Below are 57,671 nucleotides of genomic sequence, written 5' to 3'. Positions count from 1 at the left end.
GCCAGGGTCAGCAGTGCCGATTCCGACTGCGGTTGGTGCTCCAGGGCCCGATCCAGGTTGCGTTTGGCGGCTTCCAGGTCTCCTCTCTCCAGATACCCCAGTGCCAGTGCCACCCGTTCCCGGGCGGCCTGTTCCGCCTCAACCGCCGCATCGGCCTGGGTCAGCTCCCGCCCATCCAGGGTGGTTTGACTGACGCAACCCCACAATACCACAGTAATGCCAATGGCTATCCATGCCTTCATACTGAACGAATTCCCGTCGAACAGGTAATTAGTTCATTTTTACCGAAATTTGTTCACCGTGCATGCGTTTTTTCAGCATTCGTTTGGTGCGGTCTCTCACATCCCCCACCAATTGACCGCAAGCGGCGTCAATATCGTCGCCGCGGGTCTTGCGTACAATAACGGTATAACCCTTTTCCATCAACACCTTGGCAAAGCGGTCGATGCGAGAATTCGAGCTCTTGCCATAGGGGCTGCCCGGGTAAGGGTTAAAGGGAATCAAATTGATCTTACAAGGGGTGTCTTTCATCACCTGGGCCAATTCATGGGCCTGATCGGTGCTGTCGTTGATGTGATCCAACATCACGTACTCCACCGTCACCCGCCCTTTATTGGCAAAGGATTTACCCAGATAGCCCCGAACCGACTCCAGGAACATCTGAATATTGTATTTCTTGTTGACCGGAACCAACTGGTCCCGCAACTCATCATTGGCGGCGTGCAGGCTAATGGCCAAGGCAACGTCAATCTGATCCCCCAGCTTGTCCAGCGCCGGTACCACACCGGAGGTAGACAGGGTGACCCGCCGCTTGGACAGGCAGAAACCGAAATCATCCAGCATGATGTCCAGGGCCGGAATCACGTTGGTCATGTTCAGCAGTGGCTCACCCATGCCCATCATCACCACGTTGGTAATGGGTCGATCTTTGGTGTTTCGAGACAAGCCGAGATAGGTGGCGACCCGCCACACCTGACCGATGATCTCCGCCACCGTCAGGTTGCGGTTGAAGCCTTGCTGGGCCGTAGAGCAGAAACTGCATTCCAGGGCACAGCCTACCTGAGAGGAGACGCACAGGGTGGCGCGGTCGTCCTCGGGGATGTAGACGGTCTCCACTTCCTGGCCGTTGCCAACGTCGATGGCAAACTTGATGGTGCCGTCGGATGAGTGCTGGCTGTCGGCAATCTGCGGCGCTTCAATGCAGGCCAACTCGCTCAACTTGGCACGCAAGCCCTTGTTGAAGTTGGTCATTTCATCAAAGTTATCCTGACCAAAGTGATAGATCCATTTCATCATCTGATCGGCACGAAACGACTTCTCGCCCAACTCGGCGAAAAATTCCCGCATCGCTTTACGATTCAGGTTTAATAAATTGACCTTCTCAGTCATCTGAAATGCTCCTCGACTCTGGCCCAAAATGGCGCGCAATTGTACAGGGTAAGCCAGTGTAAAGTCTACCACAGCCCACGTCAGGCGGGATTCAGGTGCGTCGGCCGCCGTTCATGCTAAACTAGCGGCACACTTCTTATATTGTCTGAATTTACTCAATGTTTCTGTTAGTCACATACATTCTGGCTGCCATCGGCGTTTCCTTTGTCTGTAGCGTCTTTGAAGCCGCGTTGTTGAGTGTCACCCCCAGTTACATCGCCAACCTGAAAAACTCCAACCCCAAGGCGGCCGCCCGTCTTGAGGCCCAGAAAGAGGACGTCGAGGCGCCACTGGTGGCGATTCTGACCCTCAACACCATCGCCCACACCGCCGGGGCCGCCGGGGCCGGCGCCCAGGCCGCCAAGGTGTTTGGCGATAACATGCTGGGGCTGTTTTCGGCGGTCCTGACCCTGGCGATTCTGTTCTTTTCCGAGATCATCCCCAAGACCCTGGGTGCCAACTACTGGCGCTCGCTGGCGCCCTCTGTCTCGTTGGCGCTGAACTGGATGGTAACTCTGACCAAGCCACTGGTGTGGATCTCACTCAAGGTCACTCGCCTGATGGGCAAGGGCGAACAGGGCCACTACATTCGAGCAGAGATGTCGGCCATGGCCGACGTAGGCCACCAATCCGGTGAACTGGATGAAAAAGAATCCAGTATTATGAAGCAGTTGCTTAACGCCCGAAATGTGCCGGTCACCGCGGTAATGACGCCGCGAACCGTGATTCACTCCGCCAGCCAGCACACCACCCTGCACGAGTTTGTCAGCAGCGAGGGCGGCATGCACTTTACCCGGATTCCGGTGCACGATGAGGATCGCGACGACATCGTCGGTTACGTTCACCGTGCCGAGGTACTGTTGGCAGAAAAGAGCAGCCCGGACAAACCATTGCGCTCACTGAAAAAGCCCATCCTGGTGTTGCCGGAAGGCACCAAACTGATGGCGGTGTTTGAGCAACTGCTGAAGCGCCACACCCAAATTGCCATCGTGGTGGATGAATACGGCAGCGTGCTGGGTATCGTCACCATGGAGGACATCATCGAGTCACTGCTGGGGCTGGAGATCGTCGACATGACCGATCCCGCTGCCGACATGCAGGTGGTGGCACGCATGCTGTGGGAACAGCGCAAGAAGAAGCGCGGCATCGAACTGAGTGACAACGACTCTGAGGAGTAGGGGTCACCGAAACAAAAAAAGCGCCCCGAGGGCGCTTTTTTTTATTCTGCGAGCAACCGCTTAACGGGTGCGTGGGCAGATCTCTTCCTGAGTGAAGAAGTACGCGATTTCACGCTCGGCAGACGCAACCGCGTCGGAGCCGTGAACGGCGTTTTCATCAATGGAATTCGCGAAGTCGCTACGCAGAGTACCGCGAGCCGCTTCGGCAGGGTTGGTGGCACCCATGATTTCACGGTTGGCCAGAACGGCGTTTTCGCCTTCCAGGCACTGAACCATGATAGGACCGGAAGTCATGAACTCAACCAGTGCGCCAAAGAAAGGACGCTCTTTGTGCTCGGCGTAGAAACCCTCGGCCTGCTCCTGGCTCAGGTGAACCATTTTAGAAGCGATGATCTTCAGACCGGCGCTTTCGAAACGGCTGTAGATGGCACCGATCAGGTTTTTGGCAACGGCATCGGGCTTAACGATGGAAAAAGTGCGTTCAATCGCCATTTTTCTCTCCATATTTAGGGTTGTTATATAATTTGGCGCGGATTATATGCTAACCCGCGCCAAAAATCCCGACTTAAATCACACCAAGGCTCAAATTCAGCCTTGCGAAGATCACGTTTTACACAGGTATTTGACCCCGATCCACAGCCGATGGTCATCGCAGCAACGGCGCATGCGAGTGACAAAGCCTAAGCCATTGCCGATCTCCATCGCCTCGTGCAACGCTTCGGCGGAGTCCTGCTGTTGCTGAGGAATCGCCAGCAGCAAGCGGCCACATTTGGCCAGCAGACGCCAGCTGAATTGAATCTCGCGCGCCATGTCACTGCCAGACTCGGTGGTGGCACCCAGCCACACGACCGCCTGATAATCGACGCTGCGCACCGCCGGTCCGCGCACCAACACCTGCACCGACGGCAGATCGGCGTACTGTTGTTTCAACATGGCGGATTTCATGACGTGATCGGTTAGGATGTCGATCTCACCCGGTTCGCCGACCTGCTGTGCCAGCATGCGAACGAAGACTTCATCACATGGGGAGATCACCAGCACTCGTTCACCTCGTTTGAGTGCCAGCTTGCGTAGAATAAATTTGTATTTCCACTCAGGAAACGCATCATCCGAAACTGCTGGATGAGAAACTAGAGAGGGAGTTTTGCGGACTTCTTGTTGCATTGTTATTTTCCGCCCCGAATTATTGGTTTAGTGTCGCTCGGTTTGACCTTGTTCAGCGATTAGACAACATACTGCTTTAGTGGTTAAAAAAACAACCCCTTTTTGCCGTCATTGTGACATAGCGACCGATTGTTTTCTGAACTGTATTTTTCTCCGAAATGAGCTGCAGGTGGGGTAAAAATGAGAGAGCCGACCCACTTTCGTGGATCGGCTGCGAGTTTATTTACGCTGCGACTGTAACCAGTCTATCCACTCCGGCACCCCTTCACCTGTGGTGGCCGACACGCAGATCACCTCGATGTCCGGGTTCACTTTACGGGCATTGTCGATGCACAACTGCACATCAAATTTCAGGTGCGGCAGCAGGTCCACCTTGTTCACCAACATCAACGAGGACGCCGCAAACATGTCTGGGTACTTCAGTGGTTTGTCTTCCCCTTCGGTCACCGACAGAATGGCAATCTTGTGGCGCTCGCCCAGATCAAAACCGGCCGGGCACACCAGGTTGCCCACGTTCTCAATGAAGATCAGATCCCCCCCATCCAGCTCCAACCGCTCGCAGGCGCTGGCAATCATGGCCGCATCCAGGTGGCAGCCCTTACCGGTGTTCACCTGAATGGCGCGGACCCCGGTTTCGCGGATGCGATCGGCGTCATTGGCGGTTTCCTGATCGCCTTCGATGACCACCACCTTATCGGCAGCCAGGCGGCGACAGGTTTCGGTCAGCAAGGTCGTCTTACCTGAGCCCGGGCTGGACACCAGGTTCACGACCAACTGCTTGTTCATGGCGAACTTGAGGCGATTCTCCTGGGCAATGGCGTCGTTCTTGCCAAGGATGTCCTGTTCAATCTGTACCATACGCGACTGGCTCATGCCCGGAGCATGAGCATGGGCCGGGCCCTGACCATAATGGAGGTTGTCGCCCTGGCGCTGAGGCGAAAACTGGGTAGGAGCCGCAGTTGCGGTCGCCACCGGGGCCGGCGTGCTGACCTGTGGCTGTGGCAGTGCATCGGCGCTGACATGGTAGTGGTAATGGTGCACCACATCGCCCTGGTGGTGATAGTGGTGATGTACCTGGGTGATGCGTTCCTGAGCGTCATGGCCGTGGTCATGTGAATGACTGTGGCCATGTTGATGGGCATGACCGTGGGAATGACCATGCTCGTGATCATGGGAGTGGCCGTGAGAATGACCATGCTCATGAGAATGATCATGGGAATGGCCGTGAGAATGACCATGCTCATGGGGGTGGTCATGATCGTGGTGATGATGGCCCCCTTCAATTTTAACGTTGCCTTCCGCGCATCCGCATACTGTGCACATACTTACTCTACCTCTAAGGATTTGACCCGCATTTGTGTTCCGTCCACCACCTGCAATGAGAAGCCTCCGCATCTCGGGCAGGGGTCACCGCGCTTCTGCAACGGCACCTGAACAGAGCAATCGAAACAATACGCCAACCCGGGAACCGGTTCTATGGTCAGCGCACAGCCCTCGGCCAGGGTGTCCCGAGTAATGACATCAAAACTGAATCGCAGCGACTCCAGCTCCACACCAGCCAGTTCGCCTACTGCCAGGCACACTTCGGTAACCCGTGAAAAATTCTGTTTCTTGGCTTCATTTTCCAGAATCTGAACGATCCCTTCCGCCAGTGACATCTCGTGCATAGTCCGTTTCCATTGTGCCCGCTTCGGGCGGGTGACGCCTAAGGTGATTCTGCCGTTTCCGGCCGGTCTGGCCATCTTACTCAGGAAGGGGGAGTCGAAACTTTGTTCTCTATCATAAAAATTAAAAAAAGGTCATAACCGCTCGCGCCACGGCGTTCAGGCACAAAAAAGCGGAGCCCGTGGCTCCGCTTTTTCTGGCGTCGACGGCTTACTCCGCCTCGTCGATCCAGGCTTGCTGAATCGCTTCCAGAATCTTCTCATTGCAGTGATCCGGGTCATCGCTAAAGCCGTCCAGCTCCAGCACCCACTGACGCAGCTCGGTAAACCTCAGCTGAGTCGGGTCCACATCCGGCCGTGCGTCACACAGCTCGATGGCGATGTCCTGAACGTCGATCCACTTCAATTCCATCAGAGTCACTCCTTGTTCACAGAGACGGATCAGTGATTTTCGCTGACCTGGTTGATGGTATAACGAGGAATGTCGACCACCAAATCCTCGTCTTCCACCTTAGCCTGGCAGGAAAGACGAGATTCCGGCTCCAGCCCCCAGGCTTTATCCAGCATATCGTCTTCCAGCTCGTCGCTCTCCTCCAGTGAATCGAAGCCCTCGCGAACCACGACATGGCAGGTGGTGCAAGCGCAGGACTTCTCACAGGCATGCTCAATCTCGATGCCGTTACGAAGCGCCACGTCCAGAATGGTTTCACCACTCTCGGCCTGGGCTTCCAGCCCCTGGGGGCAATGCTCTTCACTGGGTAGAAAAATAATCTTTGGCATAGTAAACCTTATACGTTATCAACCGATTGCCCCGACAGCGCGCGACGGATCGACAGATCCATGCGGCGGGCAGCAAATTCGGCACTGGCCTTATCCAGGGCATCGATGGCGTCTTTAATCGACTGGCCATCGGTTCCTTCACATAGCTGTTGCAACTGTTCCATCCGCGTCTCCAGCGCCTGCTGGTCCGGCTGACGCAGCAACTCGGCACCGTCTGCCGCCAGGGCGGCACTCAGGCTTTCGATAACCCGCTGGGCTTCGATGCGCTGCTCGGTCAGCATTCGCAGTTCGATGTCCTCTTTGGCGTGGGTCATCGACTCGGTCAGCATGCGGGTAATCTCGCCTTCGCTGAGACCAAACGACGGCTTCACCTGAATCGAGGTCTGGACACCGGAGGTTTTCTCCTGCGCCGTCACCGACAACAGGCCATCGGCATCGACCTGGAAGGTCACCCGAATCACCGCCGTGCCCGCCGCCATCGGTGGAATCCCCTGCAGCACAAACCGCGCCAGAGAACGGCAATCCGCCACCATCTCCCGCTCGCCCTGCACCACGTGAATCGCCATCGCCGACTGACCGTCTTTAAAGGTGGTGAACTCCTGCGCCCGCGCCACAGGAATGGTGGTATTACGGGGAATCACTTTTTCAGTCAGCCCGCCCATGGTCTCCAACCCCAGAGACAGCGGCGCCACGTCCAACAGCAGCATGTCGGAATCGGGCTTATTGCCCACCAGGATGTCGGCCTGAATCGAAGCACCGATGGCCACCACCCGGTCCGGGTCGATGCTGGTCAGTGGCGGACGCTCAAAGAACTCGCCCACCAGATCGCGCACCATCGGCACTCGGGTAGAACCGCCGACCATCACCACCTCCAGCACCTCGTCACGCTCGAGGCCGGCATCACGCAGGCTGCGGCGACACGCCATCAGGGTTCGCTTCACCAACGGCGCAATCAGGTCGTTAAATTGAGTCCGGCTTACCTCACCCTGCCAATCACCCACGGTGGCCGTTACCACCGCGGCATCGGTCAGGGCTTCTTTAACCCGACAGGCCTCGCTTTGCAGCTGTCGACGCAGACTGGCGTCGGCATCGACGATGCCGGCCCGCTCACTCAGGTGGTCCGCCAGCAGGTGGTCGAAATCATCGCCGCCCAGGGCCGAGTCGCCACCGGTGGCCAGCACCTCAAATACGCCCTGGTTCAGCCTGAGAATCGAGATGTCGAAAGTGCCGCCACCGAGGTCATACACCGCGATCACCCCCTCCTGGCCGGAATCCAGGCCATAGGCAATGGCGGCGGCAGTAGGTTCATTCAGCAGTCGGAGTACCTTGATGCCCACCAGTTCGGCTGCGTCCTTGGTGCCCTGACGCTGAGCGTCATCAAAGTAAGCCGGTACGGTAATCACCGCCCCCTGCAGGGCACCACCAAGGGTGGCTTCGGCCCGGGCAATCAGCGGCTTGAGCACTTCCGACGACACCTGAACCGGATTGACGCGGCCGCCACGGGTGACAAACAGCGGCAACTGGTTGTCGGACGCCTCCAACTGGTATGGCAGGCTGGGGTAGCGGCTCTGCACGTCCTCCAGCGACCGCCCCATAAAGCGTTTCACCGACACGATGGTGTTATGAGGATCGGCACTGGCCTGCTCAAACGCCTCGGCACCCACCTCGACGCCCTCGTCCAGGTAGCGAACCACCGACGGCATACCATGACGCCCGGCGTCGTCGGCCAGGGTTTGGGCCTGGCCGCTGCGCACGGCCGCCACCAGTGAATTGGTGGTCCCTAAATCTATGCCCACCGCCAGCTTGTGTTGGTGGGGAGCGGCCATCTGGCCTGGTTCAGCAATTTGAAGTAACGCCATAAGTTTTGATGTGGAGCGCTAGGCCAACAACCGGTCTTCCAGTTGCGCCAGCTCCTCCTCCAGCTTTTTCATGAATTTTAGTTTCCGCACCGAATCGGCAGCGTCCTGCCATTGCCGAGCCTGCAGTTGATCGATCATCAACTGCATCATGGTACGGGTCTGGCGAGTCAACTCATCAGCAAAATCCATTGCCGCCGCTTCCACATCTGAAGCGGTCTCAATCTCTTCCAGCGATTCCCGCAGCATCATCTGCTGCATCAGGAAGCCGGTGTCCTTAATGGTCTGAGTCTCACCCTGAAGTGCCACGCCGTTGAGCGACAGCAGATACTGTGCTCGCGCAACGGGTTGTTTCAGGGTTTGGAAGGCGTCGTTGATTTCGGCGGCCTTTTGCACCGCAAGCAACTTGTCGCGCTCGGAGGCATCGGCAAAATTATCGGGGTGAACGGCGCGCTGCAGCTCTCGATAACGGCCGCTTAAGGCAGTAACGTCCACCTGGAACGCTACCGGAAGGTCGAACAACTCGAAGTAGTTCATCAATATCCCTTATACCCACAAGGCACCGCGGCGATCCCATCGCCAGCGGTGCCCCGATGGATATCAAACAGTAAAGCTCTCTCCGCAGCCACATTCGCCCTGGGCATTGGGGTTATTGAATTTGAAGCCTTCGTTCAGCCCCTCTTTGACGAAGTCCAGTTCGACACCATCGAGGTGAATCAGGCTCTTGGCATCAATAATGACGTTGACGCCCTTATCCTCAAACACTTCGTCATCGGGATTGAGATCATCAACAAACTCAATGACGTAAGCCAGACCGGAGCAACCCGAGGTTTTCAGTCCCAACCTCAGCCCAATACCACGGCCGCGATTGGTCAGAAACTGCTTCACCCGTTCGGCCGCAGCCTCGGTCATAGAGATGGCCATATCGACTCCTGCTACTACTTGTCTTGCTTGCTGTTGTAATCGGCGATGGCCGCTTTAATCGCGTCCTCGGCCAGAATCGAACAGTGGATTTTCACCGGTGGCAACGCCAGCTCTTCAGCGATTTCGGTGTTTTTAATGGCCGCCGCTTCGTCCAGCGTCTTACCTTTCACCCACTCGGTGATCAGCGAGCTGGAGGCGATGGCACTGCCGCACCCGTAGGTCTTGAACTTGGCGTCTTCGATCACACCTTCGTCATCGATTTTCAGCTGCAGCTTCATTACGTCGCCACACGCCGGGGCACCAACCATGCCGGTTGCCACGCTGGGATCGTTCTTGTCAAAAGCACCAACGTTGCGGGGGTTTTCGTAGTGTTCGATAACCTTTTCACTGTATGCCATGATTACGCTCCAATTTCCAAATCTTGTCGAAGTGGGGCCACCAAGGGGCGACCCTCATTATTATTAATGGGCAGCCCATTCCACCTGGGACAGGTCAACGCCGTCTTTGAACATGTCCCACAGCGGTGACATTTCGCGCAGCTTCTCGATCGCGCCGCGAATCTTGCCGATGGCGTGGTCAATCTCCTCCTCGGTAGTAAAACGACCGATGGAGAAACGGATGGAGCTGTGTGCCAGTTCATCGCTCATGCCCAGGGCGCGCAGCACGTAGCTGGGTTCCAGGCTGGCAGAGGTACAGGCCGAACCAGACGATACCGCCAGATCGCTGAGCGCCATCATCAGGGATTCACCTTCAACGTAGTTGAAGCTGATGTTGAGGTTGGACACCAGGCGCTGTTCCTGGTCGCCGTTGATGTACACCTCTTCGATGTCTTTAATGCCGTCGAGCAGACGGTCACGCAGCGCACGCAAGCGCTCCGATTCGGCGCCCATCTCCTCTTTGGCGATGCGACAGGCTTCACCCAGCCCCACCAATTGATGGGTTGCCAGGGTGCCGGAACGCATACCGCGCTCATGGCCACCGCCGTGCATCTGCGCCTCGAGGCGAACCCGCGGCTTACGACGCACATACAGGGCGCCAATGCCCTTAGGGCCGTACATCTTGTGGGCGGAGATGGAGATCAGATCCACCTTCATCGCCTTAACGTCGATGGGCAGCTTACCAGCGCTCTGAGCCGCATCCACGTGCAACAGAATGCCCTTGCTGCGACACAGCTCGCCAATGGCGGCGATGTCATGAATGACGCCAATTTCGTTGTTCACGTGCATGATGGAGACCAGGGTGGTGTCATCACGCATGGCCGCTTCGAATCGCTCCAGCGGAATGATGCCGTTGCTGTCCGGATCCAGATAGGTCACTTCAAACCCTTCGCGCTCCAGCTGACGGCAGGTATCCAGCACCGCTTTGTGCTCGGTTTTGCTGGTGATGATGTGCTTGCCTTTTTTCTGATAAAAGTGGGCAACGCCCTTGATGGCAAGGTTATCGGATTCGGTAGCACCGGAAGTAAATACGATTTCGCGAGGATCGGCATTAAGCAGATCCGCCACCTGGTTACGGGCCACGTCTACCGCTTCTTCGGCCTGCCAGCCAAATTTGTGTGAGCGAGACGCTGGGTTGCCGTACATCCCTTCGGTGGTGAGATACTGAACCATCTTCTCAGCGACACGAGGGTCAACAGGGGTGGTTGCAGAGTAATCAAAATAGATCGGAAGTTTCATTACCTTCTCCGACTTGAGCCGACCAAAACATGGTGCCGGCGGTTAGTTACAACATGGCGAAAATCGCCAAAAACCGTTATTGAGCGTGTGCTTTGGCTTGTTGTTGCTCCTGACGTACGGATACCACCTTTACGTCATGATTTGACATCAAGTCAGCCAGGCTGATGCCATTTAAAAATCCGGCAATGCGGTCGCTGAGGTCGCCCCACAATGAGTGAGTCAGACAACGGGCACCGCTTTGACAATTGCTCAGGCCATTGCAGCGAGTGGCGTCCACGGACTCATCCACGGCATGCACCACCATGCCAACGGCAATGTCGGCGGCATCCTGACCGAGGAGGTAGCCACCGCCCGGGCCCCGGACACTGCTGACCAGACCATTTTTGCGAAGTTTTGCAAACAGCTGCTCCAGGTACGACAATGAAATACCTTGTCGTTCCGAGATGTCTGCCAATGGCACCGGCCCCTCGGAGGAGTGCAGCGCCACATCTAAAATGGCAGTGACCGCGTAGCGGCCTTTGGATGTTAATCTCATAGCCCGTCCCTTAATTGCAACACCACCACTATACCATATACCCGAGTAATTTACTCAAGTATTATTTTGGTGCAGCTAACCGGGTATTTCGATTAACAAAATGGAATACCCCAGCAGGTAGCTGGGGCATTTAACCTTATTCAGCACTGGGATTCAAATACCTGGATCAAATCTTTCGTGCTCTTTACGACGACTGTCGGCCGCTTCCTGCTCCGCATCGACGAAGGCAGTCACATTCAACTCGGGCAACTGGCTGATTTCAACACTGCAGCCCTGCTCCTTAAGCGCTTGACATATCTCGCTCATACGGGCGTCGATAAGGTGCATGTGATCGAGCATGGAGCCAATGGCACTGGCCACTGGATCCGGATTATCAGGCGAAACCGCGTAGGCATCGAAGCCGTATTTTTTTGCCAAATGTGTGCGCCGGTGCTCTTTTTCGCGCTCCGCCTTGCTGATCACGGTACGAGCGGGAATGCCGGTAACGGTGTTGCCCGGCTCCACCGGCTTGACCACCACCGAGTTGGATCCGACGCGAGCGCCTTCGCCGATCTCCAGCGGCCCGAGAATCTTGGCGCCGGCCCCCACCACCACATTATTGTGCAGGGTCGGGTGACGTTTACCGGCATTCCAACTGGTGCCCCCCAGAGTCACCCCGTGGTACAGGGTCACGTCATCGCCAATCTCGGCAGTTTCACCGATCACCACCCCCATGCCGTGGTCGATGAAAAAGCGACGGCCAATGCGAGCACCGGGGTGAATCTCCACCCCGGTGGCCCAACGGGAAAACGTCGACAACAACCGTGCCGACAACCGCCAGTTACGACACCAGAGCTTATGGGAGATTCGATGCAGCCAGATCGCCTGCATGCCAGGGTAGTTGGTCAGGATCTCAAAGGCACTGTTGGCCGCCGGATCGCGGTGATAGATAGAGGCGATGTCCTCTTTCAGCCGTGCTCGTATTCCCATCTGCTGCATTACTCTTTCTCGGTTGTCTTGCGGGTCTTATCTATAGATGTGAGGATGCCGCGCAGAATATTCAACTCCTGCGCCTCGGGTCGGCATCGATTAAACAAACGCCGGAGTTTGGCCATTACCTGCCCGGGATGATTGGCCTTGATAAAGCCGGTACCACTCAGAGTAGACTCCAGGTGGCGATAGAACCCCTCCAGCTGCTCCCCATTCGGATACTCCAGCGACTCTTGCTGGGGGGCCTCGGCCAGGCTCAGGTGCTTCATTCGAATCTCGTAGCACACCAACTGCACCGCCTGCGCCAGGTTCAGACTGCTGTATTCCGGATTGGCAGGAATGCAGACATGAAAATGACACAGCTGCAACTCTTCATTAGACAGGCCGTGATTTTCCCGGCCAAACACCAATGCCACCGGGCCGGTCTGCGCTTCCACCGCCAACTTCTCCCCCGCCTGACGCGCATCCAGCAACGGCCAGTCCAGCCCTCGACGGCGGGCCGAGGTGCCGATCACCAGGCTACAGTCAGCAGTCGCCTGCTCCAGGGTGTCGACAGTGGTCAAGTTTTGCAGCACGTCGGTGGCGCCAGCAGCCAGGGCAACCGATTTGCCATCGGGCTCCACCCGGGGCGCCACCAGCACCAACTGAGACAACCCCATGGTCTTCATGGCCCGCGCAGTCGAGCCGATATTGCCCGGGTGGGAAGTGCCCACCAGAACGATGCGGATATTTTCGAGCATCCGATTGATAACTTAGATAAACAAAACAGACGAATATGCTAACACAGGGGACTGAGCAGTCCTTAGAACGAATTCCTGCTTTTATATACATTTCAACTCTGGTAAAATCCGCGCCCCAAACCATACTGGTTTCCGTTCTTTTACATCCAGGGGTATCGATATGCATCCGATGCTAAACATCGCCGTACGCGCAGCGCGTGCCGGCGGCAAGGTCATTGCTCACGCGTTTGCCGAGCAAGACAAGATTGAAGCAGAAATGAAAGGCGACAACGATTTCGTGACCAACGTAGATCGTGACGCAGAAGCAGCCATCATCGCCACCATTCATAAGTCCTACCCACACCACACCGTCATCGGTGAAGAGTGCGGTACGGTTCGTGGTGATCATGATGAGTTTCAATGGATTATCGACCCGCTGGATGGCACCACCAATTTCGTCAAAGGCATTCCGCACTTTGCCGTATCCATCGCCCTGCAGATCAAAGGCCGCATCGAGCATGCCGTGGTCTTCGATCCAATCCGCAATGAGTTGTTCAGCGCCTCCCGTGGCGCCGGTGCCCAGCTAAACGGCTACCGCATTCGCACCACGGCCGCCCGCAGCCTGCGTGGCACCGTGATCGAAACCGGCTTCCCGTTTAAGGCTCGCCAGCACACCGAAAGCTACATGAACATCTTTGCCGACGTCTTTGCCGAAGTCGCCGACCTGCGTCGCGCCGGCTCTGCCGCCCTGGATCTGGCTTACGTCGCCGCCGGTCGTGCCGATGGCTTCTTCGAGATTGGCCTCAAGCCCTGGGACATCGCCGCGGGTGATCTGCTGGTTAAAGAGGCCGGTGGCCTGGTCAGTGACTTCACCGGTGGCCACAGCTACATGAAGAGTGGCAACATCGTTGCCGGCGCTCCTAAGGTCACTGCCGGCCTGCTGAGCGCCATGCGCCCTCACCTGAATGAGGCGCTGAAGCGCTAATACGGGTTCGGAACCAGAAAAATGGGAGCTTCGGCTCCTATTTTTTTACCTTTCTGACGCCAATTGACGACTGCATTTTCACATTTATTGTTTTTTTATTCACTTATATCAGTAACTTATAATAAAAGCTTCCAATTCCAATCTGAGGCATAACCCACAAAGATGAAAATTAACTGCATAGATGAGAACGAATTACATCCACTCGGTATTGTGATTTTGATTCGGCCATGGCAGTAATGGCAGGTCAATGTTCATCTATGACATTTTTATCACAATGTAAGATTCACTATTGCATTATCATTCAACCCAGTTAATATACGCATATCCAGATATGAGGTCCCCGTGAACCCACACCAATTTTTTAAACTGCTGAGCGATGAAACCCGCTTGCGCTGCGTACTGCTTCTTGCCCGCCAGGGTGAGTTGTGCGTTTGTGAGCTGGTTGCCGCGACGGAGGAGAGCCAACCCAAGATCTCCCGCCATTTGGCGACCCTGCGCAGCCATGGGCTGCTGAAGGATCGCCGTCAGGGGCAGTGGGTGTTCTATTCCGTCAGCCAGGATCATCCCGGCTGGCTCAGGAATATCGTTGAGGCACTGGGAAACTCAAACTGTCTGGCCGAAACTTATCAAGCCGACGTACAACGACTTGAACAGATGAGTGAACGACCGGAGCGATGCTGCTCCTAAGCAACATAGAGAGGCGATGATGATCCGAATTGGCATAAACGGGTTTGGCCGCATGGGCCGACTGACACTGCGTACCGCACTGCAACGCCAGATGCCGGTCCAGATAGTGCACGTCAATGATCCGGCTGCCGATGCCGCCACCATGGCACATCTGCTGGAGTTTGACTCGGTGCACGGCCACTGGGACGCCGACATCCAGGCCACGGATCACAGCATCACCGCTCAGGGTCAAACCTTTGGCTACAGCAGCCAGCGCGACATCGACGACGTCGACTGGTCCGGCTGTGATCTGGTGATCGAAGCCAGCGGTAAATTTAAGACTCGGGATCAGCTGGATCGTTATCTGGCCCAAGGAGTGAAGCGGGTGGTGGTTACCGCTCCGGTGAAAGACGCCTCGGTATTGAATGTGGTGGTTGGGGTCAACGACCATCTGTTCGATCCACAGGCGCACCCCATTGTCACCGCCGCCTCCTGCACCACCAACTGCCTGGCACCGGTGGTCAAGGTGATTCATCAGCAATTGGGCATCGAGCGTGGCAGCATCACCACCATCCATGACATCACCAACACCCAATCGATACTGGACCAGCCGCATCAGGATCTGCGCCGGGCCAGAGCCAGCGGCCAGAGCCTGATTCCCACCACGACCGGCTCCGCCAAGGCGATCACGCAAATCTTCCCGGAGCTGACCGGAAAGCTGAATGGCCATGCCATTCGAGTTCCTCTGGCCAATGCCTCCATCACCGACTGTGTGTTTGAAGTGGCCCGGGACACCGACGCCGACGAGGTCAATGCCCTGCTCAAGCAAGCCGCCGACGGCGAACTGGCCGGGGTACTGGGCTTTGAAACCCGGCCACTGGTCTCCGTCGATTACAAGACCGATGCCCGCTCCAGCATCGTCGATGCCCCCTCCACCATGGTGGTCGACAAGCGCATGGTGAAGATCTATGCCTGGTACGACAACGAATGGGGTTACGTCAACCGCACCATCGAGCTGGCGGTTAAAGTAGGCCAGGCCTGATGTCTGCCGCTCTGCGGCAGTACCTGCTGATCACCGCCAACTACTGGGCCTTTACCCTCACCGACGGTGCCCTGCGGATGCTGGTGGTGTTGTACTTCTATCAGTTGGGCTACAGCGGTTTCGCCCTGGCATCGCTGTTTCTGTTCTACGAAATCTTTGGCATCGTCACCAACCTGGCAGGCGGCTACCTGGGCGCCCGCCTGGGGCTGAACCGTACCATGCAAATCGGCATGGTACTTCAGGTCGGCGCCCTGGGCATGCTGGCGCTGCCCGAGCCACAGCTGAGCCTGCTGTGGGTCATGGCGGCTCAGGGCCTGTCGGGTATTGCCAAAGACCTCAACAAGATGAGCGCCAAGAGTGGCGTCAAGATTCTGCTGCCCCAGCAGCAGCAAGGCCGGCTGTACCACTATGTGGCCCTGCTGACCGGTTCAAAAAACGCCCTCAAGGGGGTCGGCTTCTTTTTAGGCGGAATGCTGCTGTCACTATTGGGGTTTCAGCACGCGGTGCTGGCCATGGCCGCGGCACTGCTGCTGGTGATGTGCCTCACTCAGATGGGTCTGACTCAGGAGCTGGGCAAGAGCAACGCCAAACCCAAATTCAGCCAGCTGTTTGCCAACAGCCGCGGCATCAATGTGCTGTCCGCTGCGCGGTTGTTCCTGTTTGGCGCCCGCGACGTCTGGTTTGTCATCGCCCTGCCGGTGTTTATGGCGGCGGAGCTGGACTGGAGTCAACGTCAGATAGGCGCCTTTATGGCGGTATGGATCATCGGCTACGGCCTGATTCAGGGGCTGGCTCCGAAGCTCACCGGCCGCCCCAGCGGCGCCCGGGGCCCTTGCCTGAGCTGGTTGGCACCGCTGGCGCTGTCGCCGTTGCTGATCGTCTGGGGGCTGAGTCAACACTGGCCTGTGGCCGAGACCGTGGTCGCCGGACTGCTGCTGTTTGGGGCCCTGTTTGCCATCAACAGCTCGCTGCACTCCTACCTGATTCTGGCCCTGAGCCGTGAAGAGGGCGTGTCTCTGGATGTGGGCTTCTATTACATGGCCAACGCCAGCGGTCGTCTGTTAGGGACCCTGCTGTCCGGCGCCCTGTATCAGTTAGGCGGACTGACGCCTTGCTTGCTGGTATCCAGCCTGATGCTGGCCCTGACCTGGCTCATCAGCCTGATGTTGCCACGCACCCTGCCCGGCGGCCAGCACGCCTGACCGCCGTTGCCTCAGCGACGGCGTTGCCATTTCAGATACAACCACAGGTAGGCGGTGGCGGCGGCGAAAGACACCAGGGTGCCCCAGCCCACCCCCAACGCCGGGTAGCTCACCGACACACTCAATCCGTATACGATCAAACTGCCCACCCCAAAGGGGTAGTGCTTGGCCAGCACCATTACCGGGCGATTGCCGTACGCCAACTGCAGCAGCAACATCAATGGGAACAGGGTCACCGGGAACGCCGCCATCACGCCTGCCAGACTCTGAGGCAACCAGTGCGCTAAGGCGGTAATGCCAATGACGATCGCCGCCGCCAGCAACGCCCGGCCCCAGACCATCATCGGTCCCGGCTTGACCGCCACAAACTCCGGTTCGGCCACGTCACGGGTGGCGCGGATCGACAGCAAAGCCACCGCCGTGGCCACCAGGGCACCGGCGGCCCCCAGCGCCGGCAGGCTCTGAGCCAGTAGCGCCAGGGCTACCAAGGCCAGCACCGCCACCCACATCGGCCGCCAGCTTTGTGGCTCGCAGCCTCTGGCGGTCAGGGTATACACCAGGCAGTAGCCGGTGGTCGCCGCCAGCCCCAACAAGCCGTACAGGGCCGCGTCGGCCGCATAGCCGGCGCCGTGTTCGATGCCATAGAAAAACAACACAATCGCGGTGCCCAACGGGTAACCGGACAGCACCCCGGCCAGCTTGGGGCCGGTGCGTTCGGCGATCCACGCCAACCCCACCACAGCCACCACGGCGGCGATTATTTTTGCTATTAATAACATCATCTTAACGTCTACTTCTTAATGAACGCATGGGCAGGAAAGCCGCTTAGCATAGCAGCATAGAGGATGATGCCAAACCCCAGTTGTGAAACAGATCACATTGATTAGCATGGAGATTTATTTATGGAAGGATACACTGTAGGGAACGCACTTATTCCGGGACCGCCCCACCATGCATCAGCTTTATAAACGCTTCGGCCTGCCCACCATCAGCCTGCTTGAACACGCCATCCTGATGATCATCACCATCGCCACCCTGGTGGCCATCGGTCAGGAGATCGTCACCATGATCGCCAACCGCCATGTGGCCCTGGCGGATCTGCTGCTGCTGTTCATCTACCTGGAAGTCCTGGCCATGGTGGCCGGCTACGCCGCCGAAGGGCAACTGCCGGTGCGCATGCCAATCTACATCGCCATCGTCGCCCTGGCTCGCTACCTGATTCTGGACATGAAAGCGATGGACGACTGGCGAGTGCTGACGGTGTCGGCATCGGCGCTGATGCTGGCCGCCACCGTGGTGGTGATTAAGTTTGGCCAGACCTACTTCAGCGGAGAAAACAACGAGTCCCGGGCTCCCAAATAGCAAAAAGGAGGCTAGCGCCTCCTTTTTTTGTTGCTGCAGCCCGCCTTAGTGGCTGCACATGTTGCCGCGATTCAGGGCGTAACCCTCACCTTCGGTGGCGATTTTTTCCATCTTTACAAAGAAAGTCAGAATCTGTTCAATACTCTGATCCGATAGGCGGCAAGTATGAAAACGAGCCTCGGCACCGAACTGACTGACGGCCAGATCTTCAATCTGAGGCAGGGTTAACGGCTTGTCCTGTTCGCCAATAAGGTTGAGAAGTTCGTGTGCGTGGATAGACTCGGTCATGTGGGTTCTCCTAAAACTGAAGATTCATATTATATACACCTTTGGTGAATGAACTTTGATCTACCCCCAATTTCGATGCAATTGAGACAAGCATGATTTCACTGGAAGCGCTGGAACTGATCCTCAACCTGACGCAGCAGATGTCGCTGTATCTGGTGATCGCCTACATCTTCACCAAAACCCCGGTGTTCCGCCCTCTGGTGACCCTGTCCCACCGGCTGCCGCACCGACTGATGCTGTACGTGGTGTTCAGTTGCTTCTGCATTCTCGGCACCTACTTCGGCGAGCAAACCAATGGTGCCATCGCCAACACCCGGGCCATGGGGGCGGTACTGGCCGGGCTGCTCGGTGGACCACTGACCGGCTTCGCCGTGGGCCTGACCGGCGGGCTGCACCGATACAGCCTCGGCGGCTTTACCGACGTGGCCTGCGCCATCTCCACCACCTGTGAGGGCCTGTCTGCCGGACTGGTGCATGCCTACCTGATTCGACGCGGCCGAATGAGCCAACTGTTCCGTCCCGGCCTGGTGGCCATGGTGGCCTTCTGGGCAGAAGTGATGCAGATGCTGATCATCCTGATGGTGGCGCGGCCGTTGCCCGAGGCCTGGGCGCTGGTGAAGATCATCGCCCCGCCGATGTTATTGGTGAACACCGTCGGGGCCGCCATGTTCATGAGCATGCTCAGAGACCAGCGCGCCATGGTCGAAAAGATGTCATCGGCCTTCTCCACCAAGGCGCTGAAGATCGCCGAACGCACCGTCGGCATCCTCAGCCAGGGATTTAACCCCTCCAGCACCAAACAGGTGGCCCGCATCATCTACGAAGAGACCCAGGTTGGGGCCGTGGCCATCACCGATCGCCACAAGTTGCTGGCCTTCATCGGCATCGGCTCCGATCACCACCTGCCGGACACCCCCATCTCCTCCTCCATTACCGAGGAGGCGATTCGACACAACCAGGTGATGTTTGCCGATGGCCTGGAGCTGAAATACACCTGCTCGTTGTCCCCTAACTGCCCCCTGGGGTCCAGTCTGGTGATTCCGCTGCGGGGAGAAAATGAGGTCATCGGCACCATTAAGCTGTACGAGGCCAAGAATAAGCTGTTTCTCAACATCAACCGCACCCTGGGAGAAGGGATCGCCAAACTGCTGTCCAACCAGATTCTGCACGGCCGCTATCAGCACCAGAGTAACCTGCTGACTCAGGCGGAACTGAAACTGTTGCAGGCCCAGGTCAATCCCCACTTCCTGTTCAACGCCCTCAATACCGTGGCCGCCGTGACCCGCAGCGACGCCAACCGGGCCCGAGAGCTGATTCAGAATCTGGCCACCTTCCTACGTGGCAACCTCAAACGCGGTACCGGTGAGGTCAGCCTCAGCGACGAATTGCAACACATCGACGCCTACCTGGAGATTGAGCAGGCCCGCTTTGGCGATCGCCTCAGTGTGACCCGTGACATCGACCAGCAGGCCCTGCACCTGAAGCTGCCTACCTTTACTCTGCAGCCGCTGGTGGAGAATGCGGTCAAGCACGGCGTTGCCCACCTGTTTGAGCCGGGCCGAATCCGCCTCAGTGCCCGCATTGACCAGCAGCAGTTGCTGCTGACGGTCGAGGACAACGCCGGCGCCTACCAGCCCAAACCCGAAGGCGATGGCCTGGGCATGAGCCTGGTGGATAAACGCATCAAGGCCCAATATGGCCGCCCCTTTGGCATCAGTGTCGAATGCCAGCCTCAGCAATTCACCAGGGTGACCGTCACCCTGCCAGCCGTGGACGCACTCAATGATTAAGACCCTGTTGATTGACGACGAGCCCCTGGCCCGGGAAGAGCTTGCCAGCCTGCTGGCCCCGTTTGACGACATCGTCATCGCCGCCCAGTGCAGCAACGCCATCGAAGGCATTGCGGCCATTCATAAGCACAAGCCAGACCTGGTGTTTCTGGACATCGCCATGCCACGCATCACCGGCATGGAGATGCTGGCGATGCTGGACCCGGACACTCAGCCCAAGGTGGTGTTCGTCACCGCCTACGACGAGTATGCCGTGAAGGCATTTGAAAATAACGCCTTTGACTACCTGCTCAAACCCATTGAAGTGCCACGACTGGCCACCTGCATCGACCGAATCCGTAAGGCTCACGCTCCCCAGGATCTCAGTGCCATCACCCCTCAGGCGCTGTCTCTGGTGCCCTGTTATTCGGGCAATGTCCTGAAAGTGCTTAAGGTGGATGACGTGGAGTATGCCTACTCGGATCTCGGTGGCGTGCACGTGGCCACCGATGCCGAGGTGATCCACACTCAGCTGACCCTCAAGGTGCTGGAAAGCCGAACCCCGCTGCTGCGCTGCCATCGCCAATATCTGATCAACCCCGCCGCCATCGCCGAGATCGAGGTGCAGGATGGCGGTAATGCGGAAATCATCACCCGCGGCGGTCAAACCCTGCCGGTGAGCCGCCGTTACCTGAAAGCACTGAAACAGACCCTGGGATTTTATTAATTGTGATTTATTAAGCACCTTTGCGATCCAGTCACTACACTTATCTTACTTTTACGATGATAAAACTGACTGGCAACTGAGGTGTCTGGTATGTCCCTAACCAAATCCGAGCTGACACAGAATTTGATCACCACGTTAAACCTGTCCACCAACGACGCCAAGAATCTGGTCGACGCCTTTTTCGAAGAGATTCGCCACTCGCTGGAAAACGGGGTCGAAGTGAAACTCAGTGGCTTCGGGGTGTTTCATCTGAGAGACAAAAGTCCGCGTCCGGGCCGTAACCCCAAAACCGGAGAAGAGCACGAAATCTCCGGCCGACGGGTGGTCACCTTCGCCGCCGGTGGCAAACTCAAGGGACGAGTCGCCACCCTCAAACCAGAGTAATCCCCAGGGCCGCTTCCCGGGACGGATCTGGCCCTTGAACTCGATCACAGTTTCATTACAACTCGGCAAAGCCGATTTCCGGTCAGCGGCGATATCGACCGCTTACCTGCTCAGATGACCGCTGACCCAATCCAATCACATTCGAGAAACCCAATTCATTAAAATGGTCCCACACTCATTAGAGGGGATGATTGAGATGACTTGGTTCTTACTTGCAGTAGGCCTGCTATTCGGCGGCTACTTTATCTACGGGGCGTTTGTGGAAAAGGTGTTTGGCATTAACACCGCTCGCAAAACCCCTGCACTGACCCAAACCGACGGCGTCGACTATGTACCAATGTCGGAAAAGAAGGTTTACCTGATTCAACTGCTGAACATCGCCGGTGTCGGCCCGATCTTCGGCCCGATCCTCGGTGCCATGTACGGCCCCGCCGCCATGGTGTGGATCGTCATCGGCTGTGTGTTTGCTGGCGCGGTCCACGACTATTTCTCCGGCATGTTGTCGGTCCGCAACGGTGGTGCCTCGGTGCCCAACCTGGCCGGCCGCTACCTGGGTAAAAACGCCAAGCACTTCATGAACATCTTCGCCATCATTCTGCTGATTCTGGTAGGTGTGGTGTTCGTATCCGCCCCAGCTGGCCTGATCGTGAAGCTCAGCGGCTGGGACAAGACCATGCTGCTGGCCATCATCTTCGGTTACTACCTGATCGCCACCCTGGTTCCGGTGGACAAGATCATCGGTCGACTCTATCCGCTGTTCGGTGCCCTGCTGGTGTTCATGTCTGTGGGCCTGACCGTGGCACTGATATTCTCTTCCGAGCACAGTATGCTGCCCGGCGTTACCGCCTCCGACATGCTGACCAACCTGAACCCGGCCGACAAGCCGCTGTGGCCTGCGCTGTTCATTACCATCGCCTGTGGCGCCATCTCTGGCTTCCACGCCACTCAGTCACCGCTGATGGCCCGCTGCATGGAAAATGAAAAGAACGGCCGCTTCGTGTTCTACGGTGCCATGATTGGCGAAGGCGTTATCGCCCTGATCTGGTGTGCTCTGGCCCTGTCGTTCTTCAACGGCGTCGAAGGCCTGCAAGCGGCCCTGGCCGACGGCGGTCCATCCAACGTGGTGTTTGAAGCCTCTACCGGTCTGTTGGGTGCCCTGGGTGGCGTGCTGGCTATCCTGGGTGTGGTGGTCCTGCCTATCACCTCCGGCGACACCGCCTTCCGCTCTGCCCGTCTGATTCTGGCCGAGTTCTTCAAGCTGCCTCAGGCACAACTGCCTAAGCGACTGCTGATTGCCATTCCTCTGTTCGCCATTGGTGCCATCCTGACTCAGGTGGACTTCGGTGTTATCTGGCGCTACTTCGGCTTTGCCAACCAGACCACTGCGGTGATGATGCTGTGGACCGCGGCCGCCTACCTGGCCCGTGCCGACCGTCTGCACTGGATCTGCACCATTCCGGCCACCTTTATGACCACCGTGGTGATCACCTTTATCCTCAACAACGCCACCCTGGGATTCGGCCTGTCCATGACCGTCTCCACGGCGGCCGGCGTGGTTGCTGCCCTGGTCATTGCCGCCCTGGTGGTCAATGTCATTGGCAAGAAGCCGCTGCCTGCGGACATCGAAACTCTGGAATCCGCGTAATCACCAGCGGATAACCTATCGACATCAGGGCCCTACGGGGCCCTTTTTTGATCCCGCCCCAGTCGCCACTGGCATCCCGGCGCCATCCCCCTTGCCTGACGATGCACAACTGGGTATGGTGAGCGCCCGCAAAGGCAACGAGCACCGACGATGGCTGTACTGGACTACCACCCCCCAACCGATCCCTTCCTTGTCATCCTGCATCAGGATCACGACATTGTGGTGGTCGACAAGCCCAGTGGCCTGCTGTCTGTGCCGGGCCGCGATCCAGCCCACAAAGACAGCGTCTGCACCCGGGTGCTGAGCCGCTTCGCCGACGCCCATGTGGTGCATCGACTGGATATGGCCACCTCAGGGGTGATGGTACTGGCGCTGAACAAGGCGGCGGAGCGGGAGCTTAACCGTCAATTTCGCGAGCGAGAGACCGGCAAAACCTATTACGCCCGTGTCTGGGGTCATCCCGATGAGGAGTGCGGTGAAGTGGATCTGCCACTGATCTGTGACTGGCCGAACCGGCCGATGCAGAAGGTGTGTCATGAACAAGGTAAGCCGTCACAGACCCGCTACCGGGTACTGAGTCGCGACCATGACAGCAGCCTGATGGAGCTGACCCCCATTACTGGTCGCTCCCATCAACTGCGGGTGCACATGCTGGCCCTGGGCCACGTGATTGTCGGCGACGGCCTCTATGCCCAAGGCCCGGCCCTGGCGGCGGCGGAGCGACTGCTGCTGCACGCCCACAGCCTGAGCTTTCAGCACCCGGTCACCGGCGCCACCATGACGGTTGAAGCGCCGATGCCCTTTGCCTGAGGTTACAGGTGGCTTGGGCACTCCTGCTGCCAGACTCCACACTGTACCTGGCCGATGTGGCTTAGGCCCAACATGAACATCGTCAGTCGAGACTGGCCAATGCCACCGCCGATGGTTTGTGGCAGCTCACCGCCCAGCAACTGCTGGTGCCAGGGCTGCTGCAGTTGCTGCGACTGGCCGGCCATCTGCATCTGACGGGTCAGCGCCTCGGCATCGACCCGAATCCCCATTGACGACAGCTCAAACGCGTCCTCCAAAATCGGGTTCCATACCAGAATGTCGCCGTTCAGGCCCTGACCAAACTCCGACAGCGTCGACCAGTCGTCGTAGTCCGGCGCCCGGCAATCGTGGGGCTGGCCGTCACCGAGATCACCACCGATCCCCATCAGGAACACCGCGCCGTGTTCACGACAGATTTGCTTCTCACGCTCTTTGGCAGACAGGTCCGGGTAGGCTTCACGCAGTGCCTCGGAATGGATAAAGGTGATGGACTCCGGCAGCGACGCCGGCAGGTCGTAACGCGCCGCAACCGCCTGTTCGGTGGCTTTGAGGGCGGCGTAGATCAACTCGACCCGCCGCTGCAGCCCCACCGCACTGCGCTCATCCGCTGACAACACCTGCTCCCAGTCCCACTGATCCACATACACCGAGTGTTTCGGCCCCAGGGTGTCTTCGTCCGGGCGCAGCGCCTTCATCTGCGCCAGTACCCCTTCACCGGCATCGAAGCCAAACCGACCCAGCATGGCACGCTTCCACTTCGCCAGCGAATGCACCACCTCAAACGAGCGCTCCGGCAATGCCTTAACCCGCACTTGTACCGCCTTTTCATGGCCGGACAGGCCGTCCTGAAGGCCACTGCCCACCTCGGACAGCAGCGGCGCCTGCACCTCCAGCAGATTGAGGCGTTGGCACAGCTCCTGGCTAAAGGTGTCTTTCACAAATCGAATCTGTTGCTGTGCTTCAATAAAACCGCGCTTCATTTGATAATTCCTCAATCCAAAATCGTTCTGGTAGAGGATTTTTCAATAAAACCGACCAACAATTCAATATTCACCAACAAATAAAGCTGATACCATTTTGATTCGACAATTTTATTGCCGATTTCTGGCGAATCATCAATGAGGCGACCATAAAGTGACCGAAGACTACCGAATCGATAATCTGGATAAAACCATCCTCACCGCCCTGCAGGCCGATGCCCGCACCCCCTACGCCGAACTGGCCAAACGCAACGGCGTCAGTCCGGGCACCGTCCATGTGCGCATCGAAAAAATGAAGCAGGCGGGCATCATCACCTCCGCCCAGGTAATGGTCGACCCAAAAAAACTCGGCTACCAGGTATGCTGCTTTATCGGCATCAACCTCAAAACCGCCGGAGACTACCCGGACGTACTGAAGCAGCTTCAAGCCTTGCCGGAAGTGGTTGAGGCCTACTACACCACCGGCCACTACAGCATCTTCACCAAAATTCTCACCCGCAATATCGATGCCCTGCACCATCTGCTGGTTCATCAAATTCAGTCCATCGAGCAAATTCAGTCAACTGAAACGCTGTTATCCCTGCAACAACCGATACATCGCCAGATAAATCCATGAAAGAAAGCATTATTCACCAGCTTTACCGGGGCGGGAAGATGAATACCCCTCACTCTGCGGTGGCGGTTAAGTTAATGTCGTGTTAAAACGTCGTGACGTCACTGGTACAGTGGCTAGAACAAACTGCAGGAAGCAGTCGCAGTTTGAACAACAGCGTAATTCAGGGATTAAGAATAATGAAAACACGTATCGCCCTAGCGGTGAGCAGCTTGCTGATGGCAAGCCCGGCTCTTACCGCGGCTGACTTGTCAGCCAAAGGCATTCAACTCGAGACTCAAGGTACCCAATATCAGGCCCCCGCAGTGCGTGAATACAACCAGGACACCACTCCCCGGTTCCTGGTGAAACTGCAAGACGCACCCATCGCAGCCTATCAGGGCGGTGTCAAAGGATTTGCCTCCACTCAGGCAGCCCGCACTGCCGACAACAAACTGAATTTTGCCAGCAGCCAGGTGCAGAGCTACGCCAGCCACCTGAAGCAGCAACGCCAGAGCTTTGCCAACCGTGCCGCCGGCATCGGGGCTAAGGTCGAAACCCAATTTGATACTCTGTTCAACGGCGTCAGCGTTGCCGGTAAAGGCCTGACCAAAGAGCAGCTGCAGGCCTTACCCGGCGTCGCGGCGGTGTATGAACACGCCCTGTATCATGTGCAGATGGACGCTTCTCGTCCTCTGATCCACGTGCCGGAAGCCTGGGAACTGGTGGGTGGCATGGCCGAAGCCGGTAAAGGCATCAAGGTCGCCATCATCGATTCCGGTATCCGTCCCGAGCACCCGATGTTCTCCGGAGAAGGCTTTACTGCCCCTGACAGCGCCACGCTGCCGGACGACGATTACTGTGCCAGCGTCGACGAGAGCTTCTGTAACAACAAGCTGATCGTCGCCCGTTACTCCACGCCAACCTTTGAGGTTGCCCCGGATGAGCACCTGAGCCCGCTGGGTTACGGCGGTCACGGTACCCACGTTGCCGGTACTGCGGTAGGTAACTCCATCATGGCCACCTACAACGGCATTGAGAGCGAAATCTCAGGTGTGGCGCCAGGTGCCTACCTGATGTCCTACAAAGCCCTGTACGCTCCGGCCGACGACATCCATGGCGGCTCCGGCTCCAACATCATGTTGTTGGAAGCACTGGAGATGGCCGTGAAAGACGGCGCCGACGTCATCAACAACTCCTGGGGCGGCAGCGCCGGTGCCGATCCGGCCTTCAGCCCTTACGTTGACGCCTTTACCAACGCCGAAGCCGCTGGCGTGGTGATCGCCACCTCCGCCGGTAACTCCGGCTCTGGTGCCCAAACTGTCGGTTGCCCAGGCTGTATTGAAGCCGGTATTACCGTCGCCAACACCACTCACGGACGCTTCTTCGCCAAACCGGTTGCCATTGGCAGCCTCAGCGATTTGGTGGCCATCGAAGGCACCGGCAAGGCTCGCCTGGAAGATCTGGATGCGGACCTGACCGCGCCTGCCGCCGCCGCCATGGACGTCGACGCCGACAACTTTGAAGGGTGCGCACCGTTCGCCGCCGACAGCTTCAAAGGCAAAATCGCCGTCATCAGCCGTGGCGCGTGCGCCTTTGCCGACAAAGCCACCAACGCCGCCGATGCCGGTGCCACCGGTATGGTGGTCTACAACAACCGAGCCGGTCAGCCCATCACCATGTCCATGGACAGTGGCACCATCCCTTCGGTGATGATTGATCAGGCCGACGGCGCCAAGGTTCTGGCCGAGATCACCGCCGCCGGCGAGGCCGGTGTCGATTTGACCATCGGTATGACTACCTCTGCGCTGACCAACATGATGTACGCCGACAACGTGGCTGCCACCTCTTCTCGGGGTCCAAACGGTGATGCCAGCTTCCTGAAGCCGGATCTGGCCGCCCCAGGCACCGACATCCTGTCCGCCTGGTCCAAAGACGACCCAGGCAGCGACGGCGCCACCTTTGCCGCCATCAGTGGCACCTCCATGGCCAGCCCACACGTTGCCGGCGCCGCCGCGCTGATGAAGCAGGCGCACCCGGAATGGTCTGCCATCGACATCAAGACGGCCCTGACCTCCTCCACCGAGGACAACGGTCTGAAGAAAGAGGACGCCGACACGCCGGCAGATGCCTTTGATGTGGGCGCCGGTCGAATGGAAGTGGCCGATGCCATCTCCGCCACGGTGACCTTCGACAAAGCCTCACTGGTAAGCCCGGCTTGCCTGAAAGAGTGCAGCTTCGAGCTGACCGTCAATGATAAGCGCGATGCCTCTGACACCTCTGAAAAGAGCTACGCCTTCACCGGCATGCTGGAAGGCGCCGACATCAGCTTCGACCAGGACAGCCTGTCTCTGGCCGGTGGCGCCTCTGGCAAAGTGATGATCACCGTCGACAGCATGATGCTGGCCTCGGACGACTGGCACTTTGGTCAGGTTCAGGTCAATGGCGACCAGGCCCACTTGCCGCTGGTGGTGTTTGCCAACAGCGCCAGTGGTAACAACATCGCCGTCGCAGCCACCTCCACCACCGTGGATCAGGCCGTGGAAGTGAGCACTCACTACGAGAACCAGGGCTTTGACGCCGATGACTTTGTCACCGTCCGCGCCTCGATCCCGGCTGGCACCACGATGGTCGCCGGTTCCGCCAAGGTTGACACCAACGAAGCCACTCAAACCGGTTTCGACGTCAATGAAGACAACGGTACCGTTGCCTGGACCGGTCGCCTCAAGGAAAGCAGCGCCGAACTGAATCACACCACTGGCAGCTTTGGCTATGGCCTGAAAGCCAATGGCGTGGCTCCAGGTTGTGACGACGGCTGTGATGAAGTGGCCATCAACCTGAACCTGGCGGCTGCTGGCCTGCCTGGCTTCAAGTACCTGGGCCAGGAGTACACCTCCATCACCATGTCCGACAACGGTATGGCCATTGCCGGCGGTGGTTCCACCAGCGGCACCTGGAACAACCGTGAACTGCCGGACAGCGCTCAGCCTAACAACATCCTGGCGCCATTCTGGACCGACATGGATCTGAACGATGGCACCGCCGGCGATACCGGTGGCGGTAACATGTACTTCACCATTGTCGGTGATGGCACCAACGACTGGCTGGTACTGGAGTGGGCCGACGCCCAGGTCTATAACGACAACTCCGGCAACAGCTATACCTTCCAGATCTGGCTGCAGCTGGGTGACACCGAAGGCGTGCACTTCGAGTACGCCAAGGTGGACGCTCTGCCTGCTAACCTGACTGTGGGTATCGAGGACATCTCCGGCTCCAAGGGCGTAACCCTGTACCATAACGGTACTGGTGACGCCGTCGCCGCCGGTGACCTGATTGAAGTCTTCGGCAACCCTGCCGGTTCCGTCGACTTCGCCTTTGACCTGATGGTTACCGACCCGGATGCGGCGATGGACGACGCCATTACTGTCGACGAAGACAGCAGCGTTGACTTCAGCGTGACCGACAACGACAGCATCAGCAGCACCAAGGTACTGAATCTGACCGCCAGTGCCGGTGGCCTGGTTCAGGAAGCAATCCACCAGTTCCAGGTGGCCAGCTCCTCTGACCTTAAAGCGACTGTGACTGAACAGCCCGAGAACGGCACGGTCACCATGAAGGAAGACGGCAGCTTCAGCTACGCGCCGAACGCCGACTTTGTCGGTGCCGACAGCTTCAGCTACAGCCTGATGGATGGTGACACTGCTTCTGGCGAAGCGTCAGTAGCCATCACCGTCGAAAACGTTAACGATGCGCCGACCATTACCGCCTCGAATACCGTCAGCGGTGCAGAAGGCTCAGCCTTCAGCGTGGCCCTGTCCGAGTTCGCTACCGACATCGATGGCGATACCCTGACCTGGACCGTCACCCAGACCGGTGGTACCGACGTCGAGTTCACCGTTACCGGCCAGGTGCTGTCCATGACCCTGCCAGCCGATGCCTCCGGCAGCGCGCTGACCTTCGCCATCGCCGCCAGCGATGCCGAAGAGACTACCGACAACGCCCAGTTGACGGTTAACATCACCGACGCTCCTGTAGTGAGCACCGGTGGGTCTTCCGACTCCAGTAGCCTGGGCTTCCTGGCTCTGGCCCTGTCTGGCCTGGCCTTCGCCCGTCGCCGCAAGGCGGCCTAAGGTCCACGCCTGACCTGAAAAAGGGGAGCCTGATGGCTCCCCTTTCTTTTGCCGTGAACCGTCGTGGCGGTTCCGCTTCCCTTATGCCGTCAATAACTGCCGATGCAGGCGCTGCACAATACTCTCCGCCTCATCGCCATCCACCAGAAAGCAGAGGTTGTGAGCACTGGCGCCCTGGCAGAACATCCGCACATTGCTGTCTTGCATCGCTTCCAGCACTCGAATGCCAATGCCCGAGGTCTTGGCGATGTGGTTGCCAATCACCGCCACCAACGCCAGGTCCTGCTCCACTTCGACCCGGCACAGCGGCGCCAACTCGTCCAGCAACGCCTGCGACACCAGCGCCCGGCCGCTGGAATCGGACCCGGTTTGATCCAACGTCAACGCCACCGACACCTCTGAGGTGGTGATCAAGTCCACCGAGATGCGATGACGGGCCAGCACCGCAAACAGCTCGGCCAAGAACCCCTGAGCGTGCAACATATTGAGGCTGTGGGCGGTCAACAGCGTCTGCCGCCGTCTTAGGCTCAGCGCTCGAAACACCGGCTGCGAGCCGCACTCGGAACGAATCCAGGTGCCACCTTTCTGTGGCGCATAGGTGCTGCCGACGAACACCTGGCAGCCGCCGCGAACCGCCGGCAGAATGGTCGCCGGGTGAAGGATTTTCGAACCAAAGGTGGCCATCTCCGCCGCCTCATTGAAGCTCAACTCGGCAATGGGATGGGCGTCGGCGACCACCCGCGGATCACAGCTGTAGATGCCATCGACGTCGGTCCAGATCGCCAGCACCCGCGCCCGCAACGATTGCGCCAGCAGCGCCGCGCTGTAGTCGGAGCCGCCCCGGCCCAGGGTGGTGACCCGCCCCTGTTGGTCGGCCCCGATAAAGCCCTGGGTGACCACCACCTGAGTGGCAAGCTGCGGCAGCAGGTGCTGTTCGCACAGGCTTTCCAGCTGCGCCAACTGCGGCGACGCCCGGCCAAAATGGTCGTCGGTCCGCATCACCTGGCAGGCATCGAAGTTTACCGCCGCAATGCCACGCTGATTCAACAATTCGGTCAACAACAGGGTCGAGCAGCGCTCCCCCAGCGACAGCAACTGATCCGCCAGCGCCGGCTCACCGTCACCGGCGGCGATGCGACCGCTGAGGCTGGCCATCAACGCCAGCAGGGCATCCAGTTCGGCCGCCACCTGGCTGCGATTTTCAAGCCGGTCCAACATGGCGTATTCAATGGCGGCGATGTCGTGCAGCAGCGCCTGGCGGCGCGCCAGATCAGTCTGGCCTGCCGATAACTCCACCAACCGGTTGGTGACACCGGCGGCGGCGCTGACCACCACCAGCCTGACCTTGGGGTCCGCCTCAATGATGTCGACGCAGCGATTGATGGCCTCAAAGTTGGCCACGGAGGTGCCGCCAAACTTGGCGACCGTAAGAGATGTGTTTTGATTATTCATGACTTCGAACCTTCAATTGCGTTCGAAGAGTCTGGTACGACAACACGCGGGGCGTCAGCGACCAGAAGCTCTCCACCATAGTGTCAGGTGACAGCCATGGGGATTCAGCCCCATTGACCGAGGAGCTGGCGATCGAACGCATCCCTCCTCTCGGCGCAACTCCCCCTGATTCCGGGTCGTTGAGGTTCGATCCTCTCGCCGGAACTGCCTGGGTCGCGCTCCTCTTCTGGCCCCGAGAATCAACCGGTCAGTAAAAAAATGACCAATCTGATGCATAAGGGGTGCGAATACTAAACCTTAGTGTCGATTTGTTGTCAAACCATTGAGTTTTTTTCGAGCTGTACGGGTTATGAACAGATAGCCCATCAGTATGGACCCAAGTAACCACCGCCCCGCAAATCGGGATGAACCTGAATCCTGTACCAAAACCACGCTTCTGATGCCTGAACCAATCGGGGCCGGAGTGCCAAGGCCGATGTCAGGTCACAGGCTAGAAAAAAGTAAGGGGTTGGTATAAATCTCAGTTATTCCGTTAACAGGGTAAAATTCGTCTATTATTACAGACACCTTTCGGCGAGAAGCTTACAGGTTGAAACAAAAACCACCCGTGAAATTCACAAAATGTGACCCAATCGACAGAAATCGGATTCTGTTAACATTTGCGGCTAACATTTAATCCTTTTTACGGTATTTTTAGGGCTTCTAACGAAACAGTACGAATCCTACTTCGTCCTGGCACCCCCAATGCTAGCGCATCGGGCTTACATACGCCGAAAAGGAATTTGCATAGGCATTATGTCTGGGTTATGGGGCTCTGCCCCTAGTCAGGCGGTTGGTTTGAAATGGCGAGCGCTTTAGGTAGCTGATCATGCAAAATCCACATATCCTTATCGTCGAGGACGAAGCCGTCACTCGAAACACCCTGAAAAGCATCTTTGAAGCTGAAGGGTACCTGGTCTCTGAAGCCGTTGATGGCGACGAGATGCACGATGTTCTCAAGGCTCACAAAGTGAACCTGGTGATCATGGACATCAACCTGCCAGGTAAAAATGGCCTGTTGCTGGCCCGCGAACTTCGCGAAAACAACAACATTGCACTCATGTTCCTCACCGGACGTGACAACGAAGTGGACAAGATCCTGGGCTTGGAAATTGGCGCGGATGATTACATCACCAAACCATTCAACCCTCGTGAACTGACCATTCGTGCCCGTAACCTGTTGAATCGAATTGTCAGCACCAATAAGCAATCCGATGAGAAGCCTCAGGTTGAGCACTATCTGTTTAACGGATGGTCTCTGGAGATCAACAGCCGTTCGCTGGTTAGCCCAAGTGGCGAACCGTTCAAGCTGCCTCGCAGTGAGTTCCGCGCGATGCTGCACTTTGTTGAGAACCCGGGTAAAATTTTGTCCCGTGCCGATTTGCTGATGAAGATGACGGGCCGTGAGCTGAAGCCTCATGACCGGACTGTCGACGTAACCATTCGTCGCATCCGCAAGCACTTCGAAAGCCACCCGGAGACTCCGGAAATCATCGCCACCATTCACGGCGAAGGTTACCGCTTCTGTGGTCAGCTGGACGGTCTGTAAGACGTTCGGCCCACAAAAAAAGCCGCTGATGCGGCTTTTTTTGTGGCTTCGGCTCAGGCCCGAGCGCTGAGGTATGCCTTCAAATTGGCAATGTCTTCCTCAAGATGGCTCTCAATCTCCTGATACCATTGACCGTGCTCAGCCTGCCATTGTGGCTCATCACCACACTGCAACTGTTGCGACAACATCTGAATCCGTTTTAATCCCACCGAGCCAGCCGCACCTTTCAGCTTGTGCGCTTCACTGCATAACAGAGGCTTGTCACTGCACTGCATAGCCGCGGCCATGGTCTGCAGGTACTCCGGTGCCATCTGCTCAAACATCACCACACTTTTAAGCAACGTTGCTGCCCCAATGGCACTGCAATAGGCATCCAGGGTTTGTAGATCCAACGAAGCGGTATTTGCACTCGTCATGCTCAGACTCCATTACTGACTACTATTTTGCCAATGCAGGTTATCACAGGTTATTGGTTTGTTCAGACAAAAATGTCTATTCCTCATGCCAGATGTGGCGAAAAAATGCTATTATCTACGCCCATTTATAGCCAGTCGTTGTGATTTCAATGCGAGTTGTTACCCTAGCCTTATCAGGGTTACTGAGTTGTTGTGTTTTCAGTGCCAATTCATCTGAAATTGTTTTACCTAAACAACAGCTTAAACCTTTCACTCTGAACGCTCAGGGTGTGCAGTTAACGGATCAACTTGCCGTCTATCAGTATCAGCAAAAACTACTGCTGCCGCTGCAGGGACTGGCCACGTCTTTGGGCATCGACGTTCAGGTCGATCCCCATGCCTTAATCGCATCCGGTTGGATTCAGGGAGAAAATGCCAACCTGATGCTGGACCTGAATAAAGATCAGGCGCGCAGAGGCTTTAATCAAATTGCCGTTGACCCAGCCATGATCTGGGGACGGGACAATGTGGATATTTACCTTGAGCCGCAGTTCATTCAAAAATTGCTGCCAATCAACCTAAACATCCACACTTTGGGTCAAAAGGTGAACGTCAGCGCCAGCGTACCTCTGCCGGCGGTGCAGCAATCCGTGACCCTGAATCAGGTCACCAATGATCCCGAGGATCGCCGCGAGATCACCGCCACCAGCTTCGACCCGATTCACCCCCATGATTACCAGCCCTACAACAAGCCAGTGGTCTACCTGCAGGGAGACGCCGCCATTGCCGGCGAGGACTACCTGACCGAAGACTACCACCTCAACATGCTGGCCACCGGTGACCTGGGCTACCACAGCTATGAATTCAGCTACGACCGCAGCCAGGGCCAGGACGACAACTACCGTCTGCGGTTGTCGCGGGACTATGGCGATCTCGACGAACGCCTGCCGTTCCAGTTGGGTGGCTATCAGGTGGGAGACGTCAGCTACTACGGCGACAACCTGGTCAACGGCCGCATCGAGGGCCAGGGGGTGGTGTTCGGCAACCAGAGCGACATCAACTCCGACCGTTTCGGCCGTACCGTTATCGAAGGCAACGCCCCGGCGGGCTGGAAGGTGCACCTGTACCGCAACGGCGCCTTGGTGCGCATCGCCAGTGCCAGCGACGACAACCGCTACCGTTTCCGGGATATTCCGGTGGTGGAAGGCTCCAACCTGTTCGAGATCCACCTGTTTGGCCCCAACGGCGAATACATGGTGCGCCGCAAAACCGTTCAAAGCGGTGGCCTGAGACTGGGTCAGGGGCAGCTGGGCTACTCCGGCTTCTACATCGACCAGACCAGCAACCTGTTTACCCACAAAGATCAGGATGAACTGGCGGACCTGGAGCTGCGCCGGGCTTACAGCGGCCGGGCCCAGTACGGCTTGACGGATCAGATCACCATCGGCGCCAGCTACAGTCAGCAAACGGTGCAGAACTGGGGCCGACTGGAAGATCGCACCTACTATGGCGCCGACGTCACCGCCTACTGGTGGGACAGCACCTGGTTTGTGGAGGTCTCCTCGCAACAGGACGCCGGTAACGCCTTCTCACTTGGCTGGCAGAAACTGATCGGTACCGACCACAGCCTGCGCATCACCCATGAGAATTACCAGGATTACCAGTCCAGTCGCACCGACGATCTGCTGCCGGGCCTGTTCGACGACAACGGCAAAACCTCCAGCACCCGGGCCGAGATCGAAGGCAGCTTCCATCAGGCCGGCGGTTGGCAGTATCAGTTGGGCGCGGCCTACCGCACTCTGGACAACGGTGACGACTCCACCCAGCTGGACTCGCGGTTGTCGACTCAGTTGGGCAACGTCGCCCTGACCAACTACCTGGCCTACGACACCTCCTTCAAAGACAGCAGTCAGCGAATGCTGGGGCGGCTGATGTTTGACACCCCGATGCTGGACTGGAACGTCTCTGGCTACATGGACTACCAAACCGGCGAGGGGATCGGCGATCTCACCACCCTGCTGCGTTGGCGCCCGTGGCGTGGGGTCAACAACCAGACCGAGCTGTTCTACCGGGATCCCCTCGACAGCAAGAGCCGCTTTGGACTGGGTCATCAGGTCTCCCTGACTTATGACTGGTTCACTCTTGGCCTTCGAGGCAATGTGGATACCCGTGGCGACTGGCAGGTCAGTGCCACCAGCGCCATCGCACTCAACTATCAAGACTCCCGCATGCGCGGCAGCGACTACCGGCCACAACTGGCCGACATCAATGTGCGCCTGTTTGTCGACAGCAACAACAACGGTCGCTTCGACGCCAGCGATCAGCCAATTCGCGGCGTCACCCTGCTGACCTCCCCCAGCATCCCGCACCAGGCCAGTAATGATACCGGTGAAGTGCGCCTGACCCAGGTGGCCTCCAACACCCTGTACCGCATCGCTCTGGGTCCGGAAACCCTGCCGGAGCAGATGGTGCTGCGGGACGGTCCGGTGGAAGTGATGCCCATGACCGGTAAGCACGTCACCGTGGATCTGCCCCTGGTGGCGCTGACAGACATCAAAGGACAAGTGGTCAAAGACCACGATGGCCAGCCTCTGGCCGGCGTTCATATGGTCCTCAAGGACCTGCACCAACAGCCGCTGGCCAATCTGACCACCGGCCCACAAGGCGAGTTTCAGTTCAACGCCATGAAGCCCGGCTACTACCTGTTGCAGCCGGACGTCGGCCAGTTGGGAAGCCTCGGCGCCCTGGCGGAAGAGCCGGTGTTCCCGGTCGCCATCTCCGGCAAGAAGATCCGTTTCCAGCAGCAGGATCTGCGCATCAAGTATCAAGAGCAGCCAGCGGTGGTGGACGTCACCAGTCAGGTGGCCGCCCCTCAGGCAACCCCGACCCGAAAACTCGACAGCCTGCCGGCTCTGGAGCAAGGGGTGATGCGGATGGAGTCTCAGGATTACACCATCCAACTGGCCGCCAACCGCAACAAGTTTGATTTGAATGCGTTGCGAGCCCGTCACCCGGACCAGTCCCTGGAGCAAGTTACGGTATTGCGCGACGGCCGCCCCATGCACCTGCTGATCGCCGGCCAGTTCCCCAGCCAACGCTCGGCCCAATATGGCCTGCGTGACGTGCCCAAGGAGTTTGCCAATGACCTGCCTCTGGTGAAGCCGGTAGGCGGTCTTCAGTACCAGCACCGGGCCTATCTGGAGTGGGACAAAAAGCGTAAACCGCAGCCGGACCGCGGCGATGATCGCAACTCTGACTGGCTCAGTCAGCAAAATCCGGCCCACTTTACCTGGCAACTGGCCGCCACCAAGGACAAGGCCAATGCCGAAAAAGTCATTGCTCACTTGAAATTGGGCACCGACGCCCACATTCATCTGCACAAGGGATGGTATCAGGTGCTGTGGGGCAGCTTTGCCGACAAACCACAGGCCCAACGGGCGTTAGGCGCATTGCCAAAGGCCCCACAAAACCCATGGTTGCGCAGCGTCGCCTCGGTGCGATAGATTCTGTTCCTTCCTGATTAGAGCCCGGCGGTCGCCGGGCGCTAATGGCGCCTGTAGGCGCATCGTTCCATAACCGGTATCAATGACGGTGGCTTTATAAGCAAACGTCATGGCCCTGCTCGTCACCCAGTGTCGTCTTCGCCGCACAATACCGCATTTTCGTTTGCCGTAATCGAGTTTGACGGCAAAGTTTTTGACGGCGAAATCGCCGCCACATGTTACAATCGCTGCCCTTAAGCAGTTAAGGGTTAGATAATTGACGGAGTCTGTGTCCATGGCGACAACAATGCCCGATGTTGCTAGCAGTGCCAAAGCCCAGATCGGGGGAACTCTGGACTGGGTCGGAATGAGCAACATTGAATTACCACTGACAGTGACAGCCGATGACGGTCAGTCACGGGCGGTAACCGCAAAGGTAGAAGCCTTTGTGAACCTTCCCAATCCCCAGGCCAAGGGGATTCACATGTCGCGCCTGTATCTGGCACTGGATCAGCTGTCCCTGAACGGCGAGCTGAACCTGGCCAGCATGAAAGCCTTGCTGGATAACTTTATCTCCAGCCACGAGGCCCTGTCAGACCGCGCTCGAATTAAGATCAGTTTCGATTACCACCTGCGTCGCCCTTCATTGCTGTCTGACAACAGCGGTTGGCGTGCGTACCCGGTGACTCTGGTCGGCAGCCTCAACCAGGGCGCGTTGACCCTGGAGATGAATGTGGATGTGTCCTACTCCTCCACCTGCCCCTGCTCCGCCGCGCTGGCACGGCAGCTGATCCAGGAGTCGTTCAACCGTGACTTCGGGGATAAGCAGAGCCTGTCCGCCGAGGAGATTCACCAGTGGCTGGGCACCACCCAGGGCGTGGTGGCGACGCCGCACAGCCAACGCAGCGTTGCCGAGGTCTGGGTAAAACTGGACAACGAACTGACCGAATTGCCCATCGTGAAACTGGTCGACCGCATCGAATCGGCCCTGGCCACTCCGGTCCAGGCTGCCGTGAAGCGAGAAGACGAGCAGGAGTTTGCCCGTCTCAACGGACAGAACCTGATGTTCGTCGAAGACGCCGCCCGTCGTTTGAAGATGGCGCTGAACGATACCAGTGACTTCTTCGATTTCTGGTTGCGAGTCAACCACCTGGAAAGTCTGCACGCCCATGATGCGGTGTCGGTGACTTGCAAAGGGGTCGAAAACGGCTACCAGCCGTAACGGCGCACGCGCATTAAAAAGGCCGGGCAAATGCCCGGCCTTTTTTGTGTATTGGCATCGGATTACGCCAACGCCGACCCCTGGCCACCATCGCGCTTCAGGCGTTCGATAATGCCATTCAGCGCCAGCCACTTGTCGCCACACCATGACGGAGCAATCAACTCGGGCGGTTTGGCGTAGGCACTGACCCGATGAAACACCACCTCTTTCGGGGTGCGTCGAATCATCTCGGCGGCGGTATCCATGTAGGTGTCGGCGTCCATCAGCGACAGCCGCCCAGCCTGGTATTGCTTAGCCATGATGCTGTTCTGCACCACATGCAGCGGGTGCAGCTTGATGCCGTCCACCCCAAGGGCCAATACCTGGTCCAGGGTCTCGAACGCCTGCTCCGGCCCTTCACCAGGCAACCCCATGATCAGATGGGTGCACACTTTCAATCCCAGCTTGCGAGCCCGCAGCACCGTATCCCGGTACTCGGCAAAGCCATGGCCACGGTTGATCCGTTTCAGGGTTTCATCATTGGCCGACTGCAGCCCCAGCTCCAGCCAGACTTCCATTCCCTGCTGTTGGTACGCCAGCAACAGCGACAGCACCTCGTCGGGTACGCAGTCCGGTCGGGTTCCCACACACAGGCCGATGATGTCGGAGACGTTCACCGCCTCCTGATAGCGCTGCTTAAGCACCCGGTACTCGTCGTAGGTGGAGGTGTAAGCCTGAAAATAGGCCATGTAGCGCTTCTCCACTCCCCGGTGCAGTTTGCCCTGCGCCAACTGCTCCGCCACGCTTTTATGACTGCCAAATTCGCGACTGAACGAAGAGACATTACAAAAGGTGCAACCCCCTCGCCCCAGAGAGCCATCCCGGTTCGGGCAGGTAAAGCTGGCATCGATAGTCAGTTTGTGGATCTTCTGACCGTATCGGGCCTTCATGTAGTTGCCCAACGTATGAACGTATTGGTCCAGTCCCATGCGGACTCCCGGTGACGAAAAAACGCGCCATTTTACTGGAGTCGCCGCCGCCGAGGTGAGAACTGGATCACAGCCCGATTCATTATTCCGAATGATTATTCACTTATAAGTGAACGAGCTTTCGGGCCGGGATCACAAAACACGCTAAAAAATGCAGTAGTTAAAACCGAACCACTCTGTTAGAGAACCGACAATCACCCCAAGCTCACACTAATTCGATTAACAAAACAGAATGTTTCACATTTCAGAACAAAATATGCAGTCGATACAGGTTGTGAATGATTCCATTCTCGAGCAACTTAGACCGTGATGGGGCCGATTGACCTTTGCACTAACCCTAGGTACTTTGAGTAGTTCGCCTGCATAATTATGTGAAGTACGCAAAGAAGTTTGCACGAAGCGGAGGAGAGGGAATGTCGTTGTACCAGCCGAATTTTGAGCGCGAAAATTGTGGCTTCGGGCTCATCGCCCATATGGATGGCGAGCCCAGCCACCGCATTGTCCGTACGGCCATTCAGGCCCTGGACCGGCTTAAGCACCGGGGTGCCGTTGGCGCCGACGGCAAAACCGGGGACGGATGCGGCCTGTTAATGAAGAAGCCGGATGGTTTCTTCCGCCACCTGGCCGAGGAGCAGGGTTGGCGCTTATCCAATAAGTATGCCGTGGGCATGCTGATGATGAGCAAGGATCCGGTCCGCACCCAACACAGCCGTGCCATCATCGAGCAGGAACTGGCCAGGGAGACCCTGTCGGTCCTCGGCTGGCGAGACGTCCCGGTGAATGAATCCGTGCTTGGCAGCATTGCCGCTGGCACCGTGCCCGCCTTCCAGCAGATCTTCATCAATGCCCCGGCCGGCTGGCGCTCACGGGATCTGGAGCGGCGCCTGTACATGGCCCGCCGCCGCATCGAAAAGCAGCTCAGTGACGACCCCGATTTTTACATCGCCAGCCTCTCTGGCCAGGTGGTGGTCTACAAGGGACTGATGTTGCCGGTGGATCTGCCCAACGTCTTCCCGGATCTGGCGGATCTGCGCATGCAGAGTGCCATCTGTCTGTTCCACCAGCGCTTCTCTACCAATACCCAACCCCGTTGGCAGCTGGCTCAGCCGTTCCGCTTCCTGGCCCACAACGGCGAGATCAACACCATCGCCGGTAACCGCCAATGGGCCCGCGCTCGCGCCTATAAATTCTCGTCGCCGTTGCTGCCGGATCTTCACGATGCGGCGCCGTTTGTCAACGAAACCGGCTCCGACTCCTCCAGCCTCGACAACATGTTGGAGGTGCTGCTGGCCGGTGGCATGGACATCAAGCGCGCCATGCGGCTGCTGATCCCGCCAGCGTGGCAGTCCAACCCGGAGATGGACGACGAGTTGAAAGCGTTTTATGACTTCAACTCCATGCACATGGAGCCCTGGGACGGCCCCGCCGGCGTGGTGCTGACCAACGGCCGCCATGCCGCCTGCGCCGTCGACCGCAACGGCCTGCGTCCGTCTCGCTATGTGATCACCAAGGACCGAATTCTGACTCTGGCCTCGGAAGTGGGGATCTGGGACTACCAGCCCGACGAAGTGGTGGAAAAGGGCCGGGTAGGCCCGGGCGAGCTGCTGGTGCTGGACACCTTCAGCGGCAGCCTGATGCGTTCGTTTGAGATCGATCAGGACCTGAAGCAACGCCATCCCTATGGCGAGTGGATGAAAGTAAACTCCAAGCGACTGATCCCGCCAGAGAAGCTGGGGGCCGACGCCCTTGGCTGCGGCGATCTGTCCGCCCAACAGCTGAGCCAGTATCAGAAGCAGTTCAACCTCTCCCGCGAGGAGCTGCAACAGATTCTGTGGCCGCTGGCCGCCGGCGCTCAGGAAGCCATCGGCTCCATGGGGGATGACACCCCAATTGCGGTGCTGTCCCAGCAGGCACGCCACATCTGCGACTACTTCCGCCAGCAGTTTGCCCAGGTGACCAACCCGGCCATCGATCCGTTGCGGGAAAAGCACGTCATGAGCCTGGCCACCTGCATCGGCAAAGAGCAGAACCTGTTCAATGAAACCACCGGCCACGCCAACCGGGTGATGTTCGACTCACCGGTGCTGTTGTACTCCGACTTCTCTCAGTTGATGGCATTGGATAACGACCACTACCGGTCGGTCACCCTGGATCTCAACTACCCCCAGGAAGAGGGCTTGAAAACCGCCATCTGCCGCCTGTGTACCGAAGCGGAAACCGCCGCCCGGGACGGTGCCACCATGGTGGTGCTGAGTGACCGTAATCTGCAGCCACACACCCTGCCGGTGCCCGCCGCCATGGCCGTGGGTGCCATTCAGAAACGATTGGTAGACACCAACCTGCGCTGCGACACCAACATCCTGGTGGAAACCGGCTCGGCCCGCGATCCGCATCACTTTGCGGTGCTGCTGGGCTTTGGCGCTACCGCCATCTACCCCTACCTGGCCTACGAATCCATCGATGCGCTGGCTCGCCAGCAAGGCGACACCAGTGAGCTGCGGCAGTTGCTGCTGGGCTATCGCGCCGGCATTAACAAAGGCCTGCAGAAGATTCTCTCCAAGATGGGGATCAGCACCATCGCCAGCTACCGCTGCAGCCGCCTGTTTGAAGCGGTCGGCCTGAGCGACGAGCTGGTTGATCTGTGTTTCCATGGCGTCACCAGCCGGATTCAGGGCGCCGACTTCGCCGACATCGAAGCGGATCAGCTGACCCTGCACCGGTCCGCCTTTAAGCTGCGCCAGCCGCTGCCTCATGGTGGGCTGCTCAAGTACGTCCACGGCGGTGAGTACCACTGTTTCAATCCGGACGTAGTCCAGGCACTGCAGCAAGCCGTCAACAGCGGTAAACAGTCCGATTACGACCGCTATTGCCAGTTGGTGGACACCCGCCCGGTGGCCACCCTGAGGGATCTGCTGACCCTGAACCCACCGGAAACCGGCGTCGACCTGACTCGGGTCGAAGGGGCTGAGCAGCTGTACTGGCGCTTCGACACCGCCGCCATGAGCATCGGCGCCCTGGCTCCGGAAGCCCATGAGGCGTTGGCAATTGCCATGAATCGCCTCGGCGGCCACTCCAACTCCGGAGAGGGCGGTGAAGACCCCCGCCGTTTCAACAGCCCGGGCAACTCCCGCATCAAGCAGGTCGCATCGGGTCGCTTCGGCGTCACCGCCGCCTACCTGATGAGCGCCGACGTCATTCAGATCAAAGTGGCCCAGGGAGCCAAGCCCGGTGAAGGGGGCCAACTGCCCGGCAATAAGGTCAGCACCGAAATCGCCACCCTGCGCTACTCCCGTCCCGGCGTCACCCTGATCTCGCCGCCGCCGCACCACGACATCTATTCCATCGAGGATCTGGCTCAGCTGATTTTCGATCTGAAGCAGATCAACCCGGCGGCCCGCATCTCGGTCAAACTGGTGTCGGAGCCCGGCATCGGCACCATCGCCTGCGGCGTGGCCAAGGCCAATGCCGACATGATCACCGTCTCCGGCTACGACGGCGGCACCGGCGCCAGCCCCCTGACCTCCATCCATTACGCCGGCAGCCCGTGGGAACTGGGTCTGGCCGAGGTGCAGCAGGCACTGGTCAACAACGGCCTGCGCCACAAGGTGCGCCTGCAAGTGGATGGCGGCCTGAAAACCGGCCTGGATGTGGTCAAGGCGGCATTGCTGGGCGCCGAAAGCTTCGGCTTCGGTACCGCGCCGATGGTGGCCTTGGGTTGCAAGTATCTGCGTATTTGCCACCTCAATAACTGCGCCACCGGGGTCGCCACCCAGCGCCAGGATCTGCGCGACAACCATTACAACGGCACCCCGGAGAAAGTGATCAACTTCTTCCAGTTTGTCGCCGAAGACCTGCGGGCCCACATGGCGGCGCTGGGCGTCACCGAGTTTAACCAGCTGATTGGCCGCACCGACTTGCTGACCCAGTTGCCCGGTGAAAGCGACCGTCAGGGCCGACTGGATCTGACGCCGGTACTGGCCTCCGCCCCGGCGGGCGACCACACCGCTCTGTTCTGCACCGAGCGTAACTTGCCGGACGATAAGGGGCTGAAGAACCAGCAACTGCTGGGACTGGCCAAGCAATCGGTGGACAACAAACTGGCCGCCAGCTGGCAGCTGGACGTTCAGAACACCGATCGCAGTGTCGGTGCCTCTCTGGCGGGTTACATCGCCGCCAAATGGGGCAACCAGGGGCTGCAAGGTGCGCCACTGGACATCCGTCTTTCCGGTTCCGCCGGTCAGAGTTTTGGCGTCTGGAACGTCGCCGGCATGAACATGACCCTGTCCGGCGATGCCAATGACTACGTCGGCAAAGGCATGACCGGCGGCCAGCTGGTGATCACGCCCCCGCCCGGCGTGGCCTACCGCAGTCACAAGTCGGCCATCATCGGCAATACCTGCCTGTACGGTGCCACCGGCGGCAAACTGTTCGCCGCCGGTACCGCCGGCGAGCGCTTTGCGGTGCGTAACTCCGGCGCCGTGGCGGTCATCGAAGGCTGTGGCGATAACGGCTGTGAATACATGACCGGCGGCGTGGTCATGGTACTGGGTCGCACCGGGGTCAACTTCGGTGCCGGCATGACCGGCGGCTTCGCCTACATCTTCGATCAACGCAATGCCCTCGAGCGTCGCCTCAATACCGAACTGGTGGAATCCCTGCCCGTGGTTGAGCCCATGGTGCAGTTGCACCTGAAACGACTGCTGGAGGAGCACCTGGACACCACCGGTTCCGAGCGGGCCCGGGAGATCCTCGAGGACTTCACCAATTGGTTGCCGAAGTTCCGCATCGTCAAACCCAAAGCCAGCCAACTCGGTGAGTTGATGGCGTTGGAACAGAGTCAGCAACTTCAGGTCAAGGCCAGCTAAGGAGAGAAAATGAGCAACGTATTTCAATTTCTTGAGGTAGAGCGCCACGACCCACAGAAGCGGGAGCTGGACAGCCGTACTCAGGAGTTCGTCGAGATCTACCGTCCGTTCGAGGACACCCAGGCGGCGGAGCAGGCGGATCGCTGCCTGGACTGTGGCAACCCCTATTGTGAATGGAAATGTCCGGTCCATAACTACATTCCCGACTGGCTGAAGCTGGTGAAGCAGGGCCGCATTCTCGAGGCGGCGGAGTTGTCACATCAGACCAACACCCTGCCAGAGATGTGTGGCCGGGTATGCCCACAGGACCGACTCTGTGAAGGCGCCTGCACCCTCAACGACGAGTTTGGTGCCGTCACCATTGGTAATGTCGAGAAGTACATCGCCGACACCGCCATCGCCATGGGCTGGCGCCCGGACCTCAGCAACGTCGAGGTTCGGCCGGAAAAAGTGGCCATCATCGGTGCCGGTCCGGCGGGGCTGGGCTGTGCCGATGTGCTGGCTCGCAATGGCATTCGAGCCACGGTGTTTGATCGCCAGCCAGAGATCGGCGGTCTGCTGACCTTTGGCATCCCCAACTTCAAGCTGGAGAAATCCGTGGTGCGCCAGCGGCGTACCCTGCTGGAAGGGATGGGTATCGAGTTTCGTCTCGGCGTCAATGTCGGCACCGACCTGCCGTTTCAACAACTGTTGGACGAGTACGATGCGGTATTCCTCGGCATGGGCACCTATACCCCGATGAAAGCCAACCTCAGTGGTGAAGACGCCAGCGGCGTGTACCAGGCGCTGCCCTACCTGATCGCCAATACCAGCCAGGTTGAAGACTACCCATGCGAACACGACTACGTGGATCTGCACGGCAAGAAGGTGGTGGTTCTGGGCGGTGGTGACACCGCCATGGACTGCGTTCGTACCGCAGTGCGTCAAGGGGCCAGCAGCGTAAGCTGTGCCTATCGCCGCGACGAAGCCAACATGCCCGGCTCTCGCCGTGAGGTAACCAATGCCCGCGAAGAGGGAGTGGAGTTCCTGTTCAATCGAATGCCCCTGGCCATCGAAACCAACGAACAGGGCCAGGTCACCGGTGTCCGCTGCTGCCACACCGAACTGGGTGAGGCCGACGAGCAGGGTCGTCGCCGACCGCAGCCGGTGCCGGACTCCGAACACCTGCTGGCGGCCGATGCAGTGCTGATCGCCTTTGGCTTCCAGCCCAGTCCGGCGCCCTGGTTCGGCGAGTTTGGCATCATGACCGATGACTGGGGCCGGGTCCGCGCCCCAGGTCAAGGCAAGTACGCCTTCCAAACCAGTCACCCCAAGGTGTTTGCCGGCGGTGACATGGTTCGCGGTTCCGACCTGGTGGTCACCGCCATCGACGAAGGCCGCCACGGTGCCACCGGCATCCTCGACATGCTGGATGACCGCAACCAGTAAGCCAAGACAACGCCCTGCCCAGCAGGGCGTTTTTTTGCATCCTCGACGCTTGTGGTAAACTGCCCGCCACACTCCCCTAGAGCCTAGATTGCCCACCATGAAAATTGGAATTATCGGCGCCATGGAGCAGGAAGTTGCCCTGCTGCGTAGCCAGATTCAGGACCTGCAGGTCACCACCCTCGCCAACATCGAATTCTACTCCGGCACCCTAAACGGCGCCGACGTGGTTGTTACCCGCTCCGGCATCGGCAAGGTCACTGCCGCCATCGCCACCACCTTGCTGATCGAGCGCTTCGCACCGGATGCCATCATCAACACCGGTTCCGCCGGCGGCTTTGCCCAAGAGCTGGCCATCGGCGATGTGGTGATCTCCAGTGAAGTGCGCTATCACGATGTCGACGTCACCGCCTTTGGCTATGAGATCGGCCAGCTGCCAAGCCAGCCCGCCGCCTTCCTGCCGGATGCCCGGCTGGTGGATGTGGCCAAGGCCAGCATTGTTCGCGTCGGCGAAGTGCAGGCGATCGAAGGCCTGATCTGCACCGGCGACAGCTTTATCGCCGACCCGCAGCGCACCGCCGTGATGCTGTCCCACTTCCCGGCCATGGCCGCCTGTGAAATGGAAGCCGGCGCCATCGCCCAGACCTGTCACCAGTTTGCCATGCCCTTCGTGGTCATTCGGGCCATCTCCGACAACGCCAACGACGATTCTGCCGTGGACTTTGACAGCTTCATCGTCAAGGCCGGTGAGCACTCCGCCAAGGTGGTGATGGCGATGCTGGATCAGCTGACCCACTGATGGAACACGCGCTGGGGCCCTTTTATCACTGGCTAATGCCACCGCTGATTGTGGCGGCGGCGCTACTGATAAACCGACTGCTGCCCGGCCACTGGCTGCTGGCCCCCCGGCTGCATCAGGTGGCCGACGCTCTGGCGGCCAAGGTCAACCGACCGCAACGCGCGCCCTCCCAACAGCGCCTGGCCGGGGGCATCGCCACTGCGTTGATGGTGCTGCCGCCGGTGACGCTGCTGGCGGCCGCCATGAGCCTGGCCGCCTACCCGGGGGCACTGCAGTGTCTGCTGATCGCCCTGTGTCTGCCCGGCGACCAGCAACGTCAGCAGCATCGGCAACTGGTGGCCGAGCTGCACGGGGGCCTGAAACAGCGAGCCCGACAAACGCTGGCACCGTTTACCGTTCGTCAAACCGACTCACTCAGTGAGGTTGGCCTGTGTAAGGCCAGCATCGAGAGCCGTCTGACCCAGGAAGCCGGCACCACCTTCAGCTGGTTATTGTATTTCCCTTTACTGGGGTTCGAAGCGGCCCTGGCGGTGTGGCTACTCAGCCAACTGGCTCGACACTGGCTGCCCTGGCGGCCCCAATATCGGAATTTCGGCCTCGTCAGCCATACCCTGGCATCGGTGCTGGCGATCCCGGTCAATGCCCTGCTGGCCTTAACCCTGAGCCTCTACGGCAACACCCTCAGCTGCTGGAAAGCCCTTACCTGTGCCCGTACCCCATTGCTGCAATCACGGCATTGGCTCACCACCGCCATGGCCTATCACCTTAACGTTCAACTCGGCGGCCCGATGCTGATCGACAACCAACGGCTGGAGCAGCCTCGAGTCGGCCCCGCCCACCCCCCGACCACCGCCACCATTGTTCAGGCCGATCGATTGATCCAGTTTGCCCGCTGGCTGTGGGTGGCCTTGCTGGTGCTGTCCACCAGTGCCATCGCCATGATCCAGGCCGGCGCCTGGTAACCCATTCGGCCCGGCCTGGCATTTGCGCTCGAGCTGAGCCCGCATTTGGTATTACAATAGCGCCGGTCTGATCTGGCACTGCTGCCAGGTGACGCCTTCGATTTGTGTCAGCACTCATTTATGGAATAGATCACCACAGTGACCGAGTTTGTCTACTACGCCGATATGTTCGGCACCGCCGTGTTTGCCATCTCCGGCGCACTGGCCGCCGGCCGACTGCGAATGGACCCGTTTGGCGTTACCGTGCTGGCCGCCGTGACCGCCATTGGCGGTGGCACCATTCGCGACACCATTCTAGGGGCCCAGCCGGTGTTCTGGATCACCGACACCACCTACATCTGGGTGGTGCTGCTCACGGCACTGCTGGTGATGTTGCTGGTACGCTGTCCCCGCCGCCTGTCGGGAAAATGGTTTCAGCTCGCGGACGCCTTCGGACTGGCTCTGTTTACCGTCATTGGCGCTCAGAAAGCCCTGGCCTACGGCGCCTCGCCATTGATTGCGGTGATGATGGGAGTCATGACCGGCGTGGTCGGAGGCATGATTCGCGATGTGCTGTGCCGGGAGATCCCGCTGGTATTGCGCAAAGAGATTTACGCCACCGCTTCCATTGTGGGTGGGATTTTGTATACCATCAGCCTTGAGTATCAGGTCGCTCAGGTTCCGGCGATGATCATCGCCATGGTGGGTGCTTTGGCCATTCGCGTCTCCGCCATCTACTGGCGCCTGTCTCTGCCCGCTTTTGAACTCAACGGCGACCGTCACGACTAATGCACACACCGGGGGAAAGAGATGCTGAGATTTGGAATTATGGTACTGGCGCTGATCAGTGCACCACTGTGGGCCGCCGGCGCCGACATCGTTCCAGATCAAGATCCGGTCACCGCCGAAGCTAAAATCGAGATTCCAGCACCGATTCTACTGGCACAGGACTACATTAAGGCCCTGACCCACCGCGATTACAATAAACTGTCACGTTTCTACAGCCGGGAAACCAAGTTTAACGATCGCACCGCCAGCAAAACCATCACTGGCGGCAGTGACATCCTGACGTTTCTGCGCCGCATCCACGTCTATACCCTGGATTACAGTTTTGAACCGGACCACGTGTTCCACTCCGGCGATCTGGTGGTGATGATCGGCACCTATCGCTACAAATCCAGGGGGGATCTGTTCGGCAAACCCGGTCAGACCATCGAACTGACCATTCCCGGTGTCACCACCCTGGATCTGGACATGGAGGAGAAGGAGATCAAGAGCCACGTCGATCTGCTGGATTACGATACCATGCGTGATCAGCTGGCCAACCAGTAACCTAGCCGCGCCGACTCAACCACAGCCCGAGTCCCACTCCCAGCAGTTGCGCCAACAGCGCCGAGGGTTGAGACCAGATCCAGGCGGCCAGGTGCCAATGGGTGCCCACCCAGGCGGGCAGAATCAGGTACGACAAGCTGGCGGCGCCGATCAACAGCCACAGGGCCCCCTCCGGTGTGCCTAACCGAACACTGAGCCACGCCAGAACCAACCACACCGGCAGATACACCAGCGCCGCATCCAGGGTCACCGACAGCGCGTACACGCCGGTGGCCGGCAGCCACTGGCTGACATCCTGAGTCAGCATCAGCAAGGGCAAGGTCAGTGCCATCGCCACCACCCCCAATACCCAGCCAGTCAGCATGGTTTGCCAGGGCCTTGTTGTCATGGTTACTCCTCCCTGACTCAGTTATACCCCAGCCAGGAGCCGGGATCTTGCGCCGCCATAAAAAAAGCCGCCCGTAGGCGGCTTGATGCAGCGTTCCGCCTGAATTACTTCAGGGTGATGCGAGCAAATTTGCGCTTGCCCACCTGGTACACTGCGGTGCCAGTAGCCGGCACCCATTTGGTATCATCCAGCTTATCGCCGTCGATCTTCACCGCGCCCTGACGGATCATACGCAGAGCGTCACTGGTGGATCCCACCAGGTTCGCTTCCTTAAGCAGGTTGGCAATGGCCATGCCGGCATCGAAGCTCAACTCCGGCATCTCATCGGGAATGGCGTTTTTCTGGAAACGCTGAATGAAGTCCTGATGAGCCGCCTCTGCTGCCGCCTCATCATGGAAGCGGGCGATGATCTCCTTCGCCAGGGTGATCTTGATGTCACGCGGGTTGGCGCCATTGGCCATGTCGCTCTTGAACTGCTCAATCTCTTCCAGTGGGCGGAAAGACAGCAACTCGTAGTAGTTCCACATCAGTTCGTCGGAGATGGACATGATCTTACCAAACATCTCGTTGGCCGGATCCGACACACCGATGTAGTTGTGGGCCGACTTGGACATCTTCTTGACCCCGTCCAGGCCCACCAGCAATGGCATGGTGATCACAGTCTGAGGACGCTGTCCCTCCTCTTTCTGCAACTCACGTCCCATCAGCAGGTTGAACTTCTGATCGGTTCCGCCCAGCTCCACATCCGCTTCCAGAGCCACCGAGTCCCAGCCCTGCAACAGCGGGTACATGAATTCGTGAATGGCGATGGCCTGACCGCTGCCGTAGCGCTTCTTAAAGTCATCGCGCTCCAGCATTCGAGCCACGGTCTGCTTGGACGCCAGACGCAGCATGCCCGCCGAGCCCAGCTCATTCAGCCAGCTGGAGTTAAACTCGATGCGGGTCTTGGCCGGATCCAGAATCTTAAACACCTGCTCCTTATAGGTTTCGGCGTTGGCCAGCACCTGCTCTTTGGTCAGCGGTGGTCGGGTGGTGTTCTTGCCGGAAGGATCGCCCACCATGCCGGTAAAATCACCGATCAGGAAGATCACCTCGTGGCCCAACTCCTGGAACTGGCGCAGCTTATTGAGAATCACGGTGTGACCAAGATGGATATCCGGAGCGGTGGGATCGGCACCCAGCTTCACCTTCAGGGGCTGCCCTGTTTTCAGTTTTTCAATCAAGTCCTGTTCTACCAGGATCTCCTCGGTTCCACGGCGAATCTCCGCCAGTGCCCGTTCCAACTCAGTCATCAAGCCCACTCCGAAGGTGTTACAACATACAATAAAGGCAGTCATGTTACTGGTTAGGCAGAACAAAGGAAAGAGTGTAGACTAACCCGTCCGGTTGGAATCTGCGCCTTTGGCATTCAGGTCCTCTCGTTTTACTATGACAGACAGATGAATAGAACAAACACACGCCAACAACCGAGCAAATTTGGGCCGTTGATTTCTGTGCTCAGGGTGCTACCTACCCCACATAAAATCGGCCTGTTTGCCCTCTCGTTGCTGACTCTGCTGCTGCTGTCGCTGCCTTCGGCCAGTGATCTGGCGGCGGAGTTCATTGAGCCTCTGCCCGTCAACCAGCGACTGCCTCTGGCGCTGGAGATTCAGTCGGCTCAGGCCCAGCCGCTGCAGCCCGGGCTCAACTGGCAATCGTTTACGGTGCAATCCGGAGACAGCCTGGCGCTGCTGTTTAATCGCGCCGGCCTCAGCCCTCAGCAACTGTACCGCATTACCCAGCTGCCCATCGCCGGCAAACGTCTGCCCAAGGTGATGCCCGGCCAGGTGATCGAGCTGGGGCGGGACAATCAGGGGGAGTTGAAGCACCTGCGCTACGCCATGGACAACAAGCAGACCCTGCAGGTTGAACAGCAATCCGAGGGACTGACCGAGTGGGTGGAAACCAAAGAGGTGGAACTGCGCACCGCCTACGCCAGTGCCACCATCGAGTCCAACTTCTGGAACGCCGCCGTCGGCGCCGGCATGAGCCCGAATCAGATCATGAGCCTGGCCGGCATTTTTGGCTGGGACATCGACTTTGCCCTGGACATCCGCGCCGGTGACCGCTTCAGCGTGCTCTATGAGCAGGAGTTCATCGACGGCCACTTCGCCGCCGACGGCAAGATCGTCGCCGCCGAATTCACCAACCAGGGGGACACCTTCCGCGCGGTCCGCCACAGCGACGGCAACTTCTATTCCGACAAGGGCAAGGCGATGCGCAAAGCCTTCCTGCGGGCCCCGGTTCAGTTCAACTACGTCAGCTCCAACTTCAACCCCCGTCGCCTGCACCCGGTCACCAAGCGGGTTCGGCCCCATAATGGCACCGACTACGTGGCGCCGGTGGGCACCCCCATCATGGCCGCCGGCGACGGTAAGGTGATCAAGTCCGCCTACAACAACCTCAACGGCAACTACGTATTCATTCAACATGGCGGCAAATACGTCACCAAGTACCTGCACCTGAAAAAACGCAAAGTCAAACAAGGACAGCGGGTTCGTCAGGGGCAGACCATTGGCCTGTTGGGATCCACCGGCCGGGTGACCGGTGCTCACCTGCACTATGAATTCCTGGTCAATGGCGTCCATCGCAACCCGCGCCGGGTCAAACTGCCGGAGGCCGCCGACATCGCCAAGAAAGACCGGGCCGCATTCCTTGCCTATGCTAAAGAACAGTTGCACACTCTGGCACACCGCCAGCAGATCATGGTAGCGATGCAATGACGCGATACATAGGCTTAATGTCCGGCACCAGCATGGACGGCATCGATGCCGTACTGGTGGAATTTGATGGTCAGCACCCCACGCTGGTGGCCAGTCACAGCCACGAGTACGATCCACACCTGCTGGAGCAACTGCACCGGCTGTGCAGCACCGGCAACGACGAGATTAACCGCCTCGGCCACGTCGATCGCCAGGTGGGCAAAGCCTTTGCCGACGCCACCAATGCCCTGCTGGCCAAGTCTGGCATCGACGCCGACAGCGTTCGCGCCATCGGCAGCCACGGCCAGACCATTCGCCACATGCCGGACGGCCCCCATGGCTTCAGCCTGCAGATCGGTGACCCCAACACCCTGGCCGTCGACACCGGCATCGACGTGATTGCGGATTTCCGCCGCAAAGACGTGGCCCTGGGTGGCCAGGGCGCGCCGCTGGTCCCCGCCTTCCACCAGGCGATGTTCGGTGGCGCTCACCCCCGCATCATCGCCAACATCGGCGGCATCGCCAACATCACCTGGTTGCCGGGCAATGCCGATCAGGTGCTGGGCTATGACACCGGCCCGGGCAATACCCTGATGGACGCCTGGGTGCGACAGCACAATCAGCAACCCTTTGACCAGGACGGTCAACTGGCCGCCGCCGGCACCATCAGCACCGAGCTGTTGAAACGACTGCTGAGCCACCCCTATTTCAGCCAACCGGCCCCCAAGAGCACCGGCCGCGAGCTGTTTAACCAGGCCTGGCTCAACTATCAGCTGGAACCCTTTATGAACGCCCACGCCGCAGACGTGCAGGCAACCTTGCTGGCCTTCACCGTTGAAACGCTGGCGGCGGAGATTGCCCAACTGAGCCAGGACGCCGACGTGTATCTGTGTGGTGGCGGCGCCTTTAACCGTCACCTGGTAAAGCAATTGTCCCGGGCCCTGCCTCAGCACCGCATCGACACCACCGACGCCCTGGGGGTGCCACCACAGTGGGTAGAAGGGATGGCCTTTGCCTGGTTGGCGCATTGTCACCTGGAGGGGATCCCCGGCAACCTGCCCGCCGTCACCGGCGCCAGCCGCACCACTGTGCTCGGCACCCTGACGCCAGCCAAATAGGCTACACTCAGCATCATCCTGTCTGACACGGTCCGGAGTGCCCATGCTGCGCTGTCCCCCTCTGCTGAACCTGTGCCTGTGCGCCGGCGTATCGCTGTCACTCGGTGGCTGTGGTACCCTGCTGCACCCGGAGCGCCAAGGCCAGAGCAATGGCCAGCTGGATCCGGCCATCGTGCTGTTGGATGCACTGGGGCTGGTGCTGTTCGTCATTCCGGGCATTGTCGCCTTCGGTATCGATTTCCACAACGGCACCATCTACCTTCCCGCAGGCTCAGACAACGTGCGTCATTTCCAGCCGGATGCCCTCTCTGAGGCCCAATTGGATGCCCTGCTCAGCGACCAACTGGGGCAGCCAATATCGCTGCACGATCCGGCGCTGGTGCGCTTGCCTCAGACCAACCTGCAGCAGCTTCGGCAACAAGTGCAACGCTACCCCAGATAGCACTGGATGTCGGCACCGGCACGTCGATACTCCCACCTGTGCTTGCAACCTCTCTTTTGTCATTGAATTTATTGAGGTTGTTATAAACTTCATCAGCAATCATTCACTCAACCAATTGAAATACAACATTTTAAGTTTCACTAAACTGTGAAATAATTGTTAATTCTGGCAAATAATCATAAGAATCGGGCAAGGCCTGATCGGCCGGCCACCGCAGGATCATCATTCCCGGCCCGCCTTTTGGATCATAACCAACTAATGTATGGGCTCATTTTATGAAATTGCACTGGATTGCCCTGGCGGTCGTGCTCGCCGGCTGCGCCGCCGACCCCCAGCCAACGACCAGGCCGTTAAAGCCACCGCCTGAGTGTCGACAGGGGAGCGCCCCGATTATCGACAAGCAGAAGCTGATCGCCCTGCTGACCGAGACCGGCAAGATCACCGAGCAGATGACGCCGGAACAGATCGACGCCGCCGTGGCCAGCTACATAAGAGATAAAAACAATCGCTGTGGACAGCCCGTTCAACCTAAGACGTAATTACAGGGACAGTTAATGAAAAACATCACCTTCATCGGCGCCGCCTTGCTGACGTCCGGCATGCTGCCGGCCGCCATCGCCGCGCCGGTTCAGCCTCACCTCTCGGATCCCGGGGTCATCAACCACGAGCGCATCGAGTATTGGCTGAAGAAGCGGGGCGAACTGCAGGTCGATGCGGACCGAGCCACCATCGAGCAACGGCTGCAACGCTTTACCCAAAAGGCCTTTACCTCACCGCAACGGTTCGATGGCCTGCAACTGCGCTCCCGCGCCCACAGCACCGATCGCCAAGGGCTGCAGGTACGGGCGATGGCCCTGCCGGACTACGCCGACGCCCAGACCAAAACCGTCAAGGTACTGGGGATCCTGATCGATTTTCCCGACCTCAAGCACGACAACAACCGCCTTCAGCCCGGCGACAGCGGCATGTACTACCCCAGCTACCCGGTCAGCCATTACCAGAACCTGCTGTTCTCAGCCAACGGTTTCAGTGGCCCCGATGGCCAGACTCTGCAATCCGGACGCCAGTTCTACAGCGAAGAGTCCGGCAACAGCTTCACCTTCGATGGCCAGGTATTCGGCTGGCTGACCGCCGACCACAACGCCGCCCACTACGGCGGCAACGCCGGCGCTCAGGACAACGATCAGGCCGCACCGGATCTGGTGCTGGAAGCGGTCACCAAGCTGGTGGCCTCCGGTCAGGTCAACCTGGCCGATTTCGACCAAGAGGATCAATACGACCTCGATAACGACGGCAACCTCAACGAGCCGGATGGCATCATCGACCACATCATGCTGTTCCATTCCAGCATCGGCGAAGAGGCCGGTGGCGGTGTCCTCGGCGCCGACGCCATCTGGTCGCACCGGTTCTTTGTGTTCGACAGCAACTCCCAACCGGTGGCCATTCCCAACAGCGACTACAAGGTCTATGGCTACACGGTTCAGCCCATCGACGCCGCCGCCGGCGTCTGTACCCATGAATTTGGCCACGATCTGGGGCTGCCGGACGAATACGATACCGGCTACTCCAGCCACGGTTCACCGGTAGGCAGCTGGTCGCTGATGTCCGGTGGCAGTTGGACCGGTTCGCCGGCAGGCAGCGAGCCTTCCTCCATGAGCGCCTATGCCCGGGATTACCTGCAGACCACCTATGGTGGCCGCTGGATCGACGCCACCGAGATAGACCTGGCCGATCTAAACAACACGGCGCAGAGCCACGAGCTGGTCAGCGCCATTAACCACGATGCCGTCAACCAGCTGAAGATCACCCTGCCGCCGACGCCGGAAGCGTTTTACCCTCCCTACAGCGGCAGCTATCAGTACTACTCCGGCAGCGGCAACCAGCTGGCCAACAGCGCTCAATGGCAACTGACGTTGCCCGCTGGCAACGACATTCGCTGGTCAATGAAGGCGCACTGGGCCATCGAAACCGACTACGATTACCTGCAGTTACGGGTCAACGGCACGCCGATCAGCGCCAGCCACAGTAAAACCGGCAACCCCTATTACGCCAACCTCGGTCCCTTCTATACCGGCAACTCCACCGCCATCGCTGGCGCCGAGGGCGATCTGGGCTGGGTGACCCTGGAAGCGGATCTCGGTGATTACGCTGGCCAGACTGTCACCCTGAGCCTGCACTACATCACCGACGCCGCCGTGACCGAATACGGTTTTGTCGCCGACGACATCGAGGTCAGTGCCAATGGCACGCCGTTGTTCAGTGCCGGAGCCGAGCAGGCCAATGAGCTGACCCTCAACGGCTTTATCCGTACCGACGACACCAAACCCGGCGCCGATCGCGGCTATTTCGTGCAGTTGCGCCAATTCAGCGGCAACGATCGCGGCCTGGCCCGGACCCGCTACAACCCTGGCGTGCTGATGTGGCACTACAATGCCGGATACAGCGACAACAACGTCGGCACCCACCCGGGTTACGGCTTTGCCGGTGTGGTCGATGCCGATCAGGTGCTGATCCCCAATGCCGGCAGCGCCACCCAGATCCAGGACGCCACCTTCAGCATCTACACCCAGAAAAACAACAGCAATGACAGTCACCTGGATGCCATTTCCCGCTTCGATGACAGCCTCGACTACAGCGCGCCCGAACAGCCGCAATCCGGTCTGGTGCTGCCGAAACTGGGCCTGGTGATGACGGTCACCGAGCAGGCAGCGGATGCCTCAACCGCCACCGTGACCCTGCAGCGCATCGACGATGGCCTGTACCTGAAGCCGGTGACCCAGAGCAGTGATCAGTTAACCGTGACCCTCAATGCCGACACCGGCAACGCCAGCGGCAACGTCAGCTATCGCTGGGATCTGGGAGATGGCTCAGCCATCAAGACCGGTCAATCCATCAGCCATACCTATGCCGAAGACGGCAGCTACACCGTCACCCTCACCGCCACCGACGACAGCGGTGCCTCGGTTTCCGATACCTTGTCGGTGACCGTAACCACGCCTATCAGCGGTGAGGTCGACAGCAACGTTAATGGTGCCAGCGTCAGCCTCAGTGCCGATCTCAGTGGCGGCGTTGCCCCGTTCAGCTACCGCTGGGATCTGGGTAACGGCAGCAGCAGCACCGAGGCCTCGCCTCAGATCACCTACGCCAACAGCGGCGATTACACCGTGGTGCTGACCGCCACCGACGCCCTGGGCACGGTGTTCCAGCAGCAACAACAGATCACCGTGGTGGTACCACTGGCGATCGCCCTGCAGGCCAGCAGTGACGATTTGCAGGTCAGCCTCAGTGCCGACATTCGCGGCGGTGCCACCGAGCACACCCTGGCCTGGAGCATGGGTGACGACACCGGGTATACCCAGAGCAACGTCACTCACAGCTACGCCGAGGCCGGCACCTACACCGTCACCCTGACGGTCACCGACGCCCTGGGACAGGTGGCCACTCAGTCCACCTCGGTCACGGTCACTGCCCCGAGCAGTGGCGGCAGTGGCGGCGGCAGTACACCGGATCCGGAGCCGCCGGTTTCCAGCGGCGGGGGTGGGGGCGGTAGCCTGGGGTGGTTCACCCTGCTGCTGCTGCCATTGATGGGCCGACGCCTGCGTCGCTAATCGCCCGCCGTGTTCAAAAAGCCTCCGTTGCGGAGGCTTTTTTGTGCCTATAACCAAAACTGCGGCAACGCCGGCACGCCGCCGTTCACGGCCCCCCCCCCCCCCCCGGGGTGAGGCATAAAAAAAGGCAGCCAAGGCTGCCTTTTTTAAGGATCACAATCCTAGCCTCAGGTCGATGCGGCCTGCGCCATCAAACGCTGCTCCTGAGCCATCAGGCGCCGCTCCTGACGCCGAGCACGGATCGCCAGCAGCGACGGAGTCAGTACCAGAGTCAGCACGGTGGCAAACGCCAGCCCGCCGGCCACCGCCGTCGCCAACTGCGACCACCACTGGGTGGACGGCCCTCCCACCTCGATGTAACGATTGATCAGATCGATGTTGGTCTCCAGCACCATCGGCATCAAGCCTAAGATGGTGGTGATGGTGGTCAGCATCACCGGTCGCAGTCGCTGGGCGCCGGTACGCAGAATCGCATCCCGGTACCTCAGCCCCTGGGCCCGAAGCACATTAAAGGTGTCGATGAGCACGATGTTGTTGTTGACCACAATCCCCGCCAACGAGATCACACCGATGCCGGACATGACTATGCCAAAGGGCTTACCGGTAACCAACAGGCCCAGCAACACCCCCATGGTGGACAGCAGCACCGCCGTCAGGATCAAAAACGCCTGATAGAAGCTGTTGAACTGGGTCACCAGGATGATGGCCATCACGAACAGGGCGATGATGAAGGCGTTGACCAAAAAGCCCTGGGACTCCTGTTGCTCTTCGTTTTCGCCGGTAAAGCGGTAGCTGACCCGGTTGTCGGTCAGCAGCGGCGCCAGGGTTTGCTGCAGCTCTGGCAGGGCCTCGGTCAGCAGCACCCCGGGGGCCATGTCCGCCTTGATGGTCATCACCCGATGGCCGTCAATGCGGCGAATGGAGTCCACCTTCGGCGCCGCCACCCGCTCGACGAAATTGCTCACCGGCACCTGGCCGTACTGGGTCTTTACCCGCAAACTGTCGAGCCTGAGGATGTGACGCTTGTCCTCGGGGAAGCGCACGCGAATGTCCAGTTCGTCATCGGCATCGTCGGGGCGGTACTCGCCAATCTTCAGGCCGGAGGTCACAAACTGCACCGTGTTGCCCAGCAGGGTGGCATCGGCACCGAAGCGGGCGGCATCGTCGCGATCCACCTTCAGCTGCCACTCGATCCCCGGCTTGGAGCCGGTGTCTTCGATGTTGATGAAGCGGCCATCCTGCTCCAGGGTCCGGCGCACGGTCCGTACCGCCTCATTGAGGGCCGAAGGAATCTTGGAAGACAGCTCCAGTTGCAGCGCCTTGCCGGTGGGCGGGCCATTCTCGTCTTTGCGCAGCTCATACTCGATGCCCGCCAGCGGTGCGAGCCGCTGGTGAACCTCTTCGATCACCTCATCCGCCGGAACCCGCTG

General features: G+C 58.9%; 52 protein-coding genes and 1 riboswitch (2 of these 53 only partly in view). Of the genes, 27 read left to right on the top strand and 25 right to left on the bottom strand.

Going from position 1 to position 57,671, the window contains the following annotated elements:
- Both pilW and rlmN read right to left on the bottom strand, forming a co-directional pair.
- Positions 1–242, bottom strand: partial view of a type IV pilus biogenesis/stability protein PilW gene (gene pilW, locus H598_RS0119810; RefSeq protein WP_028114559.1) — the 5' end (the start) only. Its footprint begins 532 nt before the window's first position; 242 of the gene's 774 nt are visible here — the first part of the coding sequence; the start codon lies at positions 240–242; its stop codon lies off the left edge, out of view.
- Positions 243–270: 28 nt separating this feature from the next.
- Positions 271–1,389, bottom strand: coding sequence for a dual-specificity RNA methyltransferase RlmN (gene rlmN, locus H598_RS0119805; RefSeq protein ID WP_028114558.1), 1,119 nt, complete (start codon positions 1,387–1,389; stop codon positions 271–273).
- 158 nt (positions 1,390–1,547) lie between these two features.
- On the opposite strand from rlmN, the gene H598_RS0119800 reads away from it, so the two are divergent.
- Entirely contained in the window at positions 1,548–2,606 is a 1,059-nt protein-coding gene (locus tag H598_RS0119800; protein WP_028114557.1) for a CNNM domain-containing protein, read from the top strand.
- Between the two features lie 60 nt (positions 2,607–2,666).
- On the opposite strand, the gene ndk is transcribed toward H598_RS0119800, so the two are convergent.
- The 14 genes from ndk to trmJ all read right to left on the bottom strand — a co-directional run bounded on the left by ndk (position 2,667) and on the right by trmJ (position 12,914).
- Positions 2,667–3,098, bottom strand: coding sequence for a nucleoside-diphosphate kinase (gene ndk / locus H598_RS0119795; RefSeq protein ID WP_028114556.1), 432 nt, complete (start codon positions 3,096–3,098; stop codon positions 2,667–2,669).
- Between the two features lie 111 nt (positions 3,099–3,209).
- On the bottom strand, positions 3,210–3,641 hold the full coding sequence (locus tag H598_RS0119790; protein WP_156897117.1) for a hypothetical protein: 432 nt from the start codon (positions 3,639–3,641) through the stop codon (positions 3,210–3,212).
- Between the two features lie 348 nt (positions 3,642–3,989).
- Entirely contained in the window at positions 3,990–5,093 is a 1,104-nt protein-coding gene (gene hypB, locus H598_RS26185; protein WP_084144550.1) for a hydrogenase nickel incorporation protein HypB, read from the bottom strand.
- Between the two features lie 2 nt (positions 5,094–5,095).
- Positions 5,096–5,437, bottom strand: a complete 342-nt coding sequence (hypA, locus tag H598_RS0119780) for a hydrogenase maturation nickel metallochaperone HypA (RefSeq protein WP_028114554.1) — start codon at positions 5,435–5,437, stop codon at positions 5,096–5,098.
- Positions 5,438–5,645: 208 nt separating this feature from the next.
- Positions 5,646–5,846 carry a Fe-S cluster assembly protein IscX gene (gene iscX, locus H598_RS0119775; protein ID WP_028114553.1) on the bottom strand — a complete coding sequence of 67 codons (201 nt, stop codon included), beginning with the start codon at positions 5,844–5,846 and terminating at the stop codon, positions 5,646–5,648.
- A gap of 29 nt (positions 5,847–5,875) precedes the next feature.
- Positions 5,876–6,214, bottom strand: coding sequence for an ISC system 2Fe-2S type ferredoxin (gene fdx / locus H598_RS0119770; RefSeq protein ID WP_028114552.1), 339 nt, complete (start codon positions 6,212–6,214; stop codon positions 5,876–5,878).
- Positions 6,215–6,222: 8 nt separating this feature from the next.
- On the bottom strand, positions 6,223–8,073 hold the full coding sequence (gene hscA, locus H598_RS0119765) for a Fe-S protein assembly chaperone HscA (RefSeq protein ID WP_028114551.1): 1,851 nt from the start codon (positions 8,071–8,073) through the stop codon (positions 6,223–6,225).
- A gap of 18 nt (positions 8,074–8,091) precedes the next feature.
- Positions 8,092–8,607: a co-chaperone HscB gene (hscB, locus tag H598_RS0119760; RefSeq protein WP_028114550.1), complete on the bottom strand. Its 516-nt coding sequence runs from the start codon at positions 8,605–8,607 to the stop codon at positions 8,092–8,094.
- 63 nt (positions 8,608–8,670) lie between these two features.
- Positions 8,671–8,994: an iron-sulfur cluster assembly protein IscA gene (gene iscA / locus H598_RS0119755; protein WP_028114549.1), complete on the bottom strand. Its 324-nt coding sequence runs from the start codon at positions 8,992–8,994 to the stop codon at positions 8,671–8,673.
- Positions 8,995–9,008: 14 nt separating this feature from the next.
- On the bottom strand, positions 9,009–9,392 hold the full coding sequence (iscU, locus tag H598_RS0119750) for a Fe-S cluster assembly scaffold IscU (protein WP_028114548.1): 384 nt from the start codon (positions 9,390–9,392) through the stop codon (positions 9,009–9,011).
- 63 nt (positions 9,393–9,455) lie between these two features.
- The gene (locus H598_RS0119745; RefSeq protein ID WP_028114547.1) at positions 9,456–10,670 is read right to left on the bottom strand and encodes an IscS subfamily cysteine desulfurase; all 1,215 of its coding nucleotides are present in this window, start codon (positions 10,668–10,670) and stop codon (positions 9,456–9,458) included.
- Between the two features lie 76 nt (positions 10,671–10,746).
- Complete coding sequence (gene iscR, locus H598_RS0119740) at positions 10,747–11,205, bottom strand: Fe-S cluster assembly transcriptional regulator IscR (RefSeq protein WP_028114546.1); 459 nt, start codon at positions 11,203–11,205, stop codon at positions 10,747–10,749.
- Between the two features lie 153 nt (positions 11,206–11,358).
- Positions 11,359–12,174: a serine O-acetyltransferase gene (gene cysE, locus H598_RS0119735; RefSeq protein WP_028114545.1), complete on the bottom strand. Its 816-nt coding sequence runs from the start codon at positions 12,172–12,174 to the stop codon at positions 11,359–11,361.
- An 8-nt stretch (positions 12,175–12,182) separates the two neighbouring features.
- Complete coding sequence (trmJ, locus tag H598_RS0119730; protein WP_028114544.1) at positions 12,183–12,914, bottom strand: tRNA (cytosine(32)/uridine(32)-2'-O)-methyltransferase TrmJ; 732 nt, start codon at positions 12,912–12,914, stop codon at positions 12,183–12,185.
- A gap of 160 nt (positions 12,915–13,074) precedes the next feature.
- Here trmJ and suhB point away from each other — a divergent pair, with 160 nt between their 5' ends.
- The 4 genes from suhB (at position 13,075) to arsJ (ending at position 16,788) form a co-directional block, all read left to right on the top strand.
- Positions 13,075–13,878 (top strand): inositol-1-monophosphatase, encoded by an 804-nt coding sequence (suhB, locus tag H598_RS0119725; protein ID WP_028114543.1) that lies wholly within the window; start codon positions 13,075–13,077, stop codon positions 13,876–13,878.
- Between the two features lie 342 nt (positions 13,879–14,220).
- Positions 14,221–14,565: a metalloregulator ArsR/SmtB family transcription factor gene (locus H598_RS26180; RefSeq protein ID WP_084144549.1), complete on the top strand. Its 345-nt coding sequence runs from the start codon at positions 14,221–14,223 to the stop codon at positions 14,563–14,565.
- A gap of 16 nt (positions 14,566–14,581) precedes the next feature.
- Positions 14,582–15,586, top strand: coding sequence for an ArsJ-associated glyceraldehyde-3-phosphate dehydrogenase (locus tag H598_RS0119715; protein ID WP_028114541.1), 1,005 nt, complete (start codon positions 14,582–14,584; stop codon positions 15,584–15,586).
- Positions 15,586–16,788, top strand: coding sequence for an organoarsenical effux MFS transporter ArsJ (gene arsJ, locus H598_RS0119710; RefSeq protein ID WP_028114540.1), 1,203 nt, complete (start codon positions 15,586–15,588; stop codon positions 16,786–16,788). Before H598_RS0119715 ends, arsJ begins: the two co-directional genes overlap by 1 nt.
- Positions 16,789–16,799: 11 nt before the next feature.
- Here arsJ and H598_RS0119705 read toward each other — a convergent pair whose 3' ends face one another.
- On the bottom strand, positions 16,800–17,570 hold the full coding sequence (locus H598_RS0119705; RefSeq protein ID WP_028114539.1) for a hypothetical protein: 771 nt from the start codon (positions 17,568–17,570) through the stop codon (positions 16,800–16,802).
- Positions 17,571–17,739: 169 nt separating this feature from the next.
- Here H598_RS0119705 and H598_RS0119700 point away from each other — a divergent pair, with 169 nt between their 5' ends.
- Complete coding sequence (locus H598_RS0119700; RefSeq protein ID WP_028114538.1) at positions 17,740–18,150, top strand: phosphate-starvation-inducible protein PsiE; 411 nt, start codon at positions 17,740–17,742, stop codon at positions 18,148–18,150.
- Between the two features lie 45 nt (positions 18,151–18,195).
- On the opposite strand, the gene H598_RS0119695 is transcribed toward H598_RS0119700, so the two are convergent.
- A complete protein-coding gene (locus H598_RS0119695) occupies positions 18,196–18,438 on the bottom strand; it encodes a YecH family metal-binding protein (protein ID WP_028114537.1) in 243 nt (80 codons plus the stop codon).
- Positions 18,439–18,548: 110 nt separating this feature from the next.
- Here H598_RS0119695 and H598_RS0119690 point away from each other — a divergent pair, with 110 nt between their 5' ends.
- The 5 genes from H598_RS0119690 (at position 18,549) to rluA (ending at position 23,773) form a co-directional block, all read left to right on the top strand.
- Positions 18,549–20,228 carry a sensor histidine kinase gene (locus H598_RS0119690; protein WP_028114536.1) on the top strand — a complete coding sequence of 560 codons (1,680 nt, stop codon included), beginning with the start codon at positions 18,549–18,551 and terminating at the stop codon, positions 20,226–20,228.
- Positions 20,221–20,934 carry a two-component system response regulator BtsR gene (gene btsR, locus H598_RS0119685; RefSeq protein WP_028114535.1) on the top strand — a complete coding sequence of 238 codons (714 nt, stop codon included), beginning with the start codon at positions 20,221–20,223 and terminating at the stop codon, positions 20,932–20,934. Before H598_RS0119690 ends, btsR begins: the two co-directional genes overlap by 8 nt.
- A 90-nt stretch (positions 20,935–21,024) precedes the next feature.
- Positions 21,025–21,318, top strand: a complete 294-nt coding sequence (locus H598_RS0119680) for an integration host factor subunit alpha (RefSeq protein ID WP_028114534.1) — start codon at positions 21,025–21,027, stop codon at positions 21,316–21,318.
- Positions 21,319–21,514: 196 nt separating this feature from the next.
- Positions 21,515–22,963, top strand: a complete 1,449-nt coding sequence (locus H598_RS0119675; protein WP_028114533.1) for a carbon starvation CstA family protein — start codon at positions 21,515–21,517, stop codon at positions 22,961–22,963.
- Between the two features lie 150 nt (positions 22,964–23,113).
- On the top strand, positions 23,114–23,773 hold the full coding sequence (gene rluA, locus H598_RS0119670; RefSeq protein ID WP_028114532.1) for a bifunctional tRNA pseudouridine(32) synthase/23S rRNA pseudouridine(746) synthase RluA: 660 nt from the start codon (positions 23,114–23,116) through the stop codon (positions 23,771–23,773).
- A 2-nt stretch (positions 23,774–23,775) separates the two neighbouring features.
- Here rluA and asnA read toward each other — a convergent pair whose 3' ends face one another.
- Positions 23,776–24,753 (bottom strand): aspartate--ammonia ligase, encoded by a 978-nt coding sequence (gene asnA / locus H598_RS0119665; RefSeq protein WP_028114531.1) that lies wholly within the window; start codon positions 24,751–24,753, stop codon positions 23,776–23,778.
- Positions 24,754–24,907: 154 nt separating this feature from the next.
- Between asnA and asnC the strand changes: the two genes are divergently transcribed.
- Both asnC and H598_RS27130 read left to right on the top strand, forming a co-directional pair.
- Positions 24,908–25,369 carry a transcriptional regulator AsnC gene (asnC, locus tag H598_RS0119660; protein WP_028114530.1) on the top strand — a complete coding sequence of 154 codons (462 nt, stop codon included), beginning with the start codon at positions 24,908–24,910 and terminating at the stop codon, positions 25,367–25,369.
- Between the two features lie 176 nt (positions 25,370–25,545).
- Positions 25,546–29,475, top strand: coding sequence for a S8 family serine peptidase (locus H598_RS27130; protein WP_028114529.1), 3,930 nt, complete (start codon positions 25,546–25,548; stop codon positions 29,473–29,475).
- A gap of 81 nt (positions 29,476–29,556) precedes the next feature.
- On the opposite strand, the gene lysC is transcribed toward H598_RS27130, so the two are convergent.
- Positions 29,557–30,927 carry a lysine-sensitive aspartokinase 3 gene (lysC, locus tag H598_RS0119650; RefSeq protein ID WP_028114528.1) on the bottom strand — a complete coding sequence of 457 codons (1,371 nt, stop codon included), beginning with the start codon at positions 30,925–30,927 and terminating at the stop codon, positions 29,557–29,559.
- A 57-nt stretch (positions 30,928–30,984) separates the two neighbouring features.
- A riboswitch (Lysine riboswitch) is annotated at positions 30,985–31,161 on the bottom strand.
- 634 nt (positions 31,162–31,795) lie between these two features.
- Between lysC and arcA the strand changes: the two genes are divergently transcribed.
- The gene (gene arcA, locus H598_RS0119645) at positions 31,796–32,515 is read left to right on the top strand and encodes a two-component system response regulator ArcA (protein WP_028114527.1); all 720 of its coding nucleotides are present in this window, start codon (positions 31,796–31,798) and stop codon (positions 32,513–32,515) included.
- Between the two features lie 53 nt (positions 32,516–32,568).
- Here arcA and H598_RS0119640 read toward each other — a convergent pair whose 3' ends face one another.
- Positions 32,569–32,931 (bottom strand): Hpt domain-containing protein, encoded by a 363-nt coding sequence (locus tag H598_RS0119640; protein WP_028114526.1) that lies wholly within the window; start codon positions 32,929–32,931, stop codon positions 32,569–32,571.
- Positions 32,932–33,200: 269 nt separating this feature from the next.
- Between H598_RS0119640 and H598_RS0119635 the strand changes: the two genes are divergently transcribed.
- Positions 33,201–36,413, top strand: a complete 3,213-nt coding sequence (locus H598_RS0119635; protein ID WP_028114525.1) for an SPOR domain-containing protein — start codon at positions 33,201–33,203, stop codon at positions 36,411–36,413.
- Between the two features lie 274 nt (positions 36,414–36,687).
- The gene (folE2, locus tag H598_RS0119630) at positions 36,688–37,614 is read left to right on the top strand and encodes a GTP cyclohydrolase FolE2 (protein WP_028114524.1); all 927 of its coding nucleotides are present in this window, start codon (positions 36,688–36,690) and stop codon (positions 37,612–37,614) included.
- A 62-nt stretch (positions 37,615–37,676) separates the two neighbouring features.
- Here folE2 and mnmL read toward each other — a convergent pair whose 3' ends face one another.
- Positions 37,677–38,582: a tRNA modification radical SAM protein MnmL/YtqA gene (gene mnmL / locus H598_RS0119625; RefSeq protein WP_028114523.1), complete on the bottom strand. Its 906-nt coding sequence runs from the start codon at positions 38,580–38,582 to the stop codon at positions 37,677–37,679.
- 413 nt (positions 38,583–38,995) lie between these two features.
- On the opposite strand from mnmL, the gene gltB reads away from it, so the two are divergent.
- From gltB to H598_RS0119595, 6 genes are all read left to right on the top strand, one after another.
- Positions 38,996–43,447, top strand: coding sequence for a glutamate synthase large subunit (gene gltB / locus H598_RS0119620; protein ID WP_028114522.1), 4,452 nt, complete (start codon positions 38,996–38,998; stop codon positions 43,445–43,447).
- A gap of 9 nt (positions 43,448–43,456) precedes the next feature.
- A complete protein-coding gene (locus H598_RS0119615) occupies positions 43,457–44,875 on the top strand; it encodes an FAD-dependent oxidoreductase (protein WP_028114521.1) in 1,419 nt (472 codons plus the stop codon).
- Between the two features lie 97 nt (positions 44,876–44,972).
- Positions 44,973–45,671, top strand: coding sequence for a 5'-methylthioadenosine/S-adenosylhomocysteine nucleosidase (gene mtnN / locus H598_RS0119610; protein WP_028114520.1), 699 nt, complete (start codon positions 44,973–44,975; stop codon positions 45,669–45,671).
- Entirely contained in the window at positions 45,671–46,633 is a 963-nt protein-coding gene (locus H598_RS0119605; protein ID WP_084144547.1) for a cobalamin biosynthesis protein CobD/CbiB, read from the top strand. The genes mtnN and H598_RS0119605 overlap by 1 nt, the downstream gene beginning before the upstream one ends.
- Positions 46,634–46,771: 138 nt before the next feature.
- Complete coding sequence (locus H598_RS0119600; RefSeq protein ID WP_028114518.1) at positions 46,772–47,401, top strand: trimeric intracellular cation channel family protein; 630 nt, start codon at positions 46,772–46,774, stop codon at positions 47,399–47,401.
- Between the two features lie 21 nt (positions 47,402–47,422).
- On the top strand, positions 47,423–47,944 hold the full coding sequence (locus H598_RS0119595) for a nuclear transport factor 2 family protein (protein ID WP_084144546.1): 522 nt from the start codon (positions 47,423–47,425) through the stop codon (positions 47,942–47,944).
- Position 47,945: 1 nt separating this feature from the next.
- On the opposite strand, the gene H598_RS0119590 is transcribed toward H598_RS0119595, so the two are convergent.
- Both H598_RS0119590 and tyrS read right to left on the bottom strand, forming a co-directional pair.
- Entirely contained in the window at positions 47,946–48,332 is a 387-nt protein-coding gene (locus H598_RS0119590) for a hypothetical protein (protein ID WP_156897115.1), read from the bottom strand.
- A 104-nt stretch (positions 48,333–48,436) separates the two neighbouring features.
- A complete protein-coding gene (gene tyrS, locus H598_RS0119585; protein ID WP_028114515.1) occupies positions 48,437–49,624 on the bottom strand; it encodes a tyrosine--tRNA ligase in 1,188 nt (395 codons plus the stop codon).
- 210 nt (positions 49,625–49,834) lie between these two features.
- Here tyrS and H598_RS0119580 point away from each other — a divergent pair, with 210 nt between their 5' ends.
- From H598_RS0119580 to H598_RS0119560, 5 genes are all read left to right on the top strand, one after another.
- Positions 49,835–51,094, top strand: a complete 1,260-nt coding sequence (locus H598_RS0119580; protein WP_245595626.1) for a peptidoglycan DD-metalloendopeptidase family protein — start codon at positions 49,835–49,837, stop codon at positions 51,092–51,094.
- A complete protein-coding gene (locus H598_RS0119575; protein WP_028114513.1) occupies positions 51,091–52,191 on the top strand; it encodes an anhydro-N-acetylmuramic acid kinase in 1,101 nt (366 codons plus the stop codon). The genes H598_RS0119580 and H598_RS0119575 overlap by 4 nt, the downstream gene beginning before the upstream one ends.
- 43 nt (positions 52,192–52,234) lie before the next feature.
- Positions 52,235–52,633 (top strand): hypothetical protein, encoded by a 399-nt coding sequence (locus H598_RS0119570; protein ID WP_051252894.1) that lies wholly within the window; start codon positions 52,235–52,237, stop codon positions 52,631–52,633.
- 275 nt (positions 52,634–52,908) lie between these two features.
- Positions 52,909–53,172 carry a hypothetical protein gene (locus H598_RS0119565; RefSeq protein ID WP_028114511.1) on the top strand — a complete coding sequence of 88 codons (264 nt, stop codon included), beginning with the start codon at positions 52,909–52,911 and terminating at the stop codon, positions 53,170–53,172.
- 15 nt (positions 53,173–53,187) lie between these two features.
- On the top strand, positions 53,188–56,241 hold the full coding sequence (locus H598_RS0119560; RefSeq protein ID WP_028114510.1) for an immune inhibitor A domain-containing protein: 3,054 nt from the start codon (positions 53,188–53,190) through the stop codon (positions 56,239–56,241).
- 167 nt (positions 56,242–56,408) lie between these two features.
- Here H598_RS0119560 and H598_RS0119555 read toward each other — a convergent pair whose 3' ends face one another.
- A protein-coding gene (locus tag H598_RS0119555; protein WP_028114509.1) for an efflux RND transporter permease subunit crosses the window boundary here: on the bottom strand, positions 56,409–57,671 show its end. Its footprint extends 1,866 nt past the window's final position; the window shows 1,263 of its 3,129 coding nt (coding positions 1,867–3,129); its start codon lies off the right edge, out of view; the stop codon is at positions 56,409–56,411.

This window comes from Ferrimonas kyonanensis DSM 18153 (assembly GCF_000425405.1).
GTDB lineage: Bacteria > Pseudomonadota > Gammaproteobacteria > Enterobacterales > Shewanellaceae > Ferrimonas > Ferrimonas kyonanensis.
Note: the sequence above shows the minus strand (reverse complement) of the source record. Positions and strands in the feature narration are given on the sequence as shown.

Coding starts and splice junctions, on each gene's coding strand:
- rlmN (WP_028114558.1), bottom strand. CDS start 1,389: ATGACTGAGAAGGTCAATTTATTAAACCTGAATCGTAAAGCGATGCGG.
- H598_RS0119800 (WP_028114557.1), top strand. CDS start 1,548: ATGTTTCTGTTAGTCACATACATTCTGGCTGCCATCGGCGTTTCCTTT.
- ndk (WP_028114556.1), bottom strand. CDS start 3,098: ATGGCGATTGAACGCACTTTTTCCATCGTTAAGCCCGATGCCGTTGCC.
- hypB (WP_084144550.1), bottom strand. CDS start 5,093: ATGTGCACAGTATGCGGATGCGCGGAAGGCAACGTTAAAATTGAAGGG.
- hypA (WP_028114554.1), bottom strand. CDS start 5,437: ATGCACGAGATGTCACTGGCGGAAGGGATCGTTCAGATTCTGGAAAAT.
- iscX (WP_028114553.1), bottom strand. CDS start 5,846: ATGGAATTGAAGTGGATCGACGTTCAGGACATCGCCATCGAGCTGTGT.
- fdx (WP_028114552.1), bottom strand. CDS start 6,214: ATGCCAAAGATTATTTTTCTACCCAGTGAAGAGCATTGCCCCCAGGGG.
- hscA (WP_028114551.1), bottom strand. CDS start 8,073: ATGGCGTTACTTCAAATTGCTGAACCAGGCCAGATGGCCGCTCCCCAC.
- hscB (WP_028114550.1), bottom strand. CDS start 8,607: ATGAACTACTTCGAGTTGTTCGACCTTCCGGTAGCGTTCCAGGTGGAC.
- iscA (WP_028114549.1), bottom strand. CDS start 8,994: ATGGCCATCTCTATGACCGAGGCTGCGGCCGAACGGGTGAAGCAGTTT.
- iscU (WP_028114548.1), bottom strand. CDS start 9,392: ATGGCATACAGTGAAAAGGTTATCGAACACTACGAAAACCCCCGCAAC.
- H598_RS0119745 (WP_028114547.1), bottom strand. CDS start 10,670: ATGAAACTTCCGATCTATTTTGATTACTCTGCAACCACCCCTGTTGAC.
- iscR (WP_028114546.1), bottom strand. CDS start 11,205: ATGAGATTAACATCCAAAGGCCGCTACGCGGTCACTGCCATTTTAGAT.
- cysE (WP_028114545.1), bottom strand. CDS start 12,174: ATGGGAATACGAGCACGGCTGAAAGAGGACATCGCCTCTATCTATCAC.
- trmJ (WP_028114544.1), bottom strand. CDS start 12,914: ATGCTCGAAAATATCCGCATCGTTCTGGTGGGCACTTCCCACCCGGGC.
- suhB (WP_028114543.1), top strand. CDS start 13,075: ATGCATCCGATGCTAAACATCGCCGTACGCGCAGCGCGTGCCGGCGGC.
- H598_RS0119715 (WP_028114541.1), top strand. CDS start 14,582: ATGATGATCCGAATTGGCATAAACGGGTTTGGCCGCATGGGCCGACTG.
- arsJ (WP_028114540.1), top strand. CDS start 15,586: ATGTCTGCCGCTCTGCGGCAGTACCTGCTGATCACCGCCAACTACTGG.
- H598_RS0119705 (WP_028114539.1), bottom strand. CDS start 17,570: ATGATGTTATTAATAGCAAAAATAATCGCCGCCGTGGTGGCTGTGGTG.
- H598_RS0119700 (WP_028114538.1), top strand. CDS start 17,740: ATGCATCAGCTTTATAAACGCTTCGGCCTGCCCACCATCAGCCTGCTT.
- H598_RS0119695 (WP_028114537.1), bottom strand. CDS start 18,438: ATGACCGAGTCTATCCACGCACACGAACTTCTCAACCTTATTGGCGAA.
- btsR (WP_028114535.1), top strand. CDS start 20,221: ATGATTAAGACCCTGTTGATTGACGACGAGCCCCTGGCCCGGGAAGAG.
- H598_RS0119680 (WP_028114534.1), top strand. CDS start 21,025: ATGTCCCTAACCAAATCCGAGCTGACACAGAATTTGATCACCACGTTA.
- H598_RS0119675 (WP_028114533.1), top strand. CDS start 21,515: ATGACTTGGTTCTTACTTGCAGTAGGCCTGCTATTCGGCGGCTACTTT.
- rluA (WP_028114532.1), top strand. CDS start 23,114: ATGGCTGTACTGGACTACCACCCCCCAACCGATCCCTTCCTTGTCATC.
- asnA (WP_028114531.1), bottom strand. CDS start 24,753: ATGAAGCGCGGTTTTATTGAAGCACAGCAACAGATTCGATTTGTGAAA.
- H598_RS27130 (WP_028114529.1), top strand. CDS start 25,546: ATGAAAACACGTATCGCCCTAGCGGTGAGCAGCTTGCTGATGGCAAGC.
- lysC (WP_028114528.1), bottom strand. CDS start 30,927: ATGAATAATCAAAACACATCTCTTACGGTCGCCAAGTTTGGCGGCACC.
- arcA (WP_028114527.1), top strand. CDS start 31,796: ATGCAAAATCCACATATCCTTATCGTCGAGGACGAAGCCGTCACTCGA.
- H598_RS0119640 (WP_028114526.1), bottom strand. CDS start 32,931: ATGACGAGTGCAAATACCGCTTCGTTGGATCTACAAACCCTGGATGCC.
- folE2 (WP_028114524.1), top strand. CDS start 36,688: ATGGCGACAACAATGCCCGATGTTGCTAGCAGTGCCAAAGCCCAGATC.
- mnmL (WP_028114523.1), bottom strand. CDS start 38,582: ATGGGACTGGACCAATACGTTCATACGTTGGGCAACTACATGAAGGCC.
- gltB (WP_028114522.1), top strand. CDS start 38,996: ATGTCGTTGTACCAGCCGAATTTTGAGCGCGAAAATTGTGGCTTCGGG.
- H598_RS0119615 (WP_028114521.1), top strand. CDS start 43,457: ATGAGCAACGTATTTCAATTTCTTGAGGTAGAGCGCCACGACCCACAG.
- mtnN (WP_028114520.1), top strand. CDS start 44,973: ATGAAAATTGGAATTATCGGCGCCATGGAGCAGGAAGTTGCCCTGCTG.
- H598_RS0119605 (WP_084144547.1), top strand. CDS start 45,671: ATGGAACACGCGCTGGGGCCCTTTTATCACTGGCTAATGCCACCGCTG.
- H598_RS0119595 (WP_084144546.1), top strand. CDS start 47,423: ATGCTGAGATTTGGAATTATGGTACTGGCGCTGATCAGTGCACCACTG.
- H598_RS0119590 (WP_156897115.1), bottom strand. CDS start 48,332: ATGACAACAAGGCCCTGGCAAACCATGCTGACTGGCTGGGTATTGGGG.
- tyrS (WP_028114515.1), bottom strand. CDS start 49,624: ATGACTGAGTTGGAACGGGCACTGGCGGAGATTCGCCGTGGAACCGAG.
- H598_RS0119575 (WP_028114513.1), top strand. CDS start 51,091: ATGACGCGATACATAGGCTTAATGTCCGGCACCAGCATGGACGGCATC.
- H598_RS0119570 (WP_051252894.1), top strand. CDS start 52,235: ATGCTGCGCTGTCCCCCTCTGCTGAACCTGTGCCTGTGCGCCGGCGTA.
- H598_RS0119565 (WP_028114511.1), top strand. CDS start 52,909: ATGAAATTGCACTGGATTGCCCTGGCGGTCGTGCTCGCCGGCTGCGCC.
- H598_RS0119560 (WP_028114510.1), top strand. CDS start 53,188: ATGAAAAACATCACCTTCATCGGCGCCGCCTTGCTGACGTCCGGCATG.